The sequence below is a fragment of the Maribacter spongiicola genome (genome assembly GCF_004364165.1).
In the GTDB taxonomy this organism is placed as follows: Bacteria; Bacteroidota; Bacteroidia; order Flavobacteriales; family Flavobacteriaceae; genus Maribacter; species Maribacter spongiicola.
In genome coordinates this window covers 1-57,671 of the sequence record NZ_SOAY01000012.1, presented here as the reverse complement: position 1 = coordinate 57,671, position 57,671 = coordinate 1, and the positions used below count along the sequence as shown (strand labels likewise).

The 57,671-nt window shown below is 35.3% G+C and carries 45 protein-coding genes, 1 tRNA gene and 1 pseudogene (1 of these 47 running past the window's edge); 23 read left to right on the top strand and 24 right to left on the bottom strand.

What is annotated here, in order from left to right; genetic code table 11:
• The 3 genes from CLV90_RS13485 to CLV90_RS13475 all read right to left on the bottom strand — a co-directional run.
• On the bottom strand, positions 1 to 1,841 hold the 5' portion of the coding sequence (locus tag CLV90_RS13485; protein ID WP_133688037.1) for a restriction endonuclease. The gene continues 820 nt to the left of window position 1, outside the view; the window shows 1,841 of its 2,661 coding nt (coding positions 1–1,841); its start codon is at positions 1,839 to 1,841; its stop codon lies beyond the left edge, outside the window.
• Positions 1,842 to 1,844: 3 nt separating this feature from the next.
• Positions 1,845 to 3,785 carry a site-specific DNA-methyltransferase gene (locus CLV90_RS13480; protein ID WP_133688036.1) on the bottom strand — a complete coding sequence of 647 codons (1,941 nt, stop codon included), beginning with the start codon at positions 3,783 to 3,785 and terminating at the stop codon, positions 1,845 to 1,847.
• Between the two features lie 182 nt (positions 3,786 to 3,967).
• Positions 3,968 to 4,040, bottom strand: a tRNA-Met gene (locus CLV90_RS13475).
• 194 nt (positions 4,041 to 4,234) lie between these two features.
• Here CLV90_RS13475 and CLV90_RS13470 point away from each other — a divergent pair.
• The 5 genes from CLV90_RS13470 (at position 4,235) to der (ending at position 9,262) form a co-directional block, all read left to right on the top strand.
• On the top strand, positions 4,235 to 5,596 hold the full coding sequence (locus tag CLV90_RS13470; protein WP_133688035.1) for an alanine/glycine:cation symporter family protein: 1,362 nt from the start codon (positions 4,235 to 4,237) through the stop codon (positions 5,594 to 5,596).
• Positions 5,586 to 6,050, top strand: a complete 465-nt coding sequence (locus CLV90_RS13465) for an RNA methyltransferase (RefSeq protein ID WP_133688034.1) — start codon at positions 5,586 to 5,588, stop codon at positions 6,048 to 6,050. Before CLV90_RS13470 ends, CLV90_RS13465 begins: the two co-directional genes overlap by 11 nt.
• 11 nt (positions 6,051 to 6,061) lie before the next feature.
• Positions 6,062 to 6,946 (top strand): GTPase Era, encoded by an 885-nt coding sequence (gene era / locus CLV90_RS13460; protein WP_133688033.1) that lies wholly within the window; start codon positions 6,062 to 6,064, stop codon positions 6,944 to 6,946.
• Between the two features lie 228 nt (positions 6,947 to 7,174).
• On the top strand, positions 7,175 to 7,906 hold the full coding sequence (locus CLV90_RS13455) for a NeuD/PglB/VioB family sugar acetyltransferase (protein ID WP_133688032.1): 732 nt from the start codon (positions 7,175 to 7,177) through the stop codon (positions 7,904 to 7,906).
• A 51-nt stretch (positions 7,907 to 7,957) separates the two neighbouring features.
• The gene (gene der / locus CLV90_RS13450) at positions 7,958 to 9,262 is read left to right on the top strand and encodes a ribosome biogenesis GTPase Der (protein ID WP_133688031.1); all 1,305 of its coding nucleotides are present in this window, start codon (positions 7,958 to 7,960) and stop codon (positions 9,260 to 9,262) included.
• 432 nt (positions 9,263 to 9,694) lie between these two features.
• On the opposite strand, the gene CLV90_RS13445 is transcribed toward der, so the two are convergent.
• The 5 genes from CLV90_RS13445 to CLV90_RS13425 are packed head-to-tail and all read right to left on the bottom strand — an operon-like array spanning position 9,695 to position 12,827.
• Positions 9,695 to 10,486 (bottom strand): TPM domain-containing protein, encoded by a 792-nt coding sequence (locus tag CLV90_RS13445; RefSeq protein WP_133688030.1) that lies wholly within the window; start codon positions 10,484 to 10,486, stop codon positions 9,695 to 9,697.
• The gene (locus tag CLV90_RS13440; protein WP_133688029.1) at positions 10,467 to 10,904 is read right to left on the bottom strand and encodes a TPM domain-containing protein; all 438 of its coding nucleotides are present in this window, start codon (positions 10,902 to 10,904) and stop codon (positions 10,467 to 10,469) included. Before CLV90_RS13440 ends, CLV90_RS13445 begins: the two co-directional genes overlap by 20 nt.
• A 6-nt stretch (positions 10,905 to 10,910) precedes the next feature.
• Positions 10,911 to 11,510 carry a LemA family protein gene (locus CLV90_RS13435; RefSeq protein ID WP_133688028.1) on the bottom strand — a complete coding sequence of 200 codons (600 nt, stop codon included), beginning with the start codon at positions 11,508 to 11,510 and terminating at the stop codon, positions 10,911 to 10,913.
• Positions 11,511 to 11,520: 10 nt separating this feature from the next.
• Positions 11,521 to 11,850, bottom strand: coding sequence for a MerR family transcriptional regulator (locus CLV90_RS13430; RefSeq protein WP_133688027.1), 330 nt, complete (start codon positions 11,848 to 11,850; stop codon positions 11,521 to 11,523).
• Positions 11,850 to 12,827: a M23 family metallopeptidase gene (locus CLV90_RS13425; RefSeq protein ID WP_133688026.1), complete on the bottom strand. Its 978-nt coding sequence runs from the start codon at positions 12,825 to 12,827 to the stop codon at positions 11,850 to 11,852. Before CLV90_RS13425 ends, CLV90_RS13430 begins: the two co-directional genes overlap by 1 nt.
• 104 nt (positions 12,828 to 12,931) lie before the next feature.
• On the opposite strand from CLV90_RS13425, the gene alaS reads away from it, so the two are divergent.
• The 4 genes from alaS (at position 12,932) to CLV90_RS13405 (ending at position 18,042) form a co-directional block, all read left to right on the top strand.
• Entirely contained in the window at positions 12,932 to 15,547 is a 2,616-nt protein-coding gene (gene alaS, locus CLV90_RS13420) for an alanine--tRNA ligase (RefSeq protein WP_133688025.1), read from the top strand.
• Between the two features lie 76 nt (positions 15,548 to 15,623).
• Positions 15,624 to 16,475 carry a tetratricopeptide repeat protein gene (locus CLV90_RS13415; protein WP_133688024.1) on the top strand — a complete coding sequence of 284 codons (852 nt, stop codon included), beginning with the start codon at positions 15,624 to 15,626 and terminating at the stop codon, positions 16,473 to 16,475.
• On the top strand, positions 16,472 to 17,431 hold the full coding sequence (locus CLV90_RS13410) for a GSCFA domain-containing protein (RefSeq protein WP_133688023.1): 960 nt from the start codon (positions 16,472 to 16,474) through the stop codon (positions 17,429 to 17,431). Before CLV90_RS13415 ends, CLV90_RS13410 begins: the two co-directional genes overlap by 4 nt.
• Positions 17,428 to 18,042, top strand: coding sequence for a DUF4230 domain-containing protein (locus CLV90_RS13405; protein ID WP_133688022.1), 615 nt, complete (start codon positions 17,428 to 17,430; stop codon positions 18,040 to 18,042). The genes CLV90_RS13410 and CLV90_RS13405 overlap by 4 nt, the downstream gene beginning before the upstream one ends.
• Here CLV90_RS13405 and CLV90_RS13400 read toward each other — a convergent pair.
• Positions 18,032 to 19,789 (bottom strand): aromatic amino acid hydroxylase, encoded by a 1,758-nt coding sequence (locus CLV90_RS13400; RefSeq protein WP_133688021.1) that lies wholly within the window; start codon positions 19,787 to 19,789, stop codon positions 18,032 to 18,034. The two genes, CLV90_RS13405 and CLV90_RS13400, sit on opposite strands and share 11 nt — an antisense overlap.
• Positions 19,790 to 19,958: 169 nt before the next feature.
• Here CLV90_RS13400 and CLV90_RS13395 point away from each other — a divergent pair, with 169 nt between their 5' ends.
• Both CLV90_RS13395 and CLV90_RS19460 read left to right on the top strand, forming a co-directional pair.
• Entirely contained in the window at positions 19,959 to 20,279 is a 321-nt protein-coding gene (locus CLV90_RS13395) for an Lrp/AsnC family transcriptional regulator (protein WP_243835439.1), read from the top strand.
• Positions 20,280 to 20,328: 49 nt separating this feature from the next.
• Positions 20,329 to 20,427, top strand: a pseudogene (locus CLV90_RS19460) (AsnC family transcriptional regulator); the annotation flags it as partial.
• A 58-nt stretch (positions 20,428 to 20,485) separates the two neighbouring features.
• Here CLV90_RS19460 and CLV90_RS13390 read toward each other — a convergent pair.
• Entirely contained in the window at positions 20,486 to 21,058 is a 573-nt protein-coding gene (locus CLV90_RS13390; RefSeq protein ID WP_133688020.1) for a DUF4136 domain-containing protein, read from the bottom strand.
• A gap of 73 nt (positions 21,059 to 21,131) precedes the next feature.
• The gene (locus CLV90_RS19305) at positions 21,132 to 21,290 is read right to left on the bottom strand and encodes a DUF5522 domain-containing protein (protein ID WP_166638585.1); all 159 of its coding nucleotides are present in this window, start codon (positions 21,288 to 21,290) and stop codon (positions 21,132 to 21,134) included.
• 196 nt (positions 21,291 to 21,486) lie between these two features.
• Here CLV90_RS19305 and CLV90_RS13385 point away from each other — a divergent pair, with 196 nt between their 5' ends.
• The 4 genes from CLV90_RS13385 to hemL are packed head-to-tail and all read left to right on the top strand — an operon-like array spanning position 21,487 to position 24,852.
• Complete coding sequence (locus tag CLV90_RS13385) at positions 21,487 to 21,816, top strand: hypothetical protein (protein ID WP_133688019.1); 330 nt, start codon at positions 21,487 to 21,489, stop codon at positions 21,814 to 21,816.
• A gap of 11 nt (positions 21,817 to 21,827) precedes the next feature.
• Complete coding sequence (locus tag CLV90_RS13380) at positions 21,828 to 22,733, top strand: 1-aminocyclopropane-1-carboxylate deaminase/D-cysteine desulfhydrase (RefSeq protein ID WP_208295128.1); 906 nt, start codon at positions 21,828 to 21,830, stop codon at positions 22,731 to 22,733.
• Positions 22,730 to 23,551 carry a glucosaminidase domain-containing protein gene (locus CLV90_RS13375; RefSeq protein ID WP_133688018.1) on the top strand — a complete coding sequence of 274 codons (822 nt, stop codon included), beginning with the start codon at positions 22,730 to 22,732 and terminating at the stop codon, positions 23,549 to 23,551. Before CLV90_RS13380 ends, CLV90_RS13375 begins: the two co-directional genes overlap by 4 nt.
• Before the next feature lie 20 nt (positions 23,552 to 23,571).
• Entirely contained in the window at positions 23,572 to 24,852 is a 1,281-nt protein-coding gene (gene hemL / locus CLV90_RS13370) for a glutamate-1-semialdehyde 2,1-aminomutase (protein ID WP_133688017.1), read from the top strand.
• On the opposite strand, the gene CLV90_RS13365 is transcribed toward hemL, so the two are convergent.
• The 8 genes from CLV90_RS13365 to CLV90_RS13330 all read right to left on the bottom strand — a co-directional run bounded on the left by CLV90_RS13365 (position 24,849) and on the right by CLV90_RS13330 (position 37,227).
• Positions 24,849 to 25,223, bottom strand: a complete 375-nt coding sequence (locus CLV90_RS13365; protein ID WP_133688016.1) for a hypothetical protein — start codon at positions 25,221 to 25,223, stop codon at positions 24,849 to 24,851. The genes hemL and CLV90_RS13365 overlap by 4 nt on opposite strands.
• Positions 25,224 to 25,440: 217 nt before the next feature.
• The gene (locus CLV90_RS13360) at positions 25,441 to 29,370 is read right to left on the bottom strand and encodes a DUF2194 domain-containing protein (RefSeq protein ID WP_133688015.1); all 3,930 of its coding nucleotides are present in this window, start codon (positions 29,368 to 29,370) and stop codon (positions 25,441 to 25,443) included.
• A 254-nt stretch (positions 29,371 to 29,624) separates the two neighbouring features.
• Positions 29,625 to 30,080, bottom strand: a complete 456-nt coding sequence (locus tag CLV90_RS13355; RefSeq protein ID WP_133688014.1) for a hypothetical protein — start codon at positions 30,078 to 30,080, stop codon at positions 29,625 to 29,627.
• Positions 30,081 to 30,242: 162 nt separating this feature from the next.
• On the bottom strand, positions 30,243 to 30,422 hold the full coding sequence (locus tag CLV90_RS13350) for a hypothetical protein (RefSeq protein WP_133688013.1): 180 nt from the start codon (positions 30,420 to 30,422) through the stop codon (positions 30,243 to 30,245).
• A gap of 180 nt (positions 30,423 to 30,602) precedes the next feature.
• Complete coding sequence (locus tag CLV90_RS13345) at positions 30,603 to 33,092, bottom strand: zinc-dependent metalloprotease (RefSeq protein WP_133688012.1); 2,490 nt, start codon at positions 33,090 to 33,092, stop codon at positions 30,603 to 30,605.
• 192 nt (positions 33,093 to 33,284) lie between these two features.
• The gene (locus CLV90_RS13340; RefSeq protein WP_133688011.1) at positions 33,285 to 34,715 is read right to left on the bottom strand and encodes an SLC13 family permease; all 1,431 of its coding nucleotides are present in this window, start codon (positions 34,713 to 34,715) and stop codon (positions 33,285 to 33,287) included.
• 55 nt (positions 34,716 to 34,770) lie between these two features.
• Positions 34,771 to 36,462, bottom strand: a complete 1,692-nt coding sequence (gene lysS / locus CLV90_RS13335) for a lysine--tRNA ligase (protein ID WP_133688010.1) — start codon at positions 36,460 to 36,462, stop codon at positions 34,771 to 34,773.
• 39 nt (positions 36,463 to 36,501) lie between these two features.
• On the bottom strand, positions 36,502 to 37,227 hold the full coding sequence (locus CLV90_RS13330) for an SGNH/GDSL hydrolase family protein (protein ID WP_243835437.1): 726 nt from the start codon (positions 37,225 to 37,227) through the stop codon (positions 36,502 to 36,504).
• A 351-nt stretch (positions 37,228 to 37,578) separates the two neighbouring features.
• Between CLV90_RS13330 and CLV90_RS13325 the strand changes: the two genes are divergently transcribed.
• The 3 genes from CLV90_RS13325 to lipB are packed head-to-tail and all read left to right on the top strand — an operon-like array spanning position 37,579 to position 39,224.
• Positions 37,579 to 37,734 carry a YqaE/Pmp3 family membrane protein gene (locus tag CLV90_RS13325; protein WP_074669928.1) on the top strand — a complete coding sequence of 52 codons (156 nt, stop codon included), beginning with the start codon at positions 37,579 to 37,581 and terminating at the stop codon, positions 37,732 to 37,734.
• 12 nt (positions 37,735 to 37,746) lie between these two features.
• Complete coding sequence (locus CLV90_RS13320; protein WP_133688009.1) at positions 37,747 to 38,484, top strand: hypothetical protein; 738 nt, start codon at positions 37,747 to 37,749, stop codon at positions 38,482 to 38,484.
• Positions 38,485 to 38,510: 26 nt separating this feature from the next.
• Complete coding sequence (gene lipB, locus CLV90_RS13315) at positions 38,511 to 39,224, top strand: lipoyl(octanoyl) transferase LipB (RefSeq protein ID WP_133688008.1); 714 nt, start codon at positions 38,511 to 38,513, stop codon at positions 39,222 to 39,224.
• 33 nt (positions 39,225 to 39,257) lie between these two features.
• On the opposite strand, the gene CLV90_RS13310 is transcribed toward lipB, so the two are convergent.
• From CLV90_RS13310 to CLV90_RS13300, 3 genes are all read right to left on the bottom strand, one after another.
• Positions 39,258 to 39,950, bottom strand: a complete 693-nt coding sequence (locus CLV90_RS13310) for a TapB family protein (protein ID WP_133688007.1) — start codon at positions 39,948 to 39,950, stop codon at positions 39,258 to 39,260.
• Positions 39,951 to 40,067: 117 nt separating this feature from the next.
• Entirely contained in the window at positions 40,068 to 42,527 is a 2,460-nt protein-coding gene (locus CLV90_RS13305; protein WP_133688006.1) for a ribonuclease HII, read from the bottom strand.
• A 42-nt stretch (positions 42,528 to 42,569) separates the two neighbouring features.
• Positions 42,570 to 43,151, bottom strand: a complete 582-nt coding sequence (locus tag CLV90_RS13300; protein ID WP_133688005.1) for a ribonuclease HII — start codon at positions 43,149 to 43,151, stop codon at positions 42,570 to 42,572.
• Positions 43,152 to 43,359: 208 nt separating this feature from the next.
• Between CLV90_RS13300 and CLV90_RS13295 the strand changes: the two genes are divergently transcribed.
• The 4 genes from CLV90_RS13295 to CLV90_RS13280 all read left to right on the top strand — a co-directional run bounded on the left by CLV90_RS13295 (position 43,360) and on the right by CLV90_RS13280 (position 50,053).
• Entirely contained in the window at positions 43,360 to 46,425 is a 3,066-nt protein-coding gene (locus CLV90_RS13295) for a SusC/RagA family TonB-linked outer membrane protein (protein WP_133688004.1), read from the top strand.
• 20 nt (positions 46,426 to 46,445) lie between these two features.
• Complete coding sequence (locus CLV90_RS13290) at positions 46,446 to 47,888, top strand: RagB/SusD family nutrient uptake outer membrane protein (protein ID WP_243835435.1); 1,443 nt, start codon at positions 46,446 to 46,448, stop codon at positions 47,886 to 47,888.
• Positions 47,889 to 47,901: 13 nt separating this feature from the next.
• Positions 47,902 to 48,702: a hypothetical protein gene (locus CLV90_RS13285; RefSeq protein ID WP_133688003.1), complete on the top strand. Its 801-nt coding sequence runs from the start codon at positions 47,902 to 47,904 to the stop codon at positions 48,700 to 48,702.
• A gap of 640 nt (positions 48,703 to 49,342) precedes the next feature.
• Positions 49,343 to 50,053, top strand: a complete 711-nt coding sequence (locus CLV90_RS13280) for a hypothetical protein (protein ID WP_166638584.1) — start codon at positions 49,343 to 49,345, stop codon at positions 50,051 to 50,053.
• Positions 50,054 to 50,119: 66 nt separating this feature from the next.
• Here CLV90_RS13280 and CLV90_RS13275 read toward each other — a convergent pair whose 3' ends face one another.
• A complete protein-coding gene (locus CLV90_RS13275) occupies positions 50,120 to 50,848 on the bottom strand; it encodes a hypothetical protein (protein WP_133688001.1) in 729 nt (242 codons plus the stop codon).
• Positions 50,845 to 55,119 carry a thrombospondin type 3 repeat-containing protein gene (locus CLV90_RS13270; RefSeq protein WP_133688000.1) on the bottom strand — a complete coding sequence of 1,425 codons (4,275 nt, stop codon included), beginning with the start codon at positions 55,117 to 55,119 and terminating at the stop codon, positions 50,845 to 50,847. Before CLV90_RS13270 ends, CLV90_RS13275 begins: the two co-directional genes overlap by 4 nt.
• A gap of 168 nt (positions 55,120 to 55,287) precedes the next feature.
• Here CLV90_RS13270 and CLV90_RS13265 point away from each other — a divergent pair, with 168 nt between their 5' ends.
• Entirely contained in the window at positions 55,288 to 57,279 is a 1,992-nt protein-coding gene (locus tag CLV90_RS13265) for a putative porin (protein WP_133687999.1), read from the top strand.
• Positions 57,280 to 57,671: the final 392 nt, after the last annotated feature.

Below are 57,671 nucleotides of genomic sequence, written 5' to 3'. Positions count from 1 at the left end.
GTTTTCTGTTTTAGCTTTTCCCATATTTCTAAAAATCTGGGGTCAGCTTCAAAACCTTTTCGGTATTTAATTGGGGTACGTTCTCTTTTATTTTTGATACGTCCTTGGAAAGAAACACCGCAATCATCTTCGATTTCTTTCTGTAGCGTTTTCGCAAAATCGTCATAGGCTTCATTAGCAACAACAGTTAAACGGTTGATGTTCTGGTCATAGGTTCGTTTACCATTTTGGTCAACTGCCAAACGCAAACCCCTTCCTATTTCTTGACGTTTTTTGATTTCCGATTTTGTTTCGTTTAGCGTACAAATCTGGAAAACATTGGGGTTATCCCAACCTTCACGAAGTGCAGAATGCGAAAAGATAAACCGCAACGGATTATCCAAGCTTAAAAGCTTTTCTTTATCCTTCATTATCAAGCTATACGTGTCATCATCGGCTTTGGTAACACCGCTAGTATCTTTTATTTTTCCCTTTTTATCTTGTGAAAAATAACCGTTATGAATTTGCTCGATAGGGAATTTGTCTAATTCTTTAAAAGCACTTTTCGCTACATATTCCTTGTAGATTTCTTCAAACCATTGGGCATATTTTCCATCCAAAGGATTACCGTTGCTATCGTACTGTCTATAATTTGCTACCCTATCAATAAAAAATAACGACAGGACTTTAATTCCTTTTTTGTTGTACCTTTTTTCTTTTTTTAGATGTTCCTCTACGGTTTTTCGTATTTGAAATTTCATAATTTCATCGGAAAGACCGCCTTGGCTATCCCCTTTGTATAATACTGTACCATTGGAAAGGGAGATACATTCGTTCGATGCATCTATTTCCTCAACAATGTAACCATCCGCATAAATTTCCCGTTCGTTGGAGAGGGCGTACAAGTCTTTACCGACTTCTACAGAAACCTTTTTCTTTTTAACGCCACCTTTATCATTCACATTAATAACGAGTTTGGCGGTTACTTTGGTTTTTGTTGCTCTAATGCTATCAACGGCAACAAAAGCATCGTTAAAGGCATTTTCCTCAACAATGGAATCGACCTCAATTTGTTTTACCAAGCCCAAATCATAGGCTTTTACAGGGTTTAGGCTATACGTTAAATTGTACTGGTTTTTATGTGTTGCAGAATAGCGAAGCGTACAAAGACCTTTTAGGTTTTCAATGGCTGCGGTTCTTTTTACCGTTTCCATGTTTTGCGGTTCATCCACAATAACAAACGGATTTACCGCTTGAATAAATTGGACAGGCTTGCGCCCGTTCAGCTTATCGTTTGGCTTATTGATGATATTTTCATCCTTGGCAAAGGAATCAATATTAATAACTAAAACCTCAATGGTATTGGTGATAGCGAAGCCCCTTAGTGTAGAAGGTTTTCCGCTATCATAGACCTGAAAATTAATAGGCACATTGTCGTATAAATTTTGAAAATGTTCGTGAGTGATTTCCAAGTTCTTTAAAACACCCTCACGAATGGCAATCGAAGGCACAACAATCACAAACTTCTTAAAGCCGTAAAGCTTATTAAGTTCATAAATGGTACGAAGATAAACGTATGTTTTCCCCGTTCCCGTTTCCATTTCTATGGAAAAATTCATCCCATCCAATTTGGTGGATTTTTCAACTTCATTTGTTTCTTGGATGCTTTGTAAATTGGTCAGTATTTGACCTTCGGATAGTATCAGTTTATTGCCAACCCCTACGATAGAATGTAGTTCGCCCTGTATGTCAAAATCGTATTCCAGTAAGGAATCATCCGAAGGCTGCCCCTCAAATAAATCCGTAACGGATTTAATGGCATCTTGTTGAAATTGTAGATTGGCTTCAAAATGTATCTTCATGGCTTATATTGTCTTAAATTCAATGCCTGAATCCTTCATTTGTAAAACCGTATTAGTTTTTAACTGGTCATTGTTTTTGAATAATTTATCCAAGGCGATAACCTTTTGGGGCTGTTCTTTTAAAACCGCATCGACGATTTTTTTATCTGCTTTCTCGAGTATAAAAATCAATTCATTGTTATTAATCGAATAGTAATTTTCTTTATGTTCAATCTTACTATTGAGGTCTTTACCACTTTTTAAGAGCAGTTCGTAAACCATGTTTTCAACTGTGGCGTTTTTGGAAACGGGGTCAACGAATAATTTCATTTGTGCTTCTAATGCTTTTGCATCCTTACCCTTAATTTGCTGCCATTGTTTAAAATTGCTATCGGCAAGTTTTAAGACTTTGAAACCTAAATCTCCTTTAAAATCTGGAAATTTTTTTCGATATTTTTCGGAGGCTCTCGTTAAGCGTTCTTTAGAAATTTCCGCATAATTGAGAGGTCTTTTGAGAGACTTTAGTAAACTAATAGCTGCTTTATGTTCTTTCTTATTTTCTTCAAGCAATTCTGGCAGTTGAATTAATATGAATTGAATTTCTTTTTCCTTTTCACATATAAATTCATAAGCGGCATGACCAAATGAACCTGAACCTGCAAAAAAATCTAAAGCAATATATTTTTTATCGTCGGTATGTGTTAGTTGAACTGCTCTTTTTAGTGTACCTATTGGTTTTGGTTTAGGGTAAACCTCTTTTTCAAAACCTAAGTCCATGAACTGTTCGGTTCCTCTTTCGCTATTAACATCTTTAAATGTCCAGCTTGTCGTTGATTTTACTGGCTTTCTGCCTTCTAAATAATCCATCTCAAAAACACCCCATATTTTTCTATTAGGCATATATCGAGCAAATAATTGAGAAATATCTCTTTTAGCTGTGTTAAAACCCCATCTGTACCTACCTTCCTTGCCATCCTCCCTTAGAGGAACAATTTCTCTCCATTCTTGTAAATTTTGTCGGTCTTTGAAAACTTTTAATTCATTAGTTTTTTCATTATGATAGAAGTAGTAAAACATATCTTCTCTATCTTCTCGTAAATCCGCATCACCAGTTTTTCGCAAATCAATTTCACGATACTTTTTACCGTTTACGTCAACCTTATTATATCTTTTAGTGATTTTTTCTTCTGGTTCAAAACCCGAAATTGCAACTTCATTTATATTTTTCGCAGCGACAATTAGGTATTCATGAGAAGTAGCGAAATAAGCGTCATCAGACCTTCCTTTAGGATTGTTCACATTGGCTATTACTGCTAGAAGATTTTCCTCTCCAAAGACCTCTTTTATAACATGGACGAGATTATCCATTTCATTGTAGTCTATAGAAATAAATATAGCTCCATCTTGTCTGAGTAGGTTTTTAGCCAAAAACAAGCGGGGATACATCATATTTAACCAATTACTATGGTATTGCCCGTTTTCCTTGCTGTTTTTCTTAAACATACCATCTTTGGTCATGTAACCTTCTTCGTCTTTATCGCCTACACGTTTTTCGTATTCTTCTTTGGTTTCAGAAAACTTATCGGGATAAATAAAAGAGTCATTACCTGTATTATATGGCGGGTCTATATAAATCATTTTCACTTTTCCGAAGTAACTTTTTTGAAGTACTTTAAGAACTTCTAAGTTTTCGCCCTCAATAAAAATATTCTTGGTTTCATTAAAGTTTATAGACTCGTCTTTTGCGGGAACTAACGTACTCGTAGTAGGGGCTTGCAGAACTTTAAAGGCTTCACTTTTTCCTGCCCAGTTCAATACGTAGCGTTCATTGGTGAAGTTTATATCTTCCCCAAGAGCAGCTTTTAGTTTTTCCCAATCAATCTTACCTTCTGCAAAAGCTTCGGGTAGCACTTCACGTAATGCATTAAGTTTTTGTTCCTGTGGGGTTTGGCTATTTCCGTCCATACTACTTACTGTCCGTTGGTTAATTTAGTTCTGTATTGGTTAAAATAGAGAAGTTTATCAAATATCATAACTATTTTTTCAAATAACTAGAGATTGCAGAATAAAGAGTAAATGTTTTAGGTATGTTTTAGGAAGGTAATAAAAAAAGCCTCTCAGTTTCCTGAAAGGCTTGATTTAACTAGTAGCGGGGACTGGACTCGAACCAGCGACCTTCGGGTTATGAGCCCGACGAGCTACCTACTGCTCTACCCCGCGATATGGGTTTTTATCTCACTTGTCTTGCGACTTCAGGTCATTAAGCTGACGAGATAAAGGTGCGCTACTATTTGTAACGGGCTGCAAATATACAATACATTTTCTCTATATTCAAAACTTATTTAAATAATATTTTTTAAGAGCAATATCTTTTAAAAAACATTAAATCCATAACTTCGGTTTTTTACAATTCTATGGATACAATTAACGACTTTATAGCCAGCGCACTACCATATACCGAGTGGCCAATGTTCCTACTATTAATAGGGGGCGGACTCTTTTTGGTTTTCTATTCAAAACTAATGCCGTATCGTTTTTTCGGTCATGCAATAGCTATTACGGCGGGTAAATATGATAATAAAGACTCAAAAGGAGATGTAAGTTCTTTTCAGGCTTTATCGGCAGCGGTTGCCGCAACAGTTGGGTTAGGTAATATATCAGGAGTTGCCATTGCAATACATGATGGTGGTCCGGGTGTTGTTTTCTGGATATGGATGACCGCTTTAATTGGTATGTGTATTAAATTTTACTCATGTAGTTTGGCAATTATGTATCGTGGTAAAGATTCTGATGGCAATTTGCAAGGCGGGCCAATGTATTACATCACCAAAGGATTAGGTGAAAGGGCTCGACCGTTAGCGATATTTTTCGCGGTTTGTGGGCTATTCGGATTTTTAGGTGTTTTCACTGCCAATCAGTTTACCGAAACATTCATGAGTGTAGTTAAACCATCATCTACATTATTTGAAATGAGTGAGGTAAATTGGAAATGGACGATAGGTATTATTCTAGCTGTCATAACTTCTTCGGTAATTTTTGGAGGGTTAAAAAATATAGCTAAAGTAGCATCTGCTATCGTGCCTTTTATGGTAGCAGTATATTTAATAGCCGTAATAGTGGTAATGGCGCTTAATTCTGAACAAATACTACCAGCCTTAAAAATGATAATTACAGAAGCTTGGAATTTTAAATCGCTAGCAACCGGCGGTTTTTGGGGGCTTGTTATTATTGGGGTACGTAGAGCAATGTTTTCTAACGAGGCTGGTTTGGGTAGTGCACCAATGTATCATGGGCAATCTAAAAATGATGAACCTATTCGAGAGGGTCTTGTAGCCATGCTGGGTCCGTTTATCGATACCATATTGGTATGTACGCTTACGGCAATCGTTATCATATTAAGTGGAGCATATTTGGAAGATTCTAGTGGTATAGTAATGACTTTGTCCGCTTTCGAAAAAACCTTGTTTGGTTGGGGCGATGTGCTGCTAATGGTTATTGTAACTGCTTTTGCATTATCTACCTTGTTTACCTATTCTTATTACGGTGTAAAATCATTGTCATTCTTGACAAATGCCAAAATAGGAAAGTTTTACAACTGGTATTTTGTAATTATGATTGTCTTTGCAGCAGTTGCGTCATTGGAGTTGGTGAAGAATTTAATTGATTTGTCATACGCACTAATGGTGATACCTAATATGATTGCCGTACTTTTGTTGGCTCCAAAGGTGAATAAAGAAGCAAAGAAATACTTTCAGAAGTTAAAGGGTGAGCACTGATAATTTTGAACATGAGTTTTTTGGTATTGGTATCCAAAACGGAAAAACGCCTGAGAATTTGGGTGTTTTGTGGCGAACGGCACAAAATCTTGGAGCCAGTTTTATCTTCACTATTGGTAATAGATATGCCAAACAAGCAAGTGATACGCACCATGCGGTGAAGGCTATGCCTTATTTTCATTATGAAACGTTTGATGCGTTCTATGATAATTTGCCGAAAGGTGCTATGCTAGTTGGCGTAGAAATGAAAGAAGGTGCGGTAGACTTGGAAACATTTGAGCATCCTAGAAGATGTGTATATTTACTTGGGGCAGAGGATCACGGACTGTCCAATAAAGCTTGTGAAAAATCGCACCATTTGGTTCGTTTTAAATCGGTTAAAAGCCTTAATGTGGCAGTAGCCGGTAGTATTGTTATGTATGATAGAAATCTATCAAAACCGCGTTTACGTTAAAAGATAAAACTATGGGAGATCATAAATCCGGATTTGTAAATATAATTGGCAATCCTAATGTAGGTAAGTCAACATTGATGAATGCTTTTGTGGGTGAAAAATTATCCATAATTACATCAAAGGCACAAACTACTAGACATCGTATTCTGGGTATTGTGAATGGGGATGATTTTCAAATGATTCTGTCCGATACTCCTGGTATCATTAAACCGGCATATCAGCTTCAAAGCAGTATGATGGATTTTGTTAAATCTGCTTTTGAAGATGCCGATGTTCTTTTGTATATGGTAGAAATAGGAGAGAAAGCGTTAAAAGATGAAGCCTTCTTCGAAAAGATAAAGAATAGTAAAATTCCCGTATTGTTATTATTGAATAAAGTGGATACCGCTACACAAGAGTTGCTAGAAGAGCAAGTTCAGTATTGGCAAGAAATGTTGCCGAGTGTAGAATTGCATCCTATTTCTGCATTATCCAATTTTAATATAAAAGGCGTATTCGAACGTATTATCGAATTATTGCCGATGTCACCTGCTTATTATCCTAAAGACCAATTAACCGATAAGCCAGAACGTTTCTTTGTAAATGAGACTATTCGCGAGAAAATCTTACTGAACTACAAGAAAGAAATTCCGTATTCAGTAGAAATTGAAACTGAAGAGTTTTTTGAAGATGAAGAAATCATTCGCATGCGTTCGGTAATTATGGTCGAAAGAGATTCTCAAAAAGGGATTATTATTGGTCATAAAGGGGCAGCATTGAAAAAAGTAGGTGTAGAATCAAGAAAAGACCTAGAAAAATTCTTCGGTAAGCAAGTGCATATAGAACTGTATGTAAAAGTGAATAAAAATTGGCGAAGTGATGCCAAGCAGTTAAGGCGATTCGGATATAATAAATAACCTAATTTAGATTTTAAGCTGATTATCGTTTATCCATTCAAGTTTTCAGTTTTTAAATAATTTTCATTTTTTAAATATAGCTTAAGTATCAATAAGTTGCCATTTTTAAAGAATAAGGTTTTGACTTTTTTTAATAATTTATTGACTCAAATTGAGTTTTAATTCTTCCTTTCAAAAAGAATAGATTACATTTGAATTATCGATTAAGTGTATTAAAACCCCGATGAAATGCAAAATGTGATTATTTTTGGAGCTTCAGGTCATGGAAGTGTTGTTTTGGATTGTCTTGAAAAAGAGGGTAAATACAATGTTGTTGGCTTTGTAGACTCTTATAAATCAAAAGGATATAGAATAAATGGTTATCAAGTTCTGGGTAGTGAAATTGATTTACCATACTTAATAAATCGATTTAATGTTTCTGGCGGTATAGTTGCCATTGGTGATAATTGGACAAGAAAATTAATTGTAGATAAAATATCTAAAGTAGTTCCGAATTTTAATTTCATAAACACCATTCACCCAAAGGCGATTCTAGGTAAAGATGTTTTGCTGGGTTGCGGTAATGTATTTATGCCAGGGGCTATAGTAAATGCCAATTCAATAATTCATGATTTTTGTATCATTAATACCAATTCATCTTTAGGTCATGATGGTATTATGGATTCATATTCAAGTTTAGCCCCATCGGTTTGTGCGGGAGGTGGTTTAAAACTTGGACGATTTTCTGCAATTAGTTTAGGTGTCAATATTATTAATGGAATTGAAATTGGTGAACATGCAGTTATAGGTGCTGGTTCTCTTGTGGTTGATCATTTCGGCGATAAGATTGTGGTTTATGGTTCACCTGCTAGAATTATTCGAAATAGAACTATCGGCGAGCCGTACTTGTCAACCCCTAAAAAACAATATTTTACCGAATTAAAGTCCCTAGATAAGGTACAATCAAATCTCTCTATTTAACTTATAGTGTAATTGCGACTATAAGTACTACCTTTGCGCCAAATTTAAGCTATGAGTGCTATTGTTGCCATTGTAGGAAGACCTAATGTAGGTAAGTCTACTTTTTTTAATCGTTTGATACAGAGACGTGAAGCTATTGTTGACGCAGTAAGTGGTGTTACGCGGGATCGTCATTATGGAAAAAGTGATTGGAACGGCAAAGAATTTTCGGTTATTGATACAGGTGGGTATGTTGTTGGTAGTGATGATGTTTTCGAAAAAGAGATCGATAAGCAAGTAGAGCTAGCAATTGAAGAAGCCGATGCCATAATTTTTATGGTAGATGTGGAGACCGGTGTTACCGGTATGGATGAAGATGTTGCGAAGTTACTTCGAAGAGTTAAAAAGCCTGTTTTTTTAGCGATTAATAAAGTTGATAATGCGAAACGTGCAGAAGACGCCGTTGAATTTTATTCTTTAGGATTAGGAGAATATTATACGCTTTCAAGTATGAATGGTGGTGGTACCGGAGAATTATTAGATGCTCTAGTTCAAGAATTGCCAGATGTAGTTGAAGAAAAAAGTGAATTACCAAGATTCGCTGTAGTAGGTAGGCCAAATGCAGGTAAATCTTCTTTTATAAATGCACTAATTGGTGAAGATCGATATATCGTTACCGATATCGCAGGTACAACTAGAGATAGTATTGATACGAAGTACAATAGATTCGGCTTTGAATTTAACTTGGTAGATACGGCCGGTATTCGTCGTAAGGCGAAGGTGAAGGAAGATTTGGAGTTTTATTCAGTAATGCGTTCAGTAAGAGCAATCGAACATTGCGATGTTTGTATTTTACTTTTAGATGCAACTAGAGGTTTCGATGGGCAGGTAGAGAACATATTTTGGCTAGCTCAACGTAACCATAAGGGTATTGTTATTCTTGTGAATAAATGGGATTTGGTAGAGGATAAAGAAACCAATACCATAAAGCATTATACTGAAAAAATTAAAAAGGCTATTGAGCCGTTTGTAGATGTACCAATTCTTTTTATATCTGTATTGACAAAACAGCGTATTTTCAAAGCCATAGAAACTGCTGTTGAAGTTTACAATAATAGAAATAAGAAAATAATTACCAGAAAATTCAATGAGACGATGTTGCCGATAATAGAAAATTATCCGCCACCGGCATATAAAGGTAAATTCGTTAAAATTAAATTCTGTACACAGTTACCTACTCCGTATCCACAATTTGCATTCTTCTGTAACCTGCCGCAATATGTACGTGAGCCTTACAAGCGTTATCTTGAAAATAAGATACGTGAAGAATACGATTTCTCTGGGGTGCCTATTACGGTATTTATGAGAAAGAAATAGATTTTTTAAGGACTTGATATGTTAGGTTTGTTGAATAAATGCTACTCTTAGGTTAGGGATAATGAGAAATGGTCAAATATTTTGTTAAGCAGAATTATTTGATCATTTTTTTTAGTGTTAGTCGACAAACAAGAGCCCGCCCATGACCCCTCCCAAGAGGGGAATAGTTTCTGACTTGAATTAAACATTTTTGATAAGACAGCCTAAGTGACTCCTGTAGTAAAAAAAACTCTCAGTTGGTATTAAATCCACAGATATAAAGGTAATCCTCCTCTCTTGGGAGGGGATAAAGGGGTGGGTGCTACTATGATGAAGATTGTAATAAGTTCACAAACTAGAACACACCTGTAACTCCTTCCAAAAGAGCAACAGTTTTTCTGGGTTGAATTAAAAAAAATGATAAAACAGACTTATAATTTTTTGGAAACAAAGCTACCATCCACCGGAAGCGCCGCCGCCGCCAAATCCGCCTCCGCCGAAACCTCCTCCGAATCCGCCACCACCGAAGCTTCCGCCTCCGCTGCCAAATCCGCCGCTAGAACTACTAGAACGACCCATATTGCTAAGAATAATCATGTCCCAAGGACTAAGTCCTCCGCGTCTTCTTCCGCCACTACCATCATTGTCATTGTTTTTACGACTCCAAAGAATGAACAGGATAACTATAAAAATAATAAATGGTAAAAGAGATGAGAATGGAGTACCTCCGGATTCACCAAAGGTTCGGTCTTCTTGAAATTCACCGTTTAAGACTTGGAAAATTACATCAGACCCTTTATCTAGTCCGCCATAATAATTACCGACCCTAAATTCTGGGAGAATTACATTTTCAATAATCCGTTTTGAAAGGGCATCGGTAAGTGAGCCTTCCACACCGTAACCGGTGCTAATAGCAACTTTTCGGTCATTTTCTGCTAGAATCAGTAGAATGCCATTGTCTTTTCCATCTTGCCCAATTCCCCATTTTTGACCCCAATTTGCCCCAAGGTAATTAATGTCTTCACCATTGGTACTGGTAATTATTGTGACTACAATTTGTGTTGAGGTACTATCGGAATATCGAACCAATTTTTGGCTTAAAGCTACTTTTTGTTGGTCGCTTAGAAGATTGGTGTAATCGTAAACACTGGTCTGTAATGCTGGTTTTTCAGGTATTTCGAACTGACTCCATAACGGGACGCACCAGAGAAAAAGTAGTAAAAGACTAACCTTTAGATATCTCATTGCTTAATTCGTTGGTGTCATCTGATTGCCAAGGAAAATGACTTCTTAATTCTTCGCCTGCTTTTAAAACTCCGGCAACAAGACCGTCTTTAAAAGCTCCTTTTTCAAAATGTGTTTGAATGCTATTTCTAGTAGTCTGCCAAAAATCTTTAGGTACCACATTGTCAATGCCTTTATCGCCACAGATGACAAATTTCTTGTCATTAACGGCGACATAGATCAAGACTCCGTTTTCTTGTTTGGTATTATCCATTTTCAATAAATGAAATACCTCTTTAGCGCGCTCGTAATGATCTTTACGCGTATGTGCTTCAATATGTACCCTAATTTCGCCAGAGGTATTCTTTTCTGCTTTAAGAATAGCATTTACTACCTCTTGCTCTTCTGCTGCCGATAAAAGATCTTCTACTCTTGACATAGGTTATTAATCAAAATCAAAGTCAACATCTGGTGCGTTTTCAGAACCTGCATCTGCTTTATAGTAAGCTAGTTCGCTAAAGTTGAAAATACCTGCCAAAATAGAATTCGGGAATTTTTTAATGTGAAGGTTATAAGGTTCAACGGTAGCGTTAAATCTATCTCTTGCAACATTTATTCTGTTCTCTGTACCTTCTAATTGTGATTGAAGCTCTAGAAAGTTCTGGTTTGCTTTTAGGTCAGGGTAACGTTCAACGGTAACCAACAACCTACTCAGTGCACTACTAAGTCCGCTTTGGGCTTGATTGAACTGTGTTAATTGCTCAGGTGTAATATTAGATGGATCAATACTGACCGACGTTGCTTTTGCTCTAGCTTCGATAACATCTGTCAACGTTCCTCTTTCAAAATCTGCGGCACCTTGTACTGTTTTAACAAGGTTACCTATTAAATCGTTTCTACGTTGGTAGGCACTTTCTACGTTTGCCCATGTTTTGGTAGATGTTTCTTTTAAAGCAATAGCAGTATTGTTGAAGCCTACGCCCCATTGGTATAGTCCAAATGCTATGACAGCGATAACGATTAATGCAATAAGTCCTTTTTTCATAATGGTTGTGTTATAATTGGTCTTTAATTTTATTGAGTTCTGCTTTAACACGTTCTAATTTTTGAATGATTTCAAAATTAGACAACGTTTTCTGCTTTTCTTCTTTTAAGTGGGTTTTGGCGCCGTCGAGAGTAAAACCTCTTTCTTTTACCAAATGATATATTAACTGAAGGTTTTTAATGTCTTGAGGGGTGAATTTTCTATTTCCTTTTGCATTTTTCTTAGGTTGAAGCACGTCGAATTCTTTCTCCCAAAAACGAATTAGTGAAGCGTTTACGCCAAAGGCATTGGCAACTTCGCCAATACCATAATATCTTTTTTCTGGGAGATCTATCTGCATTAATCCAATGATTGGTTTTCTTGATTCGCGAATTTCAACATGTTTTCAAATTCTTCTGGCGATAAACTTCCATAATAGAAATTGATGGGGTTTATTCTGTCATTTTCTTTCCACACCTCGTAATGTAGATGCGGTGCTTCTGAACGACCTGTACTTCCTACAAAACCTATAAGATCGCCTCGTTTAACTTTTTGTCCTGGTTTAACATTATACTCACTTAAGTGGGCATAAAGACTCAAGTAACCATATCCATGTTCAATACGAATATGCTTACCATAACCAGAAGAATTATTATCTGCACGCGTTATTTTACCATCACCTGCAGCATAAATAGGAGTGCCTTTTGGTGCTGTAAAATCCATACCATAATGCATTTTTCTAGCCTTTGTGAATGGATCTGAACGCCAGCCGTAACCAGAAGCCATGCGAGTAAGGTCTTCGTTATTTATGGGCTGAATGGCAGGTATTGACATTAATAATTTTTCCTTCTCTTCTGCCAATTTAGTGATCTCATCTAACGATTTAGATTGAATGGCCATTTGCTTTTTTATGATATCTAGCCTTTTTGTCGTAGAGACGATCATTTCAGAATTATTGAATCCCTCTAATGATTTATAGCGATTAATACCACCAAAACCTGCTTTACGTTGTTCGTCTGGTATCGGGTTAGCTTCAAAATATAAACGGTAAATATTATTGTCTCGTTCTTCGATATTGCCTAGAACTTCTTCAATTTGTTCCATTTTCTTATTCAATAACTCGTACTGTAGTTCGTAATTTTTTACTTCTCGAGATAAAGAAAGTTCCCTTGGGGTATTAACAAGATTGGTGTTTAAAAGAAGAATAAGACCTAAAAAACCAAAAAGGCATGCGCCCAAAATAAAGAATGTTATATTTCTATAACGCTTAGATTTTTCGGGTTCTATTTTACGGTACGACAGCGTGTCTGGGTCGTAATAGTATTTTACCTTAGACATGAATGTTATTTATCCTATTTTTGTTTTTTAATTATTAGGGAACAAACAAATATAAAGATAGTTTTATATAAACCGTTAAAATTTGTAAAAGCTTAGCATTTTAGATGAATTCAAAAGATACAAGAACTCAATTTCTGAATTTTTTCAAGGGTAAAGATCACAAAATAGTGCCTTCTGCACCAATGGTCATAAAAGATGACCCAACCCTGCTTTTTACCAATGCGGGCATGAACCAGTTTAAAGAATACTTTTTAGGCATAAGTCAGCCTAAAAGCTCTAGAGTAGTAGATACTCAAAAATGTTTGCGTGTAAGCGGTAAGCATAACGATTTAGAAGAGGTTGGTAAAGATACTTATCACCATACCATGTTCGAGATGTTGGGCAATTGGAGTTTTGGTGATTATTTTAAGGAAGAAGCCATTACTTGGGCTTGGGAATTATTGACCGAGGTTCTTAAAATTGATAAAGACAGTTTGTATGTCTCGGTATTTGAAGGAAGCGATGATGCAGATAAATTAGCGTTGGATACAGAAGCTTTTGAGCTTTGGAAAAATATCGTGCCCGAGGATAGAATTATCATGGGAAACAAGAAGGATAACTTCTGGGAAATGGGCGATCAAGGTCCGTGTGGGCCATGTTCAGAGATTCATGTAGATATTCGTTCAAAAGAAGAAAAAGCTAAAGTTTCAGGTGCAAGTTTGGTAAATCAAGACCATCCACAGGTAGTAGAAATTTGGAATCTTGTATTCATGCAATACAACCGCAAAGCAGATGGGTCGTTAGAAAGTTTACCGGCGAAACATGTAGATACCGGAATGGGTTTTGAGCGTTTGTGTATGGTTTTGCAGGGGGTACAATCAAACTATGACACCGATATTTTTACGCCGTTAATTCGAGAAATAGAAACGATTACAGATTCTGATTACGGTAAAAATGAAGAAGTTGATATAGCTATACGTGTAATCAGTGATCATATACGTGCAGTTGCTTTTTCTATTGCCGATGGTCAGTTACCAAGCAATACAGGTGCAGGTTATGTAATCAGAAGAATATTGAGAAGAGCCGTACGTTACGGATTCACATTTTTAGATACCAAAGAGCCATTTATGTTTCGTTTGGTAAATGTGTTGACAGATTCTTTAGGTGATGCGTACCCAGAATTAATGGAGCAGAAGCAATTAATTGAAAATGTCATAAAAGAAGAAGAGCATTCTTTCCTGAAAACCTTAGATCAAGGATTATTACTTTTAGATACGATCATAAAAAATACAAAAGGTAAAACAGTAGATGGCGGTAAAGCTTTTGAGCTTTATGATACTTTTGGTTTCCCGATAGATTTAACCGCCTTGATCCTAAGTGAAAAAGGATACCAATTAGATGAAATAGGATTTGATGAAGCTATGCAGCAGCAAAAAAACCGTTCCAAATCGGCATCAGTAGTTTCAAAGGAAGATTGGGAGGTTTTGCTTTATGATAACGAACAGGAGTTTGTTGGGTATGATATGCTAGATGTTGAAGTGAAAATTACCAAATACCGTAAAGTAGTTTCAAAAAAAGACGGAACACAGTTTCAGTTGGTTTTCAATCTAACTCCGTTTTACGCTGAAGGAGGTGGTCAAGTTGGTGATAAAGGGTATTTAGAAGATACTCATGGCGATGTCGTGTATATAACCGATACCAAAAAAGAGAATAATGAAATCATACATTTTGCCAAAAACCTGCCAAATCATATAGGGGAGAGTTTTAAGGCGGTTGTAGATAAAAAACAACGTGCTAGAACTGAAGCGAACCATACAGCGACACACTTATTGCATCAAGCTTTAAGAGAGGTGTTAGGTACGCATGTTGAACAAAAAGGTTCAGCGGTACATTCTAAATATTTACGATTCGATTTTTCTCATTTTTCTAAAATGACTCCAGAAGAATTACATGAAGTAGAGAAATTTGTGAACGCTCGTATAGACGGGCAATTGCAACTACAAGAAGAAAGAAATGTACCCATGAAGTCTGCAATTGCCGATGGAGCCATGGCATTGTTCGGTGAAAAATATGGCGATGCGGTTAGAACAATACGTTTTGGTCAGTCTATAGAATTGTGTGGTGGTACGCATGTGAAAAACACAGCAGATATTTGGCAGTTTAAAATTAAGTCAGAAGGTGCCGTAGCTGCCGGTATTAGAAGAATTGAGGCAATTACGGGGGACGCAGTTAAAGATTTTCATTTAGATAATGATAAGTTGTTATCGAAAATAAAAATTGTTCTGGGTAATACCCAAGATCCTGTAAAATCGGTTTCAAGTCTTCAAGAAGAAAATACAAGTCTTAAAAAGCAAGTAGCTGAATTGTTGAAAGACAAAGCCAAGAGCTTAAAAGGAGATTTACTTTCGGAGTTGAAGGAAGTTAACGGAATTCAATTTCTAGCAAAAAAGATAGATTTAGATGCTGCCGGTATTAAAGACCTGAGTTTTGAAATGGGTAATCAAAAAGATAATATCTTTTTATTGTTCGGTACCGAGCATGAAGGTAAAGCTTTGTTGTCGTGTTATATTTCAAAAGAACTGGTAGCTTCTAAGAATTTGAATGCAGGTACTATTGTTCGAGAGCTTGGTAAATATATACAAGGTGGCGGTGGTGGTCAGCCATTCTTTGCCACGGCAGGTGGTAAAAATGCGGCAGGTATAGAAGAGGCATTGGCGAAGGCAGAAGATTATCTTAAATAATTAAGGCTATCTTCAAATTGTAACTAGTGAAACTTCAGTTGAATTAATTGAAGATGCTATATAATATGATAGTTTTATGAAAAAGTATTTTCTCTTAATACTAGTAATTGCTTCTTGTAATCTTTCTAATAAAAATCAAAATGATTTAGAAAGTGCGGATGGTGTTGAAACACAAGTTTTGTCAGGTATAGACTCTATGCATATTAGAGAGTATGTTGAAAAATCTTTTCAAACCCCCATGCATTCTCTTGAGCACCAGCAGTATTTAGATTCCGCGCTTACCATAGATCCTACCAATGCTTGGCTTTGGCAACAAAAGGCAATGCCTTTATATAAAGCTAGAAAATACCAATTAGGCAAACCATTTTTAGACAAGGCAGTTGAGTACGATCCTAAAAAATATTTAGATTATAGCGGCTTCATGAGATGTATTTTCTCAAAAGACTACCTGAAATCGATATCTGAATTTATGAGGGCTAAAAAAGAGTACGGCGATGGTTATGTCATGGACCATACGTATAATTTTTATATTGGTTTAGATTATCTTCAGTTAAATGAATTCTCTAAAGCTAAAGAGTTTTTGTTATTAAGTAAAGAGCAGCAGTTAAAAGATTTTCCTGATGATTCGCCGCAAGAAGCCTGTCATTACTTAGATTGGTATTATTTGGGAATCGCAGATTTTGAGCTAGGTAATTATAAGGAAGCTATTTCATCTTTTGATATGTCATTAATGGTTTACGATAATTTTGCCGATGCACTTTATTTTAAGGGAAGAAGTATGACAAAGTCAGGTAATGAAGAAGGAGCGGAGTGGGAGAAAAAAGCTTTTGAATACGCCGATAACACTATTAATGAAGATAATGCTATTTATGAAATTTACCCATATCAATTGTTTCATAAGTTAAACGAGAGTGTGCGACCTAAATGAATCTCTTAACCACAATACCATTATCGAAATCTAAAAATCCGATTGACTATACTAGTCAATTGTTGCTTTTGGGCTCCTGTTTTTCTGAGAATATTGGAGCAAAATTAGAATACTATAAATTTCAGGGATTACAGAATCCGTTTGGGATATTGTTTCATCCTTTGGCAATTGAAAAACTGATTCAAAAGAGCGTCAATCAAGAATTATTTATTGAAGAAGATGTGTTCCATGAGAATGAGCAATGGCATAGTTTTGATGCGCATTCTTGTATGAGTAGTCCATCCAAAGAAAAAATAATTATAGATTTAAATGAGGCATTAAGATCTACTGCTGTACAAGCAAAAAAAGCCAGTCATATCATTATCACCTTAGGAACCGCTTGGGTGTATCGCAATACCTCAAGTAATGAAGTAGTCGCAAATTGCCATAAAGTACCGCAGTCTAATTTTACGAAAGAATTGTTAAGTGTCGATGAGGTAGCCGAAAGTTTAAAACGAACTATTACCTTGGTACAGTCTGCAAATGCTTCTGCTAAAATTATTTTCACGGTATCTCCTGTTCGGCATTTGAAAAACGGGTTTGTAGAAAATCAATTAAGCAAATCGCACTTGATTTCTGCTATTCATAAAGTTCTAGAGGAGAATAAAATTTCATATTTCCCTAGCTATGAATTAATGATGGATGAGCTTCGAGATTATCGTTTTTATGCAAAAGATATGATTCACCCTAATGAGGTGGCAATAGATTATATCTGGGAGAAGTTTGTTGAGGTGTGGATTGATAATGCTATTTCTGAAACGATGAAAAAGGTTGGTGAAGTTCAGCGAGGTTTGCAGCATAGAGCTTTCAATTCTGAAGGAGAAGCTCATCAAAAATTCTTAACATCACTAGCGCAGAAAATTGCGTATATAAAGAAAGACTATCCGTTTATGGATTTTAATATTTCAATAGCATGAGAAAATTTGTAGCAGGCGTTTTAATCACCTTAGCATTAGTTTTCATTGTTCGTTCTTGTCAAGATAATAAACAAGATAAATCTATTCTAGAGGAAAATTCTATGCTTATTCAGCAAGAAATTACCAATGTTTCTAAATTAGTGGTAACAGAAGGGCATTTTGCTGAGGTCTATAATTATAAAGACTCGAAAGAACTTTTTGGTCCGCTTTTAAGAGCGGAGAAAAAAGCATTGGTGGTGGTAAACGCAGATGTAACCGTCGCTTATGATTTACGTAAGGTCGACTTTGAAATTGACGAGGCAACTAAAACGGTAAAAATTAAGAGCATACCCGATGCAGAGATAAATCTGAATCCTGATTTTGAATATTACGATGTCACTGCAGATTACCTGAACCAGTTTGATGCCGAAGATTATAACAAAATAAAGAAAACAGTAAATGCTTCTTTAATGAAAAAGGTAGAAGCTTCTGCCTTGCGTACTAATGCCGAAAACAGGTTGATTAGCGAGTTACAGAAATTCTATATTCTCACTAACTCTATGGGGTGGCGATTAACGTATCAAGAACAGACCATAGAATCATTAGATGGCTTGCAACTTCTTAAACCTTAGTTTTTATAGTTGCCAATTCTAATCCGTCATCAATTAATTGTCCGAGGTTAGGTTGGTCTCGCTTAATGTTTTCAAGGTGTGCTTTTATTTTCTCTGGCAGTATTTTTTCGTTACTTAAAATTGCCAGTTCATAAATTTCAATCGGCAATAACCAGTCCTTAGGATATTTTTCTTGTATAACTTCAAAAACCTTTGTTCTAGAGATAATGGTGTTGTTGCCTTCTCTAAAATCGCGAATAAGTTTATAGTACGATTCCAGTTCGCTTAAACCTAATTGGTCATTATTTTGGCTACCGGTACTTAGTGAATGGTCTAAAAGGTCAAAACTCTTTAAATCTGCAGGACCATGGTAGGCAGAAACAATTTCTTCGCCAATAGCCATGTTGTATAATTCTTCGTTAGATTCAAAAAGTGTGATGCCTTTATGTGTCACCTTGCAATTCTCGAATGTGATTAGAATAATGCGTCCCTGTAGATTACGCGTACCGGTTATAATTTTACCAGTAACATTGATACCACCTGTAAAATCTAATGAAACAATTTCTCCTTCATAGATTTTATAAGCTTTAAGATCTCTCGGACTCATATCTTCGATAGGAATATTGATGCCTTTAAGTCTGCCAATAGGGGATCCAAAACCAGTTTCATGCTGATTGACATCTTGCCCAACCAATTCTTTCTCTCGGTACGCCAAAGCAGACTTCCCTTTCGTCTGAAAATAAATAGGTTTGCCTTCATGAGAAATCAATGTTTCGAAATTACCAGATACCTGTAAGCCAGTACTTAGTTCAATAGTACCTAATTCTTTTGAGTCAATAAGCTTCTGTAAACCTGAGAGTCCGCCCTTACGTAACGCCATAGTATTGGCGAAATCTTCTAACACCTGACTTAAAAATGCAAAATCGGGAGTGACGAAGAGTTGCGGTTGTTTTTTGGTAATGTCAAAAGATGTTTTTGCGGCTTCAATAGAATACGGCAGTTTTTTGACGTTATCGGTCATGCACCACTGACTTTCACCAATAGAAGATAAAAGTCCCGCCCCATAAATTTTAGGGTCTTCTAAAGTGCCTATAAGTCCGTATTCAACCGTCCACCAATGCAGGTTTCTAATAAAAGCCATTTCACTAGGTTCGCCCATATTATCTTGAAGAAATTCTATATGTTTCTCAGATTTTTCAATTTCTTCTGCAGGAGTTCCTTTGGCTTCTTTAATAATAGAAAGATGGCGTACAGCTTCGTAAAGTTCAAAATCTTTAGCACTAGATATTGCTTTGCATCCTATTTCACCAAAACGTCTTAAATAAGCTGCATATTCTGGGTTAGCAATAATAGGAGCATGCCCGGCACCTTCATGAATAATATCTGGGGCAGGTGTGTAAGCAATGTTTTCTAACTGGCGAATGTCTGAAGCGATTACCAGAACATTATATGCTTGAAATTCCATAAAAGCAGCAGGTGGTATAAATCCGTCAACCGCGACAGCAGCCCAGCCTAAATCCTTCAGAATACGATTCATACCGTACATGTTGGGAATATTGTCAATTGAAATGCCTGTTTTTTGTAATCCTTCGGAATAGGATTTGTGAGCAACCTTACTTAGATAATCTACATTCTTACGCATTACATAACGCCACACCGCCTGATTGATAGGTGTATAATCCTCATAGTTCTGAGGTTTTATGTATTGTCTTAAATGCTTAGGAAGCTTATCTAAAATAGGATTGCTTTCGTATTCAGAACTATTCATACACTTAACTTTTATATGGTGGATTCACATTATTTCTATTAAATATATCATTTACAGTCCAATTAATTGTTAATAATATGTGAATTAGGAAATAAGACTTTTAAATGATATTATTAAAGGAATAAGTGCTTTTTAGATGTAGCTTATAATCATAAAACAGGAAAAAGTTATGACAGAGAAATTAGATGACATAGATAGAGCGATATTAAAAATACTACAGAAAGATGCTAAGACGGTGGCAAAGTCTATAGCAGAGCAATTGGGATTAACTAAAACACCCGTTTATGAGCGTATTAAAAGATTGGAGCAAGATGGCTTTATAAAGAACTATGTAGCTATCTTGAATAAAGATAAAATTGAAGAGAGTATTACTGTTTTCAGTTTTGTGTCACTAGAAGCACAAAAGGGAGCCATGATGGATGATTTCTTTGAGCAAGTGATGAAATATCCAGAAGTGGTAGAATGTTTTGTAGTGGGGGGGGGAGTTTGATTTCCATTTAAAAGTAGTTGTCAAAAACCTAGATGCATATTATAATTTTGCGAAATTTAAAATAGCGTCTCTACCAAGTGTAGGTAATGTTAAAAGCGCTTTCGTTTTAAACGAGGTTAAGAATGATACTCATTTTCCGTTGCTATAAATAAAAAGGGCTTGCAGATATGTTTATCTCCAAGCCCTTTTTTTAAAATCCACATTTATTATTTCATTGCAACCGCATTAGGCGGGTATTGCTCTAAAATCTGAGAAACAAATTCTCTAATACGTTCTTCTTTTTTAGCGATGTTTTTAGTGTTAGATAGTGTGCCAACACCTTTACCTTGCCAAACCAATTCATTTGTTTTGTTATCGATTAGGTCTATATATAGAGAACCTTGTGTACTTGCGCTTACGCTAGTACCGCCTCCCCAACCAAATCCAGGACCCCATGCCCATGGGTTATAACCCCAGCCCCAGGCACCGCCCCAGCCGTAGTTGTTATTATAAACATCAACTCTTTCTTGTTCTTTGGTAAAAATACTAACTAAAATATCTGGCGTTTCAGACTTCACAAATCCTCTAGAACTCATTTCTGTTTCAATGGCTCTTAGAATTCTTTTTTTATCCAAATCAGATATCTGCGCTTTGTCTATACCTGTTTTGTAGAAGGCATAGGATTTGTAGCCGTTAAAATCTGCTTTTTGATCATAATCAGAAAGTACACTAACTGATGAGCAAGAAGTAATAAAAAATAAAAGTAGCAGCGGTAAGCCAAGTAATTTGATGTTTTTCATAACGTTATATGTTTTAAGTACTCAATTTTCTATTAAAATTAATTACAAATATCATGCCGAGGTATGTTAAAACTTATTGCATGTTTGTTTTTGGGTCATAGCCATATGGGCAATGTCTACAGCCACTCTCACAACAATATCCTCGTTTAAGGTGAAATTGTTTGGTGAAGACCCTAAATCCGTTTTCAGACCAATAAAAATCACCTTCCTCTATAGGGATTATCTCTTTCATGTAACCGACGCCTTTTAATAGTATAAAGTTACTTCTTTCTGTTGATAACCTAAAGGCAAGTTGTTTGGAAGATAGCTATAAAAGCCCTTAAGCCATATTATGACCATTGAACGGTTTTGTTGGCAACAAAAACCAGTAATTTTCTGACAACCTATTTTTGGCTTTATCTTTGTTACAGTATCACCAAAGTAAATCTATGATATTGGTTTTTAGACATTTCTTCTATAAAAATTATGTGGGGCTTTCACTATGGCCCTTTATATTTTTAAAAAATAGAAGTTTAAAAAATGATGATGTTCTTATAAATCATGAGAAAATTCATTTGCGCCAGCAACAAGAATTATTGATTTTACCTTTTTATGTCTTGTATTTAACCGAATGGGCAATTCGTGCAATTTATTATTTAGATACCTATAAGGCATATCAAAATCTAAGCTTTGAACGTGAAGCTTACATACATGAAAATGATATGGATTATTTAGGGAATCGAAAAACGTTCAGCTTTATTAAATATCTTTGGCGATAAATTCGCCCTACTTGCAAAGCATCAATCAACTTGTTGAACATCCTTTATTAACAGAAAAGCAAGTAACCCTTGTTCTTAAGCGCGAAGACCTACTTCATCCTTTTATATCTGGTAATAAATACAGAAAACTCAAGTACAATTTACTGGCTGCTGAAGCAGAAAATCAGAATACCGTATTAACCTTTGGCGGCGCATATTCTAACCATATAGCGGCGACGGCTTACGCGGCAAAAGAAAAAGGATTTTGTTCTATTGGGGTAATTCGAGGCGAAGAGCTTGAAAATTCTTGGCAAACGAACACTACATTAAAGAAGGCTTATGATGACGGAATGCGTTTTAAATTCATAAGCAGAAGTGACTATAGAAAAAAAGAAAGTTTAGAATTTATTGAGACTTTAAGAAATGAGTTTGGAGAATTCTATTTGGTGCCAGAAGGTGGTACAAATAGTTTGGCCATAAAAGGTTGCGAAGAAATTATTACCGAAGATGATGTGGAGTTTGATGTGATATGTAGTAGTGTTGGTACTGGTGGTACGGTATCCGGATTAATAAATGCATCTTTTCCGCATCAGAACGTTTTTGGGTTTTCGGCATTGAAAGGTGATTTTCTGAAAATTGAAATCGAAAAAATGGTCCACAATAACCGTTGGCAGCTATTGACCGATTATCACTTTGGGGGTTATGCAAAAACATCCGAAGAACTTATTGTATTTATAAATGAGTTTAAAGAACAAACAGGTATTCCTTTAGATCCAATTTATACCGGAAAAATGATTTTTGGGTTGTTCGATATGTTAAAGCGCGATACTTTTGCACCTAGAACAAAGATTTTGGCAATCCATACAGGAGGTTTGCAAGGTATTGCTGGCATGAATAGTGTACTGAAAAAGAAAAATTTACCTTTGTTACATATATGAAAAAGATAATTTTATTGGTGTTGTTGATGGGTATCGGATTATCATCGTGTAAATCTAAAAAAAGGTACTCAGATCAGTTACGCACCAAAAATGTTCAAAACGAACGTAGAAATACCAGTACAGAGAGTTCTAAAAAAGTTACAAAAGCGAATCTGCCCGCAGAGCCTTCAAAGTTTATTCGGTTCAGTATAGATTCTCCTTCAGAATACATCAGCACATTTGCAGAGACCGCTCAGTTAGAGATGATGGGTTATGGTATACCGGCAAGTATTACCCTAGCACAAGGACTTTTAGAAAGTGGTTACGGGAAAGGTGAATTGGCAATGAAAACCAATAATCACTTTGGTATAAAGTGCCATAAAGGTTGGGAAGGTGATTATGATTTTCATGATGATGATGAAAAGGGAGAATGCTTTAGAAAATATAACCACCCAATGTATTCTTTTAGAGATCATAGTATTTTCTTGACGACACGGTCTAGATATGCATTTCTTTTTAATTTAAGGCATACCGATTATAAAGGTTGGGCAAGGGGTTTAAGAAAGGCAGGTTATGCAACGGATCCAAGGTATCCACAAAAACTTATCTATTTAATAGAAAAGTACGATTTGCATCAATATGATAAGCAATCTAGAAAAGTCAATTATAACAATACAGCGGTAGTCACAACAGATTCTAATAATATACATACGGTACAAAAAGGCGATACTTTATATTCATTATCAAGAAAGTACTATATGAGCGTCGATGAACTGATGAAGTTGAATAATTTGCGCAGTGCAGATTTGTCTATTGGGCAGCCTATTAAAGTCAAATAATAGTAAAATTTAGTAAGAGAATGATTTATCAAAGAAGTAGCGCCCTGTTCGCAGAGGCTAAAAAATATATACCTGGCGGCGTAAATTCACCAGTACGTGCATTTAAAGCTGTTGGTGGTGATCCAATTTTTGTAAAGAAAGCCAAGGGAGCTTATTTGTATGATGAGGATGGTAATAAGCTAATTGACTATATCGCATCTTGGGGGCCATTAATTTTAGGTCATGCCTACGAGCCTGTAATCAACGCTGTGGTAGAAAAGGCACAGAACGGTACTTCATTTGGTATGCCGACTGAAATAGAAACAGAGCTTGCGAAACTGGCTATTTCTATGGTGCCCAATATGGATAAAATTAGGTTTGTGAACAGCGGAACAGAAGCATGTATGAGTGCGGTTCGTTTGGCTAGAGGGTTTACGGGTAAAGACAAGATTATCAAATTCGCCGGATGCTACCACGGGCATTCAGATTCGTTTTTGATTCAAGCGGGTAGTGGTGCGGTTACTTTTGGTAGCCCTAATAGTCCGGGTGTTACTCAGGGCACGGCAAAAGACACCTTGTTGGCAGATTATAATGATTTAGCCGGAGTGAAAGAATTGGTAGCTGCAAATAAAGGTGAATTGGCTGCAATTATCATTGAGCCAATTGCCGGTAATATGGGTTGTATTGTACCTTCGGATTCTTTTATGAAAGGGCTACGTGAGCTATGTACCCAAGAAGGAATACTATTGATTTTCGATGAGGTAATGACGGGATTTCGTTTGGCAAAAGGCGGAGCACAAGAAGTACTGGATATAAAGGCTGATATCGTTACTTACGGTAAAGTTATCGGTGGCGGATTGCCAGTAGGCGCTTTCGCCGCGCGAACAGAAATCATGGATTTTCTAGCTCCTGATGGTCCCGTTTATCAAGCAGGTACCTTAAGTGGAAATCCGTTAGCGATGAGTGCAGGTTTAGCAATGTTGACCGAATTGAATAATAATCCTGAAGTATTTAAAAGTCTGGCTGATAAGGCAGAATACCTGCATAAAGGTATTGCAAAAGTATTGACAGAGAAAAAGGTAACACATCAAATTAACCGTTATGGTAGTATGATTTCGGTACATTTTACTGATGCCCCGGTTATCGATTTTGCTTCTTCAGCGAAAGGTAATAATGAAACCTTTAAGAAATATTTTCACGGTATGTTAGAGCGCGGTATTTACTTGCCACCAAGTGCTTTTGAAAGTTATTTTCTAAATGATGCTTTAAGTTACGAAGATTTAGATGCGACTATAAATGCGTTGAAAGAAATAGAATTTTAATTTTTAGATTGATAAGATTTGTAAATCCACCAACCGGCAGCTATAAATAGTATTTGAACAGCAAGACGGACCATAGCACCGACTTTAGAACCGATTGCAGGTATTTCTCTTGTTAAATCCCAAATATGAATTGGTAAGAATAGTATCATCAATATAGCAAAACCGAGTCCGGCCCATTTTCTATATTTAGGAATAATCAAAGCAATACCAATTATTGCTTCAGCAATTGTTGATAGTATATTAGCTAGTTGTTCGGGTATAAAATTTGGTATAAATGCTTTATAGGTTTCAGGTGCATAAATATGATTGAATGCACCTGCAAGCATTAAAAATGCAAATAAATATATTAGAACTATTTGTATAATTTTCATGATGTATTTTAAAATTAGAAGTAAGTATCAATCTAATGATTATTCTAAAACATAAGAATTATTCAAATATACTATTACTTATGTTTGAAAGCATGGTTGTCTAGAAAGACCATTAAAATAGTGTAGAAATTCTAAATAATATCATAGTATTGTTTAGTTGAACTAAAGTAAAAGAGCCATCATATGAGGGCTCTTTTTGTTTGAGTTAGTTATAATACTATTTAAAATTATATTGAATACCTAGTTGAACAGCATTTGAGAAAAACTGATCAATTGTAAAGTACGAGTAGTTTAAGTTGATAGTAGTGAAGTTTTTAATTCTGTATGACAATTCACCTTCATAACGTTGAAATCTGTCTTCGTCTTGCTCGGCAAAAAGAGAGAAATCACTCTTAAGGTTAAAATCAGAATCATCATTACCAAGTTGAAATTGCAATCCGCCACCGGCAAAAAGTCTGTCTTCGGTCAACCAGTATGGGAAACCGTTTCGTCTATCTTCAGAGCCTACACCGTAAGCTCCTTCAACTAACGGTCCTAGTTTAAATGTGTCTAAGTTCAGTAGATTGTATTCTACGCGCGTACCACCAATGGCATAGTATTGACTATCGGTATAGTAATCTGCTTTTACATAGAATTCATGGTTTAAATTAGATGAGTATTCAAACTCTTGTTTAGCTTTTACTTGTATGTCGTAAATGTTTAAATTATACCCCGGACCAGTTGTTACTGGGTTGGCTTTTAATGCTAAAGAAGATTTACTAGTGTCACCAACGAAATCTATACCAGATTTAAAATGGAAAAATACTTTATTAAAGTTGTCCATCTCAACTCTTGCACCTACATAAATAGGGTTTTTTTGGTCAGATTCTTTTTTATAAATATATTCCATACCTAGTAAATCTCTACCAATATCATTAGGTATTATCGTATCTTTTAAAATAGTATATGCTGTACCTTGAACAATTGAGAACTGGTGAAAATCTAATTTCTTATTATAAAAACCAAAATGAAATGCATTATTAAACAATGTTGGGTTAAATTCATCTGCTATTGCCGTTGAGGTAAGCCCTATAGAGTGCCCTTTCTTTTTTCTTGCTTCAACCTCTGATTTTTTTACAATGGCATCATCCATTAATATTTTAAACTTACTAATGTATAAAGATTGCTTTTCGTCAGATGTTGCTTTCACCTCATTATTAAATGCAATTTTAAAATCGGGATCAATTTTAGAAGGTGGTATGTTAACGGCAATTTCACCAGCAGCATTGACATCACCTTTTAATAAGAGCAACTTCACCATGTGGTTCATGGTATTGTAATCTCTAGGATTTTTTTCTATATGGTTCGCATAAACTTTCTTTAAATACCTGCCATTGGCAAATTCTAAATTCCAGTCTAGCAATTTTGCAATGGGTATAGTATTCGTACAAGTGCTCCAGTCTAATGCCTTTTGGTATTGTGCATATTCAGCGAATAATAAGGCGATGTTTTTAGATAATCGTATTAGATCAGGTCTACAAGGTTCAATATCTTGTAATTCTTCGACTGCCTTATTTGGGTCATTAACCAATAAGTATCTTGTATAATATTCGAAATCTGTAAACTTCTTACTTGCTATAGTCTTCGTTTTTTCTTTCCATTCTTTGACTACTTCAGCAGAAATATTTCCACATTTTTGCCATAGTTCAGCCGTTTCAAAATTTAATTTTTCGGCATACACTTGGCTAATTGATGTAGCTAAATCTTTGTTAGAAATACTACAAGGTTCAATAGCATCAAGTTTCTTCAACAAATCCTCGTGATTGGATTTTACTAGAAATTCGTAATAGGTCAATTTGTTATTCTCGGTAGGCTTTAAAGTGTACATCACTTCTAAAACTTGTTCTATAATTTTAGAATTGTCTTCGGTATTAAAGTTCAGGTAATAATCCTTTAATATGTTAACGTCATTTTGACCCCATTCCATTTGTCTTTCCATCCACATTTTTTTAACTGCGGGTGAAGGGTAATTACTTACGGTACTAATGTCTCTAGAGAAATTAGCATAAGAACTAGAAGGGTTTTTTAAGTATAGACTGTTTAATTGAGACCATAGCTGTTTTGTTTTCCCTTGCTTTTCCATTCCCTCTGCATAGCTGACTATCAGTTGAGAGTTGATGAATTTGTTATCCTTGAATAATTTCTCCATTAAGTTTGTTGCCTCTTCTGTTTTTTCCTCCACAACCAATCTGTCGATTTTTTGCTTGAGTGGTACCATAGTCTGTTTGCTTTTATTATAAGATTTGTAGTCGCTTTTGGTGTTGGTAATCAACGTTGAGGTGGTGCCTATAAGAGTTCTTATTTCTGGACGAATATCTGGTACGCTAATATTCGGCGTATTCGTTTTAATACTATAAAGAAAACCGTTTAGTAAAGGAACCGAAGAGAATTCGACCTGATCAAAGAATAGTTTTTCATGTACTTTAACATTGTTATGTTCTTCAACATACATGAGCCAATACGAGTCTTTTTTTTCATCGGTATTTAATGAACTTGAAACTTCATATTGCCCTTCGTAGCTTAAATGGCGGATGCTTTGGTAACGCCAGTCCATTGCTGCCTCTGTAGATTGTTTGGCAGTTAAAAACTTCATATATGGGTGCCTTTTTTTGTAATCAACAATGTGTTTTTTTAATTCACCAATAGCATTTGATGTGCTACCGATTTTTAAAACATCATTAGTATTTAATACATGAGACCAAATACCGGTATACAGGTATGTAGATTCTATTGCCCATTGTTCTTTCTGTGAAATGGTATAGCCGCTACTTAAACGCGGGTAATCAAAAAAGCGGTTGTTTAGTGGGTCAGGATCAAACTCTCTATTACCACCTTCATAAACATCTCCTAAAAATGAAGTGTGTAAAAAGTTTAAGCTAGGAAACCCTTTCTTTAGCGCTATAAGGCCTAGACTATCTATTTGATTGTCTGGAGCAACATAAGAGTTGGGCAATGTTTTTGAAACATTATCTTCCCATTTATTGGCAGAAGCTTTTGCGTTGTCTAAAATAAGATCCGTGTCTTCCCATAATTTTTTTGAAAGCGGTAAGTCGTTGTAACCACGAAAGCCAAGTTCATGACCTCTATTGGTAAATTCATTTGTTAACCATTTATTGGTACCGTTATCATTTTTACCGTCTAATAAGCCAGTTTGATCCCAGCTTTTATAATTGGGGTCTCCGGTATTTTTTTCATTGGCATTAAAAGTTACGTAGGCAGAGTACTTAATATCTTCTTCTTGAGCTAGTTTTTTCATTTTTGGCCACCAGTCAGCCTTTAGCATCTCAGATTTGCTGATACCTTTTTGTACGTTGATCGCTTTGCCGTTATCATCGTACATGGAAGATGGAAAATCGTCAAGAAATAATGTTCCAATATTTGCAATAGGATAAGGAATACCTTCAAGCCCTAATAAACTTGCGGAAAATAAAAGACCTCTCATTTCTTTTTTAAGAATTTGTGATGAGTTGTAAAGAATAACTTTTCCGTTACCTATTCTATTTTCAATTAAAACAGGATATTCTTTACTATTATGCGCCGCTACTAAAACATTTACGTTGCTAGAAAAGTTAGCTCCGTCAAAACCTAGGTGAACTGTTTTATTATCAAAACCACGCCCTTGCATACCCGGAAAAAGCGCTTTATTAAAGAATAGACCAGAAGCTTCTTTGTTCGTGCTCCAGTCAGCACCAGGTGTCATTCCAAAAAAGTACGACATACGCTCATCTTTGGCAGCTTTGGTAACGAATAAGGTTCCGCCTTTAGAAACAAACTTTAAAAGACTGTCTATGGCAATAGTACTTAGTCCTGCAGTTTCGTGGACCGTTACAACCCTCGTAGTAGGTGCAATATTAAGTTTCTCGTTGAATTGATTGACCCATAAAGTTTTGTGCGCAATTTTAGAATAGTCAAAAGCCTTTGCCAAATTCTCTGTTTCAAGAATAGCGCTATAATTTGTAGGCTCTATTAAAAACTGAACAAGAGGTTCTTCAGTACTCTTTTCAGGAATATTAAACTTGTTGTTAGACTTGTATAGTTCTTGTTGACAACTGGTCAATAAGCTAAAGGCTATAAGAAGTAATAAATAACCTATTTTTTTTGATATCATGGTTTAGTATCTTAAAATTCTAATCGAAGACCACAGGTTGAAAATTAATTTGGTCTTTAATTCGAACTAACTAAGTACCTTAATAGTAGCAGTATCATAAAATTTAATGGTTAAGTATGCAAATTCATCCATGAATGAATCATTTACGTGCTTAATGCTGTGTTTTAGGGCATTTGAAGAACAAAACACGAATCGATTAAATGCAAAAAAGACCTGCTAAAAGCAGGTCTTTTTTATTTATGTAAAATTTGATTTTACTGTTTAGACGAACGTTTTCCTTTTTTGTCGCCTTTATCTTTACTATGACCACGCATTTTTTTTCTGTGGCTCATTTTTTCCCATTTTTCAAATTGATCAGCGGTAAGAATAGATTTCATTTCTTTCTTACGTGCTATTTGATGGTCTAATCTTTCATTCTGCTTTGCGTATTTTTCTTCGGAAGTCATTATTTTTTTTCCTTCGTCTTTACTGGCTTTTCTTTCTTCCATTTTTGCTTTTCTATCTGTAGCATCTTTGGTAAGAATAGTTTTTACTTTAGCTTGTTGAGATTCATTTAAATCTAATGCCAAGGTCATTTTTTTTGTTTGTAGAGAAGCTACTTGTTCAGGAGATAAATCCTTCATGTCGCCTCTTTTACCTTTCATGTTATGATCTTGTGCACTTACCGATATTGCCGCCATTACTAAAATGGCCATTACTATTTTTTTCATGTTTATTATTTTATTTATTTGCTTCTTTGACAGGAATATTTCAAAGAGGTTTAATGCCAAACTTCATTTTAGTAAAAGTTTAACGGCTGAGTAAAGTGCTTAAAATAAAAAAGCGCGGCTGTAGGTAGCTGCGCTTTTAAGTAGGTAAATTTTGTTAATATGCTAATTCGCTGGTGTTCTTCCCTCCATTGTTTTGTAAGGGTTGATTACGATATCAGCTTCTTGTTCGTAAGTGTTAGTTACAATTTCTTCCTGATTGGTTTCAGTTGTGCTTTGATGATATACAACAGAAGCAAAAATGAAACAAGCTAGATAAATAAGACTTTTTAATTTACTGGTCATGATTTGGGGGTTTTAAATTCATTGCTAATCTAAAAAAGAATAACGCACGAAAAAGCCCATTGTTGTGTAATGGGCTTTTTTTGATGTCTAGAATATTTAAAATGTGGTTAATACATTTCATTCATCGATGTTATTGGTTGTTCATCGATACGTGCAGTTTATCGATCTTTTTTTGACCTTTTATTTAGGGTCAAGAATGACGTTAATACGTTCAATAACATCGTCGTAATGATATTTTGTCATCATATCAGGGGTTCTATTACGTGCATTTCCAATATCTCGCTTTAATATGTTCAGTTCTGCTCTTGCAATAGTCCTAATATCAGATTGGCTAGTGTTGACAACTGTTGATTTTCTGTAGCCACCGAAATCGGATGCTTTGGCTTGATTTTCTACGGTTAATAAATATGCTAAGCGATCAATGTGGGCTTTTTGCAAGTTTCTTCTATAGGTATCCACAGACTTTCCGTTTTTAGCTTCGGACCAAATTCCTTTCCTTAATTCACTCATCATTTGGACAAGAGAATAAGCTTCAGACTTATCAATAGTTGCATTTTCTATTAATCGTGCCATTTTGCCTAAGCTTAATACATTGTTTAATGTACGTACTTGCATAGAACGCATTTGCTCTAAGAAACCGGAGTACTCTGTGCGCTCCAAAATATCTTGATCCAGCATCCACATTGGTGTTTCAAAAAGTTGTTCATGCAGAAAAGCCATTGCTCTTTGTTGTTTCTCTTTAGGTACAGCGGTATAAACAGCACCTTCTTGATCATAAGTTTTGTGGTTTTCGTAGACTCCACCAATGTTATTAGAGACATGACCCATGTATCGGTTGAATTGAGAGAATACTTGTCCGTATAACTTATCTAAATCTTCATAAGTCTTACCATCTTCGGCTGTCCACTCAATTAATTTCGGGACAATCCTCTTTAAGTTGGCAATACCGTATTCGCCAGCTTTCATGGCATCATCACCTAAATCTTCAGTTTGTGAGCTTGGATCAACGATATCACCTACCTGTTGGTGTCCAAAGCGATATAAAGAATCACCTGCATGTGCCATGATCCATTTATCTAATATAGATTTTTCTTCTTCTGCAGTGGTATTCGGTATAGGCTTATATCCCCATTGAATAGCATACTTATCGTAAACACCGATATCTGGCATTAATGCCACTCCTTCGTCACCAGGTTGTGCTATATAGTTGAAACGGGCATAATCCATAATCGACGGAGCGGTGCCGTATTTCTTTGTAAAGGTTTTAGAACGAAGCGAATCTACAGGATATGCGACACTACTACCCATGTTGTGCGGTAAACCTAAAGTATGCCCAACTTCATGAGACGATACAAAACGGATTAAGCGACCCATAACATCATCATCGAAAGAAACGCCCCTAGCTGCCGGGTTAATAGCTGCAGTTTGCACAAAGTACCAGTTTCTTAATAAGGTCATTACATTATGGTACCAATTGATATCAGACTCTAATATTTCACCACTACGGGGATCACTAACATGTGGTCCGTTTGCATTTGGTATGGGTGAAGCTAAATAGCGCACTACAGAATAGCGTACATCTTCAGGAGACCATTCTGGATCTTCTTCTTCAGTCGGAGCTTCTTTGGCAATAATCGCATTTTTAAAACCTGCAGCTTCAAAAGCAATTTGCCAATCTTCAATACCTTGTTTAATAAAAGGCACCCATTTTTTAGGTGTAGCCCTATCTACATAATAGATAATTTGTTTTTTAGGCTCAACTAATTCGCCATTCTTGAATTTTTCGGCATCTTCATCTTTTACCTCTAAACGCCATCTATCTAAAAATTTGATGGTCTTGCTCTCTTGCGCTTCTAATCCGTAATCTACTTGACCACGAGCAAACCAACCAACACGTTCGTCAAAATAACGGCGTTTCATTTGTTCTTCAGGTAGCAATACCATAGAGTTATTGATTTCTACTGATATAGAACCCAAACTTTGGTTGCTAGGTGCGGCACTTGCTAAATATGTTTTAATGTGACGTATTTCTACGTTTAAAGGGTAACTCTTGATCGATTCAATATACCCTCTGCCTTCATCTAAACGAGACACCTTATAGCGCTTGCGGTACTGTTCTGGCATGCCAAAAGCTTTTGTGTCTTTCATAAAAATATCATTGACCTCAATAACCGTAGTCGGGTTTAAAGAATCTTTTTGCACCGCCTTAATATCAAACGAAAATAGTACAGGCTCAAAATTCGAGTTTAGAACGGCTTCGTGCACGGGTAAAGAATCTGCCGCAACTACATCATGAGAAACCACACGGAGTAGTACCTTCTTATCTTTCTTTTCCCATCGTAGAACCTGGGTATTAATTTTTCCGCCACCAAAACCAATACCTGAGGCAGTTTTAGAAATACGGCTTACCATCAACATTTCTTTGTTGAATAATGAGTCGGGAATTTCAAAATAATGATTCTCGTCAACTATGTGAGTAGTAAAAAGTCCGGCATCACTAACGGCGTCTTTTGTAATAACCTTATTATAAGGCTGAATTTTGTCTTTTGATGATTTACTGGCTTCCTGTTCAGTATCTTTTTTCTTCTTTTTAAAAATTTGGGCTTCGGCATTTTGGTAGCCAAAAACGCAAACAAATAGCAATAATTTTACAAGTAATTTTCTTTTCATTTGTGAGTTAGTTTGGTAATCTTTCAAAGATTGAAATAATATCTGGAACAAATAGTTAATAATTTCTTAAGGCTAATTGTAACAAAGACTAGAGAAAGGCGTCTATTAAGTAGGAATAAACATTTTTTCATTTCTGAATTAGTCGATTATAAAGCCTTTGCAACTGCAAGGGCTTTATTTTTTTAGGGAATTTTAAAATATGAGCGGAAGAATAAATTGAAATAGACCTATTAATAATAGTACTGCAATTAAGTTTAAGATGACACCTGCGCGTGCCATTTCATGGACCTTAATATAGCCACTGGCAAATACGATGGCATTTGGTGGTGTAGCCATAGGTAGCATAAAAGCACAGCTACTGGCAATAGTAATAGGTATTAATAAATAAGTGATTGGTATACCAAGACCAATTGCAATGCCAGCAACTACTGGGGCAAGTACGGCAACAAGTGCTACGTTGCTCATGAGTTCTGTCATAAATAACATTAGTATGATCAATAAAGATGCGGTGAGTAGAATACTCAAATCGCTTTGCCCGATAACTGCTGCTACTAAATCGACAATACCAGAAACCGACATACCGTTGGCTAACGAGAGTCCGCCACCGAATAGAATTAAGATTCCCCAGGCGAGCTTTTGAGTATCTTGCCATTGCAATATAAAATCACCTTTTTTGAGATTATAAGGGAGTGCGAATAGCGTTATGGCCGCAAACATGCTGATCAGTGTATCTGATAACCCCAAACTCGGAAAAATCGAATTGATTAAAGTTCTAAATACCCAAAGAAAAATAGTTACTCCGAATATGGAAAGAACCATTTTTTCTTTTCCAGAGGTAGGACCTAATTTGTCAAGTTCTTCGTGAATAATGGTTTTTGATGCTTTAAATTTTAAACCCTGAGTAGGGAAAAAGACTTTTACGAGAACAAAATAACAGATGGAAATCATGATGAGGGAAAAGGGTAGCCCAATAATCATCCATTTTAAAAATGATATTTCAATATTGTACTCATTTTCCAATAAGCCAATGAGAACCGAATTTGGCGGAGTGCCAATAACAGTGGCAATACCGCCAGCGTTAGCGGCAAAAGCAATACCTAGCATCACACTTAACGCAAAGTTTCGATCTCGTTTGGTGAATCCGTCTTCATCTTCAATCAATAGATTAATAACAGACATCGCAATGGGCAGCATGACTACCGTACTCGCCGTATTACTGATCCACATACTTAATACGGCAGTAGCAATCATAAAACCGAGGACCACTTTATTAGCTGTTGTACCTGTGAGTCTAATGATGTTTAGAGCAATACGTTTATGTAAGTTAACTTTTTCTAAAGCCAATGCCATTACAAAACCACCAAAGAATAGAAAAACTATGGGGCTGCCGTAGTTTGCACCAACATCGCCAATAGGCATTACTTTTAGAATAGGGAAAAGGAGTAACGGCAGCAGTGCGGTTACAGAAATAGAAACCGCTTCGGTAACCCACCAAATAACCATCCAAAGGGCAACAGCAATTACAGCGTCTGCATTTTCAGAGATGAGTACATTCGGTAAAGAAATAAGAATGAAAAATATGATAGGACCTGCGAACAGGCCTATTTTACTACTTAAATTCATGCTGGTTGGTTTTGCCAGCTTCTAAGCTACTATTTTTTAACGTCCCTTGAAATGACTATTTTATAATTTCTACTAAAAGAACGTCGTCTTCTTTGTAGATTTTAGCCAATTGTTGCTTCGTAATCCCTTTAATGCCTTTGTCCCAAGCTTTGTTACTTAAGTCAGATTTAGCTTTAAGAGAATCAAGTTCCATTTTCTTTTCTGCCTTGAGAATATCGAAAATTACTTTTTCTGTTTCAGACAGTTGTAATGGTTTTTTCTCTGGTCTCATTTGAGGGAAAAACAATACTTCTTGTATCGATGCATTGTTGGTCATCAACATTACCAAACGGTCAATACCAATACCAATACCAGAAGTTGGAGGCATACCATATTCAAGCGCTCTAAGAAAATCTTGGTCAATGAACATTGCCTCATCATCCCCTTTTTCAGAAAGCTTCAATTGCTCTTCAAAACGCTCTCTTTGTTCAATAGGGTCATTAAGCTCAGAATAGGCGTTAGCCAACTCTTTACCATTAACCATAAGCTCAAAACGCTCTGTCAATGCAGGGTTGTCTCTATGTTCTTTCGTTAGCGGACTCATTTCCTTTGGGTAATCTGTAATGAATGTTGGTTGCACGTAGAAATGCTCACATTTTTCACCAAATATTTCATCGATCAATTTACCGATGCCCATAGTTTCGTCCACTTCAAGACCTAATTTTTTGGCAGTTTCACGAAGTTCATCTTCTGGCATACCAGCAACATCGTAACCTGTATGTATTTTTATTGCTTCAAGAATAGGCACACGTGCATACGGAGCTTTAAATTCAATTTCATGCTCACCCACCGTAATTTTAGTGGTACCGTTAGAATCCATCGCAATTTTCTCCAATAATTTCTCGGTAGTATCCATCATCCAGTTGTAATCTTTGTATGCAACATACAATTCCATTACAGTGAATTCTGGGTTATGGGTACGGTCCATTCCTTCGTTTCTAAAATCCTTAGAGAATTCATAAACACCATCAAAACCACCAACAATTAATCGTTTAAGGTAAAGTTCGTTTGCGATTCTTAAGTATAAAGGAATATTTAAAGCATTATGATGCGTTAAAAACGGACGTGCAGTGGCACCACCAGGTATAGGTTGTAAAATTGGAGTTTCCACCTCTAAATATCCGGCTGCATTATAAAACTCACGAATACTCGTGGTTATTTTAGTTCTTTTAATGAAGGTTTCTTTCACCTTTGGGTTCACCACCAAATCAACATAACGTTGACGGTAACGTAGCTCAGGATCATTAAATTCATCATAAATGTTACCTTCTGCATCCTTTTTTGGCAATGGCAACGGTCTAAGTGATTTGCTAAGCATGGTAAATTTCTTTACCATAATTGTTTTTTCACCTACCTGAGTGGTAAAAAGATCACCTTCTATACCAATGATATCACCGATATCAAGTAATTTCTTGTAAACATCGTTGTACAAGGTTTTATCTTCGCCAGTGCAAATTTCATCTCTATTGAAATATACCTGAATACGACCGGTACTATCTTGTAGTTCGGCAAAAGATGCTTTCCCTTGAATACGACGCGACATAAGTCTACCGGCAACAATAACCTGTTTGCCTTCTTCATAATTAGATTTGATACTTGCAGATGTAGCATCTACAGGATATAAAGCTGCTGGATAAGGATTAATACCTAGTGCTCTTAATTTCTCTAATTTTTCTCTTCTGATAAGCTCTTGCTCCGATAATTGCATGCCGTCGTTTATTTAGCTGGCAAATATAATCGATATGTCTTAATCTTTCAATCTTGTAGACACTAAAGGATAGAGTCTTTCTACAAATTTTTCATAAGCGAGTCCAGAAGGATGCAATCCGTCCGAAGCCACCAATTCCTTTTCGTCTAATCCCTTTCTAGTGATATCTGTAATATCGAGGAAAGTAACCCCCTTTTCTTTGGCTGTGGATTTGGCGAAATTATTATACTCATCTAGTTGTGAAGAAATTAGTTGGTCTCCATTACTTTGACCATATGGGGTATAGTAGTAATCAGGTATTGAAAGTATGATTACTCTGTTAGCATCATTAGCAGCTAGATTAATGGCTTTGTTTAATAATTCGGTAAACTCAGTTTCGTATTGAGAAAAAGTTCTAGATTGAAACTGGTTGTTTACACCAATTAATAACGTAACTAAATTATAATCTGCAGATTCGCGACTGCCAATAGCAGAAATGAGCTGATCTGTTCGCCATCCGGTTTGTGCAATAACCGTTGTATTGACTTGAAGATTTCTATTTTCTTCAATTTTTGTACTCAATTGAGCAGGAAAACTATTTTCAAAATCAACACTTTCCCCAACGGTATAACTATCGCCAAGGGCTAGATAGGTGATAATATCTTGATTATTGGGTTCGTCTACAATTTGTTCAGATCTTATTTCTTCCGTCTGGCTACATGATGGTATAAAGCTGAGTAGCGAAAAAATGAAGGTTAATTTATAGAGCATGTGAGCGTATTTCATGGTAATCTAACGTAATAGGGGTTATAATGGTTTTAAAAGTTACTATAAAATACGCTCATATGCTTTTGATTGATGAATAATATTAGTCGAAATGTAATGAAGAAGCGTAATTAGGAATGTATTCTTTTTGCGAAACAATTTGCAATATGTCACCTTCTTTGATTGTAATAGGTGTTTCAATGATTACATTTTTATTACTTTCTAAACTTTAAAACAAGAGAAAAGAATAAGGATTAAAAACACTGTTCTAAGCATTGGTCGGGTTCTATGGAATAAAACTAGTAGATTTTGTAACAAAGTATTTTTAATTGCGACTTATAAGGTACATCAATCAATCAAAATAAAAATCAAATGAGTTTAATTCGAGTATTACTAGCCATATTTTTTCCACCTTTAGCGGTTCTAGGTAAAGGTTGCGGTTCTTTTCTAATTGTTCTACTTTTGACTTTTTGCGGCTGGGTACCAGGGGTAATCGCTGCATTAGTTATATTGAATAATCCTAACTAGAACCAAAAATACATGAGACTTTTTAAAATTCTATCTGCTGTTGTTATAACAGTACTTTTCGCTGCCTGTAATTTTACTGAAGAAATTTATTTCAACGAAGACGGGTCAGGTAAAATGAGCATTCTTTTCGACGGTAATGAAATGATGCAAATGATACCAGAAACAGATTCTACAGAATTGGATAAGGCAATAGATTCAACTTTAGTTTTTAAAGACTTACTAAGAGAAAAAAAGGATAGTATAGCGCAGTTGTCGCCAGAAGAGCAAGCTAAGCTAAAAAGATTAGAGCCTTTTAGTTTGCGTATGCAAGTTGATCCTGAAGTAGGAGTTATGAATTTTAATATGTTTACAGACTTCAAAAAAGTGTCTGAAGTAAATGATGCATTTAATGCTTTTCAAAATGCTAGCACTATAGGTCCTATTGCAGGCGGTAAATCAATGCCAGCTGGTGCAACAGAAGAACTAACAACTGTAAATTACAGTTTTGATAAGAACAAATTTAAACGTGAGACGGTAATTTTAAATCAAGAATTATTTGAAAAAAGTCTAGACAGTTTGGCTAGTGCAGAAATGTTTTTGTCTGGTTCTACCTACACGTTTAAGTATCATTTTCCAAGACGCGTAAAGGCTACCAATATTGAAGAAGCAACTTTTTCTATGGATGGAAAAACCATGGTACATGAAGTAAATTTCTTAGAGATGATGAAAGATCCAGAATCTATGGTCATCGAAGTAGAATTAGAAAAATAGGATATTCCTTTTCGTATCTTTGTAAGATGAATAAGAAGGTGCACGTACAAGATTTAGGCCTGAAGGATTATAAAGAAACTTGGGACTATCAAGAACAACTGTTTCAAGAAACCCTTGACCTTAAAATTAGAAATAGAAGAGAGGAACTGAGTTTAGAGACTCCGAATTATTTTCTGTTAGTTGAACACCCACACGTGTATACACTTGGTAAAAGCGGAGATATTTCCAATCTTTTAGTAGATGAAAAAGTCTTAGCTGATAAAGGAGCTACTTTTTATAAAATAAATAGGGGAGGAGATATCACCTACCATGGTCCCGGTCAAATAGTGGGCTACCCTATTTTAGATTTAGATAACTTCTTTACTGATATTCATAAATACCTTCGTTTTTTAGAAGAAATGGTCATCTTGACCTTAGCTGAATACGGAATAAAATCTGAAAGATCTCCAGGCGAAACCGGAGTGTGGTTAGATGTCGGTACCCCGTTTGCACGAAAAATATGTGCTATGGGTGTAAGAGCATCACGCTGGGTAACTATGCATGGCTTTGCATTAAACGTAAATGCCGATTTAGGATATTTTGATATGATGATCCCATGCGGGATAAAAGGGAAAGCCGTGACTTCTTTAAATGTAGAATTAGGGAAAAAAGAGGTGGATTTAGATGAGGTGAAACAAAAATTGTTAAAGCATTTTCAAGTGCTTTTTGAAGCTGAGATAAAAGAAAAAACCGAGGTGTAAGCCTCGGTTTTAAGTTGGTGTATGGTTAAGTTATTATTTGCTGTGTGCCGTAAGCAACGTGCTGCTCATTAGTTCACCATTTTTCTTATAGGTCTCTTGTTTAACCATACCAATGCCCTCTGCAAGCCAAACCCTCGATGGGTACACCTGGTTAGCCATCATCATTTTAGATCGATTTTCGCTATATAAAACAAAGCAATCGTAAGTGCCAGCAGTCGTAGTTACACTTTCTTTTTTCTCTACTTTCCTGTTTGTCATATCAACGGTCATATTCATGTTAATACCGCTCATGCTAATTTTCATAGCTACATTAGCATCGTTCAAATTTTGACCTACGGTGAGTTCATTGGGTATTTCAATGTCATTGCCAGATATTTCAATATCCATATCACCATATTGCTCCATCATTTCTGTCGGTAATAGCGATTCGTAATCAAGAGTAACCATATTGCCACTACAGGTTAATTTATAACTGGTGCTATAGGCATCTTTACCTTTGGCATCTCTCATATTAATAGCCATGGTGGCATGTGTGGCGTCGCCTGTATTATTTGATTCAACCACCTTAAATGCACTTACGCCTTCAACTTTACCTTTTTTGTTGTAATTGGTATACTCCATTGAAACGCCTTCGTTCATAGGGTAGAACTTGCTACAGTTGTCTTGAGCGGTAATGGATATGGTTCCTGTTAAAAATAATAATACTGAAAATAGTTTAGAGTTCATTTTTATATAGTTAAGATTCTGATTAATAACTATTTGAATTTATGAAAAACATTTCAATATTTTGATCGATATGTGTGATCGGTAATTAAATGCTTGTGAATTCAACTATCAACTGTATTATCGTATTTTAAAAACCCTAATACTGTTTTCTTGATCTTTAAATACGAATTCTGGTTGTCTGTTGGCGTTTATATCAGCCATATCAATTATTGAGCTACCAAAAATCGGAAAATTAGGAATTGATTCAGCTTGACTGTCAAATAGGTATATTTTCTGATTTTGTATATCGGTTACCGAGACATAAATTTTATCGTTTAGATAAAAAACCGTTGGTTTAGAATATACACCTAATTCCAGTTGAATTTTTTTATCTCGTATAGTTAGTGTGTTATCATTCATGATTGCCAAAGTTTTAGACGTTGCATCTATGCCGTGGTCTTTGGCAAGGTTGAGGTTGCTAGATGAAATTTTCCCCTGCGTATCTATTTGATATAATTTACCTTCGACAGAGGTAAATGTAAACTTGTTTTGATATAGCTTAATATCATTATCAGAAAAAGAGAACTTATCTTTTACGTTTACCCTGGTTTTGCCTACCCTGTTGGTAATTTTTAATTGACCGTTTTCTAATTTAAAAACGATATAATCTTTTTTTCCAATTCTAAAATGTTGAGGGGCTGCTACTATAGGGGCTTCGGCAGTGTCATAAGTGAAACCTTTAACTACGTCTCCTTTACCGTTATACATAAACACATTCTTATCTTGAGTAACAACAAAACGATAATCTTTGCGTCCCTCATAGTCAAATACGGCTAGGGAATTTAGATTTCCGCCAGTGTATTTTTTGGAAAACGGTTGAACCTCTTTTCCGTTTCTATCTAAAATTAAGAACTCGTTGTTCGTGGTAAATGCCAATTGTAATTTCCCGTTTTTAAACAAATCAACCTGCTGAATTTTACCTTGTATAGTTCCGTTTAGTTGTTTTTTCCAAAGAATTTTCCCGCTATTAGTAATCAAATAAAGTATATTTTCTTGATCTTGTACTATAATCTCCTTTCGTCCATTACTGTGGTTGGTAACAAACTGAGGTAGGGTAGCCAGGTCAGTATCGAACTTTACTTCAAAAACTGAGGAGACGGAATTTGTATCTTCTTCCTCAGTTATTTTTTTTATAAGGAAATTTGTGTGAAAGAATCCTGCATCTGCGATTATTTGGGTCCCGAAAACATAGTCGTTCAAATTGCTTTTACGAAATGTCTCGGCTAAAGTTCTAGAAACTGATTTATCTAACAAGGAAGAGAAGCCTTTTGAATTGGAAATTGAAAGTACACTTGATGATGAAGTAAGTTTTCTTTCGGCATTTTTAAATAAGTTCGTTTTATCAAAAGTATCTCCAGTTTTTATTTTAGAAATAACAGATTCTAAAGTATTCTTAGATGTAGAAAAGAGAAAAGTATTTTCAATGATGCTCGCATATTCAAAAGGATGCTCTCCAATTAATGGAATTAACGGGTCGAATATTTTAGTATTAGGTTTTAATCCCCAAATTTCATTACTGCTAAATTCTTCGGTAGATATTTTCTCTTCATTAATATAATCAAGTAGAGTTGCGGTACCGTATGTTCTTAAAAACAGAACATGTTCGTTATCATACGCTGCCACTCCAATCTCTTCAACCGTATTTAGCAAAGAATCCATAGTAGTTGCCGGTCGGTTAATGGCAATTTTATTAGCGGTATACAATTTAAAATCATCTAAGCCAAAAGAGATCAAATACTCAGCATCACTTGGCGCTAAAAGAGATGCCTTGTTCTGTATGGGTTTAGTGTTATTAAAAAGATTCAAAAATAGGTTTTTAGTGCTGTTGGACTCAGCAATTCCGCTGAGTGAAATTTCGGTATCGTTTAAAGTAAGGTCTAAGGATATAGTACTAGCGAAGTTAAAAATATTTTCGTCTGCTCCTAAAAGATGGTCAAGTAGTGGTTTATTATTTACATCATCAATATTTAGCCAAATATTCATGACCTTATCTTTATTGGCAACGTTGTAGAATTGCTGAAGAGATTCATCAACAACAGAAGTTTCGGCAGTTGTTATACTATTTTGGAGTAAAGTTTGTGACGAACTTATTACCCAGTAGTTGTCAAAATGTGTACTATAAAATACGGAATTCTCAATCTCGTATTTGATAATTTTTAGGTTATCATAACTAAGTGTCTCAATACTTTTATTTTGCAGGCTATCTCCGTCTCGTATTTTAAGACTATCAGTTGAAATGTAGGTATAATCAATTAACGTACTATCTATAGAAAAGGCAAGTAGTCCTTTTTTCTTGTCAGCAATATAATTTAATGAGGTTATACTTTTCTTTATTTGTTTAAATGAATCTTGACCTTCTAAAGCATCGAAAATTTCGTTTGATGACGATTCATTTGTCAACGTTTCAAAATCATTGATCTTAAAAACTAAACTTGCATTGGTAGGGACTAGCTCTAATATTGAGTTTTCGGATTCTGTTTTAGTTGAGCAGCTGAAACATAGAAGTAAAAGTGCTGCAAATAGTAAAGTGTGCCTCATGCGTCAAGTTTGTGCAAAGTTATACTATTTGTATAATTAGAGTCAGTTGTCAGGTAAAAGCTTAAAACTCATTCTATGATATTTAGTGGGGCCATATTTTCTTATGGCGGCTCTATGTTCTTTGGTAGGGTAACCTTTGTTCTTCTTCCAATTATACATGGGGTATTCTTCATGTAGTTGAAGCATATAAGCGTCACGTGCTGTTTTAGCTAAAACTGAAGCTGCTGCTATACTTAGGTATTTCGAGTCACCTTTAACTATACATGAATAAGGTATATCATTTAAAGGTTTAAACCTGTTACCGTCCACAATTATATATTTGGGTATTTGAGACATCGAATCAATGGCGTTATGCATTGCCAGAATTGAAGCATTTAAAATATTGATTTCATCTATTACATTAGGTTGAATGTGGGCAATGCCAAAGCAAATGCTCTTATCTTTTAAAAGTGGTTCTAGAAGTTCTCTTTTATACTCAGATAGAAGCTTTGAATCTGTTAAAATGGAGTTTTCAAAAGATTCCGGCAAAATGATCGCTGCAGCGGTAACAGGGCCTGCTAAGCAACCTCTTCCAGCCTCATCGGTACCTGTTTCGTTAGTATTTTGGTAATATTTAAGAAGCATTATGATTTTTTTAACTTAAAATTTTGATTTTTGAATATTGATTTAATGTTAAATAATTGTTTTATTTTCAACAAATTTGACATTTTAAAAAGAAAAAAATAATAATAAGTGTTTTTTTAACATATAACTTTTTTGAGTTAAGATAGCTTTTGGAATACTAAGCAAATTTTTAGACTTTTGGCGCAAGCTAATTCAAAAAACAAATTTTATGAAACAGAAGTTGACGTTGATGTTGACACCGTTATTGGTGCTCTTCATGACATTTTCCTATGCACAGGAAAAAACAGTGACCGGTGTTGTAACCGATCAAAGCGGTTTGCCATTACCGGGAGTGTCCGTTGTAGTTGTTGGAACAACCAATGGTACTCAATCAGATTTTGATGGTAATTATTCCATTAATGTAAATTCAGGTGAAAAATTGAGGTTTTCTTACCTAGGTCAAAAAACAATGACTATGAGTGTTGGTGCCTCCAATACCATTAATGTACAGCTAGAAGAAGATGCTCAGGCGTTGGAAGAAGTTGTTGTAGTAGGTTACGGGACAAGGTCTCAAGAGTTATCGACTTCAGCAGTATCAACGGTAGGTACAGAAAAGATTGAAGCATTTGTGCCTTCTACTAGTATTGATAACATTCTACAGGGTCAAGCTGCGGGTGTGCAGGTAACTGCTTCAAACGGTAGACCGGGTAACACTGCTTTTGTGCAAATTAGAGGTGTTGGATCTATTAACGCACAAACTACTCCTTTATACGTAATTGATGGTGTTCCAATTCCTATCGATACAGAAAGAGATTTCAATCCAATTAGTAACTTGAACCCAAGTGATATTGAGACATTCTCAATATTAAAAGATGCGGCTACCGTTTCTAAGTATGGTTCTCGTGGTGCTAACGGTGTTATTTTGATTACGACGAAAAAAGGTAAAGCTGGTGATGCTCGAATTAAATTTGCTTCATCTTATGGTTTTGGTGAAATGATTCCGAACAACTTCGATATCATGAATACTACTCAGAAATTAGAGTTAGAGCGCCAGTACGCTGCTTTAGGTGTAGGTGCTGCAAGTAGTTTACCTGGTGCAAATGCTACTCCTGAAGAAATTGCAAGATTAACTGCTTTAGATACGGATTGGCAAGATGCATTGCTTAAGAATTCAATCATTCAATCTAACAATCTTTCGGTTTCTGGTGGTGATGAAAAATTAACGTACTACATGTCTTTAGGTTATGACAAGAACACGGGCATTATCAAAAACATAGATGGTTTTGAAAGAATGTCTGCTCGTTTAAATACAAATTACCAAGCAAAAGATTGGTTGAATATTGGTGCCAATGTTTCGGTATCGCGTAGCACTACGGATTTGCCAAGAGATAGAAACAATGTTCAAAACCCATTTAGAGCAATGTATGATTATAATCCTTATGATCCTTTATTCTTAACTAATGATGATGGTTCAATAGTTACTGATGATCAAGGTAACAATGTTTATAACCCTACTAGAACAGGTTTTCCAATAGCTTTAGCTCTTCAGACTGAGCAAGAAGATACAAGAAACTTATTGTTGATAGGTAACATAACCGCTGGTATGACCTTCGGTGAAAAATTTTCTAACAATTTCAGTGTTGGTTTAATTAGTAACAGATATAATAGAACTTCACGTTCTATAGCGGGTGGTGTATTACAGGGTTTTGTTGGTGATGCTAACTTTCCTGGAACTCAAACTGATAATTTGAATGTAGATTTTGAATACAATGTAAACAACGTATTTACGTATGCAGATACTTTTAACGGTGTTCATAATCTTTCAGCTAGTTTCTTGTTAGAATATAATGAGAATATTGCGACAAGCATGTTCGCTTCCGGTAGAGGTTTTCCGTCACCAGATATTCCATTTTTAAATGTGGCTGCAGAAGCAACATCTGTAGGGTCAAATGAATCAAGAAGAATTTTATTTTCTCAAGGTTTATTTGTTGATTACGACTATGATGGTAGATATATCGTTTCTGGATCTGTTAGACGAGATGGTTCTTCAAGATTCGGTCCTGACAATAAATATGGTTATTTCTATAGTGGTAGTGCAGCATGGAACATTGCAAACGAAAGCTTCATGGAGAACTCTATTTTCAATACTCTGAAATTAAGAGCGTCTTATGGTACTTCTGGCAACCAGAATATTGGTGATTTTCAATATTTAAACTTACTAGATTTCGCAAATACATATAACGGTCAAACAACAGCTTTGCCTGTAGGTGTGGGTAACCCACAAATTCAATGGGAGTCTCAAGCGATATTTGATGTAGGTGTAGAATTTGGATTATTCAACAATAGATTGAATGGTGTAGTAGATTACTTCAAGAAAAATTCAAATGAATTACTTTTAGATAGACCTATTTCATACACTGTTGGTGATGAGAACAACTCTATATTCTCTAATATTGGTGAAATTCAGAACTCAGGTATTGAAGTTTCTTTAAGTGGTGATGTTATTAGAACTCAAAACTTTAAATGGACACTTGGTGGTAACATCACGTTCATTGATAATGAAGTTATTGAATTAGTTGACGGTGAAGATATCGTTACTGGTACATTTGGTGATAACATACTGCGTGTTGGTGAAGAGATTAACTCTTATTACGCAGTTGAATATGCTGGTGTTAATCCTGCAAATGGAGAGCCGTTATATTATGATTTAGACGGCAATATTACAAATGAATTTAGTGATAGCTTCCAACAAATTCAAGAAGGTAAGTCTCCAATAGCTGATTTTGAAGGGGGGTTCTATACAGCGTTCTCTTACAAAGGTTTTGGTTTAAGAGGTGATTTTGTCTATAAAGGAGGTAATTATATCTTTAATAATCAACTGCAAGAAGGTGTTGCAATTGGTAACATTGATAGCAATCAAAGAACTGATGCTTTTAATTACTGGAAACAACCTGGTGATACTGATGTTTTGCCTAGTCCATTATTTCAAGGTACTGCTGATCAAACTTCAACAAGATTCTTGGAGAAGGGTGATTACTTAAGATTGCGTACAATGACTTTAGATTACAATATGCCAAGAGATATGATTGATGGTATGGGTCTAAATTCATTAAGGTTCTTCGTAGCTGGACAGAATTTATTTACAATCACCGATTTCAGCGGTGATCCAGAAGTAGGTTTAGGTTCTGCAGAATCAGGTGAGCCTGGTGATGTAGGTTTCGTACCAGGATCATTTAACCTATTTAGCTATCCAAACACAAGGTCTTATACTTTTGGTGTTGAAGTAGGATTTTAAAAACAAAAAAAAAGTAAGAAATGAAAAATAACATAAAATTATTAGTTCTTTTATTTTCGTTCGGGTTCTTTATGTCCTGCGATGATGAGTTGAATGACCTACAACCGTTTGTAGAAGGAAATCCTGAAACATTTTTTAATAGTGTTTCTGCATTCCAAAACGGTGTTGATGGAGCGTACAGACAATTATGGAATTACTATTCAAGCACCGGTTCAGGTCTACAAGGTATTCCAGATATTTTGTCCGATAACGTAATTATTGCGCAAACAGGTAGACGTTCTAACCAAGATTATTTTAATTACAGATATGTAGCCGGTACTGGTGGTGCAATTGATTTGTATTGGAGTGAGGCTTACGAGGCTGTAAACGTAGCCAATTTGGTAATTGCACAAATTGACAACTTAGGTGACGGTGATGAAAAAAACAATATCTTAGGTCAAGCGCTTGCTATAAGAGCTTGGGCGCATTTTGATCTTGTTAGGGTCTATGGTAAAATACCAACTCAGTCTGCAGATGCTAATGCATCCTTAGGTGTAGTTTATATTAAAGTTGAAGATGGAGATACAGAAGATCCTTTTGCGGAACCTGTAAGAGAAACTGTTGCTAGCAACTATGCCGAAATTATCGGTGATTTAGAAAGAGCAAGTCAGTTAATTGGTGCAGATAACGGTCAAGGAAAATTAAATACCGATGGTGTTTATGCACTTTTGTCTAGAGTTTATTTATATAATGGTGAATATCAAAAGGTTATTGATGCTGCTGATGAAGTAAGTGTTCCATTGGCAACTGCAGAAGAATTAGAAGGTTTGTATACTGATGCAAATGAAGCGGGTATAGTTGTTAAGTTGGCAATTAATACTTCTTCTGAAAGTAATGGTAACAATGTTGGTGTATTATACAGCCAGTCAAATGCTACTTCTACAATTTCAGAATATGTTTTCGATTTTGATTTTATCAATAGTATTGATGAAGATGATTTAAGAAAAGATGTTATTTCTTTTGTTGGTTTAAATCAAGATAATCAATATAACGCCATCTCAAAATTTTTGGGAGAAACAGGACAGGTTAATGGTCGTGTTGATGTTAAGGTTATGAGAGCTGCAGAAGTTTTATTAAATAAAGCAGAAGCACAATTCGAATTAGGTCAAGATGCATTGTCTACATTAAATGAGCTTAGAGATTTAAGATATGTAGCTTATGATGGTGGTGAAGCAGGTCAAGATCTTGAAGATGCAATTCAGTTCGAAAGAAGAGTTGAGTTGTCATTTGAAGGTCATAGATTCTTTGATTTAAAACGTAGGGGAGAACCTGTTATGCGTTCTACGATGGGAGACATTATTGATGGTACTGGAACACCTCCGGATTTCCCAACTTTAGCTGCTGACAATTTTAGATTTCAATTGCCAATTCCAATAGCAGAGATTAATGCTAACCAAAACATGGTTCAGAATCCTGGATACTAAAAACAATAGAGTTATGAAAAAATATATTTTAATAATTGCAGTACTATTTGCTTTTGTTTCTTGTGAAGAAGAGAATATAGTATTTGATAGTGAAAATGGTCAAACATTTGCCAACTTTTCAGAAAGTTCTATTTTGGTACCAACTCCGACGGAAGGAGCAACAATAACTGTAGATGTATTTGTAACTACAAAGACGGAAAGTGAAAGAACTATTTCGGTGGAGGTTGATCCATCATCAACAGCGACAGCCGATCAATATACTCTTAGTGGTTTAACGATTCCTGCGGGAGCTTTCGGAGCTACACTTACAATAAGTAGTAATTTCGATGCCTTGCCAGAAGAAGGAAGAGCAAATCTTGTTCTTAATTTGGTTGATGTTTCTGGGTCTAATGATCTTGTCATTAAAGATTCACCATTACAATTGGAATTTTACAGAGAATGTCCTATAACAGCTGGTGATTGGGTCATTAATATGACTGATTCTTATGGTGATGGTTGGCAGACAGATTCAGCTACTGGTGGTTCTGGTTTAACTATTACCTTGGGTGATGGTACTGTATTTGAAGTAGGACTTTGTTCTCCATATGGTAGTGCAGCCGGTACTTTTTTAGGAGATGGCGAATGTACACCTAATAATGGATCAGACGGAACCGTAACGATTACAATTCCTGAGGGTACTGAGTCTGCCGAGTGGTTCTTTCCAGGAGACCAGTATGGTGAAATAGGATTTGAAATTATATCTCCTAATGGCAATGTAGCCGGAGGTTATGAAAGTGGAGATGCAGGTGCACTTACAATTGATTATTGCAAGTAAAAGTTGAATGTTTTACTATATATTTTATAGTATTGGATTTTTATAATTTCATATAATTCAATAGTGATTTAAATACATTATTTTATTATTTATTAAAAATCAGGCTGAAGCAATTTAGCCTGATTTTTTTTGAAATTTTTTTTTATCGTTTATTAACAATTATCATTTTATTTCCTCTAAAAATGATGCTACCGATTATGTAATATTATAATTTTTGCAAATGGTAATTGAGTTTCAGTTCAAACAACGATTTATGAATATTATATACAGCTTTATTTAGGATAAAGTCAATTCAACAATGATAAATAGGTTTATATTATAATAGAAAGAATTTGTATTTATGAAAATTTTATTTTCAATTCCATAAAATAAATATTACCTCATGTAAATTTAGTTTAATCGAAGCTACAAATGATAAATCTCTACTCTCTTCGAATTTGAAGGCTTAGGATTTACTATATAATTTAAATCATTTCAATTTTCCCAGTTTACTTTTATTATTCTTTGATGATCAAATAACTTAAACCGTTTTAAATTGATAGTTAGGTAATTATCTAAATTACTAATCCTTATTTAAGTTTTTAATAACATTTTTTAAACCTACTAATCAATTATAAACAATTAAATTGAAAAAAAATTAATGAATAAAATGATTAAAAAGTTCACAATCTTTACAATTGCTGCCTTAGCTTTTAATAGTGTAAATGCGCAAAATGCATATTCTCCAGTACCAGAAGAGGGTATTGTTAATTTTGTTACTAGTAGCACTGAAATAGCACCCACAAAAGCAAAGGGAACTCCGTATTTAAATGAGGAATTTGTACATGGAGAGGTTATTGTACACGGTAAAGTCGAAGAAATAGGAAAGATGCGTTATAACGCATATAGAAATGAAGTGGAGATTTTAGATAATATCTCTAAAGATTCCTTTTATTCCTTATTAAAACGTGCTTATATACAAGTAGAAATTGGAGGTAAGATGTATAGTATTTACACGTACGTTGATACTGACGGATCTATAAAAACCAGTTATTTCACTAATTTGAATGAGGGTAATTTAAAATTATTGTTCAAGCCAGAAGCTTTATTAAAACAAGCACGTAGTCCTAGTACCTCTTATGAAAAGTATTCTCCACCAACATATGTTTGGAATAGTTCTTATTATTTGTTAGATGAAACTAATACTGATAAAGAGAACCATGCAGTAAAGGTTCGTTTGACCAAGAACCAGATATTAGATTTTACAGGAGTAAAAAAGGAAGAAATGAAATTGTATGTGAAAGAAAACAATTTAAATCTTAGACACGAGGAAGATGTAGTGAGTTTTCTTAATTACTTCAATTCGTTATAGAGATAAATTTAGTGTTAAAAGAAAAAGCCAAAGATGCAATTACATCTTTGGCTTTTTTAATTTCTATTATTCTACTCTAAATTCAAACAGTTCTGAATTTGAGGTATTGTCAAAAGAATCTTTTGTTATTACTTTCCAATAGTACGTAGTGCCAGCAGTAATTGTTACTTCTATAGAAGATTCTGTTGTTTCACCTAATGATGTTATCGGTGTTTCAGCCGTATCGAACAATACTTCGTAAGAAACAATATCATCATCAACATCTGAAGTAGACCATTCTAAAGTAATTGTCGTGTTTGCACTAGAAATGGTAGCGCCTCTCTGCGGACTTATGGCAACTGCAGGGAATGGGGCGTAATTTTCTATTCCTTGTCCTTGATTGTAAAAAGTCCAAGTTTCACTCGTTGCAGTAGAAGATGTTCCATTGGCTAAAGAAATAACATACCATTCATAAGGTGTACCTCTATTTATACTTATTTCTTTTTGGTTGGTAGCAGAAATGGCTGTAGTTATGCTACCTGTTTCAAGGTTCTTTACTTTGACCTCATAAGAATCGGTATTTTCAGAAGCAGACCATTGAAAGGTTACGGTACTCTTAGTTTCGTCGTTTGCATTTACGACACCTTCGTTACATTCAGTATTATCTTCAGGGAAAACTAAACCAGCTGCAGCAGGATCTAAGACAACTGGTGCAATTGGGTCAACCGGGGTTGGTTCACTGTCAGAGCCACCACCACATGATATAAAAACTGTAGCAAGCAGAAATGTAATAGTTATATATTTTAATATTCTCATTTTCTTATGATTTTGTAGTTAGATAGCGTGTTACCAGATTTAATGTTTAAAATATAGACTCCGGTTGCTAGTCCATCTACACTTAGTTTAATTTCGTTATTAGTAGATTTCATTTGTTTCGATAGTATACTTGTGCCATTTACATTAAATAATGAAATAGTGACCTCTGGTGCAGCATTCCCACCTAGGTATATAGTTAAATCTCCACCTTCAATTGGGTTTGGATAGATAAACAAATTATCACTTAATACTATTTTTTCAGTATAAACCCCTTGGCAATCCAATCCGGTTTTTACAGTAATCAATGTGGTTGCATCCTCTAATGGTAAAGTAATTTCTTTAGCCGTTGTAGAATACATTTTCTCGTTTAAGAAAATAGTATATAAATCACCGCCAGAGAAGCTTAATGTAACCTCATTATTCAGTGAATTGATTTTAGCAGAAACAGATAAAGCATCTGGCTCTGATATGGTCAAATCAAAGCAAGCTTCATAGTCTGCTTGACCTTCAACTGTAATACATAATTGATAATCTCCAGCAGCTAAGTCATCAAATGTACTTACGTCTGTAAAGCTATTATTTGTGGTGCCGCCAGTATTTGATAAAATTGCGTTATACGTGTAATTAGTATTTGCAGCAGTTATTAAGATACTTCCATTATTACTTGAGTTACAAGCTCCGCCAGTAGTCTGAATTTGAAAGTTAGTATTCGGTAAAGAGAAAACTTCACAACCTTCAATATTAACTATAGTTCCGTTAGGAGTATCATCGCATTGGTCAATATCATTTGGTACTCCGTCATTATCGCTATCATTGTCACATAGATTACCGATACCATCTAAATCATCATCTTCTTGACCTGGGTTTGCGATTAAGGGACAGTTGTCATCAATATCTAAAATACCGTCATTATCATCATCGGTATCACAAACATCACCTTCACCATCACTATCAGTGTCTAATTGATCGGCATTTGCTGTCAAAGGGCAATTATCATCTACGTCTAAAATACCGTCGTTATCATCGTCATCGTCATCGGGTGAACCATCAACTACAAAGTCATCAATAATTACACCTTCTTCAGTAACCGAAGGGTCAGATTGAAAGACAATCCTAAATAGTACATTGGTCTCGCCAGTAAGGTTTTGTTCGCCATTAGCAGCATTTAAGTTAAAATCATAAGCGTATGTTGTCATTTCGGTGCTTTCACCTGTCCATTGTGCTCCAGGACAATTTTGACAATCATCTGCTTCTTCAGAAAGGGCATTGGTTCTATCACTACTGTACCAATTTGGTTCACTATTGATACTACCTAGAATATCCCAATTACTACCGCCGTCAATAGAGTATTCGGCATAAACTATATCAAAATTTAGTTCAAGGTCATATGCCATATTAAATTTAAGAACCGGTGCGATAATAGAGGTCATATCATAACAATTGCTTAGAAGGATGGCTTTGGTGCTATTTGGGTAATCTCCACTTAGGTTGGTTCCGTAAACATTACTGCCAGATGTAGCTGTGTTTAAGTTAGAACCTGTGGGTATACCTCTTTGCCATACGCTTTCAGAATTACCATCATTATATGCGATCAAAGATTCTTGTTCAGTTTCAAAAGTATTTAGTTCACCACCTGAACCAGGGGTGTTTAAAAAGAATCTGTTTTGTAAAGTATTGTTGTCATCATAGCTATCGTTGTCAATAGTGGCGGTCAGCTCAATTGTAGACTCACCAAAATTAACATTTGTTTCTAGTGGTAGTTCTATAATAACTGTTTCATTGCTTAGTAAATTACCTGTCCAGGTGAAGTTTTGTGTAGTATTACCATTAATAGAATACTCAATATCAACAGCGGTAATAGCATTAACTCCTTGGTTTTCTACAGTAGCAGTTGGTGCAAAGTCATTGCATAGTACTTCATTTGAATTAGGTGTTATAGAGACTAATCTAATTTCATTATCTGGTATTTGAACTGGTATTGTAGATTCCCACACTCCTCTACCATAAGTAGAAGCTATAATTTTTTCATCATCTAAATTAATTTCAATATCGCTAACAGCAACATTCGGAAAATTGGTGTAGTACTCTTCCCATTCTGTTAAGGTGTCATCAAGTCTATATACACCTAAACTAGTACCTACGTAAATAGGATTGTCAGTATGTCTGCCCTGGTGAGCAATCGAGAAAAATGCTTGATCTGTCGGTATATCAAATGTTATATTTTCAGAAGTTGTTTCTGTTTCACTTATGGTAACTTTAAAAACACCTCTGTTTGATGGTTGGTCGCTTAAAGCTATACCTACTCTGTCAGAAGTCGTTATATAGATAATGTTGCTGTCGTTAGAATTAATGCTGATATCCGAAATTTCAGAATCCATCACTTTTATAAGACTAAATGTGGCACCGCTGTTTCGACTTCTATATAATATGTTGCTTTCAGCGGCAAATATAGTTTCAGGATTTTTAGGATCAATTTCTAAGTCATCTATATTACCAGAGCCAATAGAAGAAGAAATTTTATTCCATTGATTGTTTTCTAGTCTATATAAAGCATCAAAACCTGCATAAACAGAGCCGTCAGAACCTATTGCTAAAGGAGTTACCCAATTTCCTTGAATGGTGTTTCCATTTGCGTCAGTTGGTGCGCCAACCACACCAATAGATTGCCCAGAATCAGAAGATAAAAATAAACTACCTCCAAATTGTACAAATCCATAAACTAAGCTACTATTGTTAGGGTCAATTTCGTAATCCATTCCATCACCACCAGTGAAAACATTCCATTGTCCTTGATCACGAATAAAACCAGCATTATCTTGTAAGCCACCTGTTATTTTACCTGAATCATTTTTTGCAACGGATATTCTGTAAAATTGACTAATAGAAATACCAGCTGTATAATCAGTAAAAGTATTGCCGCCATTCTCAGACATATAGATGCCACCGTCACTACCTACATAAACTTTGTTGTTAAAGACTTTAATAGTGTGTATATCTGCGTGGGTATAACCTTGGTCAGTTATATTCCATCTGTTGATTCTGGTAAAGATATCGCCACCGTTTGTGCTCTTCCATACATTTAAGCAACCAGTATATATTTCATTAAAATTAGTAGGTGAAACTTCAATAGCAAGATCGAACCAAGCCTGGTTTGATTCAAAAATATCTTGTTCACTAGCAGTTTTTGTAAAAGATTCTCCACTATCCAAAGATTTGTATAGTCCGCCAAAAGCAAAACTATTACCACCAGTTAATGCTCTAAGAACATATACTCCTGAAGGATTTGCTGCACTTGTTCCTATTACTAATCGACCAGAACTTTCTGGAATACCATCGGTTATTTCTACAAAGTTGTTGCCGCCATCTGTAGATTTTACAAAAGTATTTGAAGTTACGGCATAAACAGTATTAGGGTCGTTAGGTTTTAATTTGAAATCTTGAATGTTTCCTGTTGCTTTTACCTCCCAAGTAGTACCACCATCTGTAGATTTTTGAAGCCCAACAGTAGTGGCGACCCAAATAATATTAGAGTTGGTTGGATCAATCGTAATTTCATTCATCAATAAATTAATATTCGATGTGCTAGGGTTCAATCCTGTTTCATTCCAGCTGTTTCCTCCATCAATAGACTTGAAAACACCCACGCTATAGGAGTCTGCAGCATCATCATCTCCTGTTGCTATGTATATAATTTGCGAGTTATTAGGGTCAACGGCAATGCCAGAAACACCAATTTGAGGAAAATCATCAAAAAGGTTTGCCCATGAAGAGCCCCCGTCAACAGATTTCCAAATACCACCGGCTGGTGCACCCACATACCAAATATTTTCATTGCTTGGGTCTACGGTAATTGCATTAACTCGACCTTGACCAGAAAGTGCGCCTGAATAGGTGTCGTGAGTAAAGGGTCCGATAGCATTCCAGTTTGCAGTAGGGTTTGTTGCTTTACCGATGCTCTCTTGTTTGCTTTTCCAAGAATTCCATAATTGAGAAGAAGTCGGTAGATTTCCATTTTTATCTACATAAAAATTCCAATAATTCTCCCATCTTTTATAAGGTTTAAAACCACTACCTTTTTTAGAATAGTCTTTATTGCTCCAATATTCATTGAATGCATTCGATATGTCATATAACGAATGTGTGTTAGTAGAAGATTTTGAAGATTGTTGATTCTCGGTTAAATCTTTCATCCATGGGGCATTCTCATTGAACTGAGCTGATGCCGATGTAAACGCTAAAAATGCGAAAACATTAAAAAACAGTACTTTCATTAACATTTTTTTATAAAAATCAGAAAAATATTCCTTAAAATAATAATGTTCACAGTTAAAATTTAATAATAGTTTAGCAGTCCTTTATATTCAGGTATTTAAAGTCAATTAAACTTTCACATTTACTTAGCAACAAAAAAATTAACTTTGCAAGGGTAACAATGCTTCATGAAATATATAATTCTAGTTTTATTGTGTTTAGCTTCTTCGATTGTTTTAGGTCAAGATGTAATTGAAAAGTCTGAAAAAAAGAGCGATTCAATTCCTCTGGGTAAAAAGACTAAGCCAATAAATCCGAAAAGCAAAATGCAAAATGATTCTATTACATTGACAATAGAGGATTATAAGATTATTTCTTTTGCAAGAGACACTACCTATTTAGATACTACGCTAACTATTCAAAAAGAGTATAAGTACAATTACCTACGAGAAGATGATTTTGAATTAATGCCATTTTCCAATATTGGTCAAGCATATAATGAATTGGGGGTAAATTTTGAAAGGGTAACAAGTTATCCAAATTTAGGTGTTATTGCTAAAGACCGTAAGTATTTAGAAAAAGAGCAGATCAACTATTATAATGTTGCTACGCCAATGACCGAACTGTTTTTTAAAACAACTTTAGAAGAAGGGCAGTTGCTAGATGCTAATTTGGCATTTAATACATCTAGAAGATTAAATTTTTCTATTGGTTATATTGGTTTTCGCTCATTTGGTAAGTATAATGATACACAAATAGAATCTGGCAACTTTATCACTACAACAAATTACTTGTCTAAAAACGGTAGATATGCACTAAGGGCACATATAGCAGCGCAAAATATTTCTTCGGAAGAAAATGGAGGTTTGGTAGAAAAGGAAGAGCAATTTGAGTCTGGTGATGAAGATTTTATTAATAGACCGAGAGTAGATGTTTATTTAGATGATGCAGATAATAAGATTTTAGGTAAAAGATATTATTTCGATCATACCTATAAATTGGTTAGAAAGCAGTTAGATTCAACTCGATTTGAAAAAACTTCATTATCAATTGGTCATAGTTTCGATTATGAAACTAAATATTATCAATTTGTACAGACAGCGAGCGATACATTATTTGGTGATGCTATTCTTAGCAGTATTAATGATAAGGCAGTTTTAAAAACGTTTTATAATGAAGTTAATGCAGAATTTTATAATAGAACTCTAGGTAGATTAACAGGTGGCGTCAACGTATATAATTATGATTACTATTTTAATAGTCGTTTTATAGAAGCAGATGGTACCATAATACCTAATAGATTAAATGGAACTGAATTTGGAATAGTAGGTAAGTATGCAAAGCGGATAGGGGAATTTGATTTTAATGCTGACTTAAAATATAATCTTTCTGGTGAGCTGGCGGGTAATCTCTTTAATGCATCGGCTTCATATAGTATAAATGAGAATAACAAACTGAGATTCTCTATACACACTTCTAGTAGAATGCCCAATTTCAACTACCTATTGTATCAAAGTGAATACCTTAATTATAACTGGGATAATAGCAGTGTGTTCGAGAAAGAACGAACAAGTAGTTTAAAAGGGGAGCTGCTATCTAAGGTTTGGGGTAATTTAATGGTGAAGTATAGTAATCTTGATAACTATACATACTTTTCTCCTGTGTCAGAAGAGGAAATAACAGACGGATTAAACAATGCATTTATAAAGCCATTACAAGAAGGTAATGCTATTTCGCATTTAAAAGTTAAATATGAGAAGGAGTTTAAGGTAGGTATGTTTGCTTTGAATAATACGCTGATGTATCAGAATGTAATCCAAGACACTCAAGTATTGAATGTCCCTCAATTAGTTACTCGAAATACATTGTATTTTTCTTCAGATGTATTTAAGAAAGCAATGTATTTACAAACAGGTATTACGTTTAAATATTTCTCCAGTTATAACATGAATGGGTATAATCCTATTCTTGGTGAGTTCTATGTGCAGAATAAAGAAGAGTTAGGTGGGTATCCTTTATTAGATTTCTTTATTAATGCCAGAATTAAACAAACGAGAATTTATTTGAAGGCAGAACACTTTAATGCGTCTTTTTCTGGGCGAGACTATTATTCCGCGCCTAATTATCCGTATCGTGATTTTGTAATAAGATTTGGTTTAGTGTGGAATTTCTTTTCTTAACATAAAGAATGATTCATTTAATATGTTGATATATAGCAATCTACTGACGGAACATTTTTTAAGTAGCTGTGAAACAGTGAGTTAATTTTTATGTGAATTTTGTTGATTCTAACGTGCGGTAAATCATGATGTTATGGTTAGGTCAAAAAACTTTGTTTTTTTTATTTGAAAAAGGCTTGTGATATTAAGATTAGTGTGTACATTTGCACCCCGCAAACGGTGAAGATTGTTTCTGAACCGGGCGTTGGAAAAAGGTTCATATATATGTTGATTAGGTCTGGGAAAAAAGAAAAATAATTTTTTTTCGATAAAAGTTGCCAGGTTAAAAAACAGTTGTATATTTGCAGCCGCTTAGGGAAACACCTAAGGGAAACGAAGCCGGGGAATCGAGA

Bases quoted from the DNA above. Each gene is read 5' to 3' on its own strand.
- CLV90_RS13480 (WP_133688036.1), bottom strand. From the start codon at position 3,785: ATGGACGGAAATAGCCAAACCCCACAGGAACAAAAACTTAATGCATTA.
- CLV90_RS13470 (WP_133688035.1), top strand. From the start codon at position 4,235: ATGGATACAATTAACGACTTTATAGCCAGCGCACTACCATATACCGAG.
- era (WP_133688033.1), top strand. From the start codon at position 6,062: ATGGGAGATCATAAATCCGGATTTGTAAATATAATTGGCAATCCTAAT.
- CLV90_RS13455 (WP_133688032.1), top strand. From the start codon at position 7,175: ATGCAAAATGTGATTATTTTTGGAGCTTCAGGTCATGGAAGTGTTGTT.
- der (WP_133688031.1), top strand. From the start codon at position 7,958: ATGAGTGCTATTGTTGCCATTGTAGGAAGACCTAATGTAGGTAAGTCT.
- CLV90_RS13445 (WP_133688030.1), bottom strand. From the start codon at position 10,486: ATGAGATATCTAAAGGTTAGTCTTTTACTACTTTTTCTCTGGTGCGTC.
- CLV90_RS13440 (WP_133688029.1), bottom strand. From the start codon at position 10,904: ATGTCAAGAGTAGAAGATCTTTTATCGGCAGCAGAAGAGCAAGAGGTA.
- CLV90_RS13435 (WP_133688028.1), bottom strand. From the start codon at position 11,510: ATGAAAAAAGGACTTATTGCATTAATCGTTATCGCTGTCATAGCATTT.
- CLV90_RS13430 (WP_133688027.1), bottom strand. From the start codon at position 11,850: ATGCAGATAGATCTCCCAGAAAAAAGATATTATGGTATTGGCGAAGTT.
- CLV90_RS13425 (WP_133688026.1), bottom strand. From the start codon at position 12,827: ATGTCTAAGGTAAAATACTATTACGACCCAGACACGCTGTCGTACCGT.
- alaS (WP_133688025.1), top strand. From the start codon at position 12,932: ATGAATTCAAAAGATACAAGAACTCAATTTCTGAATTTTTTCAAGGGT.
- CLV90_RS13415 (WP_133688024.1), top strand. From the start codon at position 15,624: ATGAAAAAGTATTTTCTCTTAATACTAGTAATTGCTTCTTGTAATCTT.
- CLV90_RS13410 (WP_133688023.1), top strand. From the start codon at position 16,472: ATGAATCTCTTAACCACAATACCATTATCGAAATCTAAAAATCCGATT.
- CLV90_RS13405 (WP_133688022.1), top strand. From the start codon at position 17,428: ATGAGAAAATTTGTAGCAGGCGTTTTAATCACCTTAGCATTAGTTTTC.
- CLV90_RS13400 (WP_133688021.1), bottom strand. From the start codon at position 19,789: ATGAATAGTTCTGAATACGAAAGCAATCCTATTTTAGATAAGCTTCCT.
- CLV90_RS13395 (WP_243835439.1), top strand. From the start codon at position 19,959: ATGACAGAGAAATTAGATGACATAGATAGAGCGATATTAAAAATACTA.
- CLV90_RS13390 (WP_133688020.1), bottom strand. From the start codon at position 21,058: ATGAAAAACATCAAATTACTTGGCTTACCGCTGCTACTTTTATTTTTT.
- CLV90_RS19305 (WP_166638585.1), bottom strand. From the start codon at position 21,290: ATGAAAGAGATAATCCCTATAGAGGAAGGTGATTTTTATTGGTCTGAA.
- CLV90_RS13385 (WP_133688019.1), top strand. From the start codon at position 21,487: ATGATATTGGTTTTTAGACATTTCTTCTATAAAAATTATGTGGGGCTT.
- CLV90_RS13375 (WP_133688018.1), top strand. From the start codon at position 22,730: ATGAAAAAGATAATTTTATTGGTGTTGTTGATGGGTATCGGATTATCA.
- hemL (WP_133688017.1), top strand. From the start codon at position 23,572: ATGATTTATCAAAGAAGTAGCGCCCTGTTCGCAGAGGCTAAAAAATAT.
- CLV90_RS13365 (WP_133688016.1), bottom strand. From the start codon at position 25,223: ATGAAAATTATACAAATAGTTCTAATATATTTATTTGCATTTTTAATG.
- CLV90_RS13360 (WP_133688015.1), bottom strand. From the start codon at position 29,370: ATGATATCAAAAAAAATAGGTTATTTATTACTTCTTATAGCCTTTAGC.
- CLV90_RS13355 (WP_133688014.1), bottom strand. From the start codon at position 30,080: ATGAAAAAAATAGTAATGGCCATTTTAGTAATGGCGGCAATATCGGTA.
- CLV90_RS13350 (WP_133688013.1), bottom strand. From the start codon at position 30,422: ATGACCAGTAAATTAAAAAGTCTTATTTATCTAGCTTGTTTCATTTTT.
- CLV90_RS13345 (WP_133688012.1), bottom strand. From the start codon at position 33,092: ATGAAAAGAAAATTACTTGTAAAATTATTGCTATTTGTTTGCGTTTTT.
- CLV90_RS13340 (WP_133688011.1), bottom strand. From the start codon at position 34,715: ATGAATTTAAGTAGTAAAATAGGCCTGTTCGCAGGTCCTATCATATTT.
- lysS (WP_133688010.1), bottom strand. From the start codon at position 36,462: ATGCAATTATCGGAGCAAGAGCTTATCAGAAGAGAAAAATTAGAGAAA.
- CLV90_RS13330 (WP_243835437.1), bottom strand. From the start codon at position 37,227: ATGAAATACGCTCACATGCTCTATAAATTAACCTTCATTTTTTCGCTA.
- CLV90_RS13325 (WP_074669928.1), top strand. From the start codon at position 37,579: ATGAGTTTAATTCGAGTATTACTAGCCATATTTTTTCCACCTTTAGCG.
- CLV90_RS13320 (WP_133688009.1), top strand. From the start codon at position 37,747: ATGAGACTTTTTAAAATTCTATCTGCTGTTGTTATAACAGTACTTTTC.
- lipB (WP_133688008.1), top strand. From the start codon at position 38,511: ATGAATAAGAAGGTGCACGTACAAGATTTAGGCCTGAAGGATTATAAA.
- CLV90_RS13310 (WP_133688007.1), bottom strand. From the start codon at position 39,950: ATGAACTCTAAACTATTTTCAGTATTATTATTTTTAACAGGAACCATA.
- CLV90_RS13305 (WP_133688006.1), bottom strand. From the start codon at position 42,527: ATGAGGCACACTTTACTATTTGCAGCACTTTTACTTCTATGTTTCAGC.
- CLV90_RS13300 (WP_133688005.1), bottom strand. From the start codon at position 43,151: ATGCTTCTTAAATATTACCAAAATACTAACGAAACAGGTACCGATGAG.
- CLV90_RS13295 (WP_133688004.1), top strand. From the start codon at position 43,360: ATGAAACAGAAGTTGACGTTGATGTTGACACCGTTATTGGTGCTCTTC.
- CLV90_RS13290 (WP_243835435.1), top strand. From the start codon at position 46,446: ATGAAAAATAACATAAAATTATTAGTTCTTTTATTTTCGTTCGGGTTC.
- CLV90_RS13285 (WP_133688003.1), top strand. From the start codon at position 47,902: ATGAAAAAATATATTTTAATAATTGCAGTACTATTTGCTTTTGTTTCT.
- CLV90_RS13280 (WP_166638584.1), top strand. From the start codon at position 49,343: ATGAATAAAATGATTAAAAAGTTCACAATCTTTACAATTGCTGCCTTA.
- CLV90_RS13275 (WP_133688001.1), bottom strand. From the start codon at position 50,848: ATGAGAATATTAAAATATATAACTATTACATTTCTGCTTGCTACAGTT.
- CLV90_RS13270 (WP_133688000.1), bottom strand. From the start codon at position 55,119: ATGAAAGTACTGTTTTTTAATGTTTTCGCATTTTTAGCGTTTACATCG.
- CLV90_RS13265 (WP_133687999.1), top strand. From the start codon at position 55,288: ATGAAATATATAATTCTAGTTTTATTGTGTTTAGCTTCTTCGATTGTT.